Annotated in this window: 45 protein-coding genes, 1 pseudogene and 1 riboswitch (1 of these 47 running past the window's edge); of the genes and pseudogenes, 34 read left to right on the top strand and 12 right to left on the bottom strand. The window is 56.7% G+C overall.

The features are described from left to right. Positions 1-877, top strand: partial view of an amino acid ABC transporter permease gene (locus tag AC2FMY_RS18065; RefSeq protein WP_480751869.1) — the 3' portion only. The gene continues 29 nt to the left of window position 1, outside the view; the window shows 877 of its 906 coding nt (coding positions 30-906); the start codon falls outside the window, past its left edge; its stop codon occupies positions 875-877. A gap of 9 nt (positions 878-886) precedes the next feature. Then, positions 887-1,642 carry an amino acid ABC transporter ATP-binding protein gene (locus AC2FMY_RS18060; protein ID WP_496807845.1) on the top strand — a complete coding sequence of 252 codons (756 nt, stop codon included), beginning with the start codon at positions 887-889 and terminating at the stop codon, positions 1,640-1,642. Between the two features lie 27 nt (positions 1,643-1,669). On the opposite strand, the gene AC2FMY_RS18055 is transcribed toward AC2FMY_RS18060, so the two are convergent. Beyond that, positions 1,670-2,248 carry a helix-turn-helix domain-containing protein gene (locus AC2FMY_RS18055; protein ID WP_480751873.1) on the bottom strand — a complete coding sequence of 193 codons (579 nt, stop codon included), beginning with the start codon at positions 2,246-2,248 and terminating at the stop codon, positions 1,670-1,672. A gap of 95 nt (positions 2,249-2,343) precedes the next feature. Next, a complete protein-coding gene (locus AC2FMY_RS18050; RefSeq protein ID WP_496748506.1) occupies positions 2,344-3,411 on the bottom strand; it encodes an aromatic ring-hydroxylating dioxygenase subunit alpha in 1,068 nt (355 codons plus the stop codon). A gap of 348 nt (positions 3,412-3,759) precedes the next feature. On the opposite strand from AC2FMY_RS18050, the gene AC2FMY_RS18045 reads away from it, so the two are divergent. The 7 genes from AC2FMY_RS18045 (at position 3,760) to AC2FMY_RS18015 (ending at position 15,004) form a co-directional block, all read left to right on the top strand. Beyond that, entirely contained in the window at positions 3,760-5,010 is a 1,251-nt protein-coding gene (locus tag AC2FMY_RS18045) for an FAD-dependent oxidoreductase (protein WP_496807844.1), read from the top strand. Positions 5,011-5,026: 16 nt separating this feature from the next. Continuing rightward, on the top strand, positions 5,027-5,281 hold the full coding sequence (locus AC2FMY_RS18040) for a sarcosine oxidase subunit delta (protein WP_480751879.1): 255 nt from the start codon (positions 5,027-5,029) through the stop codon (positions 5,279-5,281). After that, a complete protein-coding gene (locus AC2FMY_RS18035; RefSeq protein ID WP_496807843.1) occupies positions 5,271-8,141 on the top strand; it encodes a 2Fe-2S iron-sulfur cluster-binding protein in 2,871 nt (956 codons plus the stop codon). Before AC2FMY_RS18040 ends, AC2FMY_RS18035 begins: the two co-directional genes overlap by 11 nt. A gap of 1 nt (position 8,142) precedes the next feature. Beyond that, positions 8,143-8,640: a sarcosine oxidase subunit gamma gene (locus tag AC2FMY_RS18030; protein WP_496745849.1), complete on the top strand. Its 498-nt coding sequence runs from the start codon at positions 8,143-8,145 to the stop codon at positions 8,638-8,640. Positions 8,641-9,057: 417 nt separating this feature from the next. Then, positions 9,058-10,788, top strand: a complete 1,731-nt coding sequence (locus AC2FMY_RS18025; RefSeq protein WP_496745847.1) for a thiamine pyrophosphate-binding protein — start codon at positions 9,058-9,060, stop codon at positions 10,786-10,788. A gap of 13 nt (positions 10,789-10,801) precedes the next feature. After that, on the top strand, positions 10,802-13,624 hold the full coding sequence (locus tag AC2FMY_RS18020; protein WP_496807842.1) for a peroxidase family protein: 2,823 nt from the start codon (positions 10,802-10,804) through the stop codon (positions 13,622-13,624). 3 nt (positions 13,625-13,627) lie between these two features. Further along, positions 13,628-15,004 carry a hypothetical protein gene (locus tag AC2FMY_RS18015; protein WP_496807841.1) on the top strand — a complete coding sequence of 459 codons (1,377 nt, stop codon included), beginning with the start codon at positions 13,628-13,630 and terminating at the stop codon, positions 15,002-15,004. A gap of 2 nt (positions 15,005-15,006) precedes the next feature. Here AC2FMY_RS18015 and AC2FMY_RS18010 read toward each other — a convergent pair whose 3' ends face one another. From AC2FMY_RS18010 to AC2FMY_RS18000, 3 genes are all read right to left on the bottom strand, one after another. Beyond that, positions 15,007-15,438, bottom strand: a complete 432-nt coding sequence (locus AC2FMY_RS18010) for a GtrA family protein (RefSeq protein WP_496807840.1) — start codon at positions 15,436-15,438, stop codon at positions 15,007-15,009. Positions 15,439-16,129: 691 nt separating this feature from the next. Continuing rightward, positions 16,130-20,560 carry a two-partner secretion domain-containing protein gene (locus AC2FMY_RS18005; RefSeq protein WP_496745843.1) on the bottom strand — a complete coding sequence of 1,477 codons (4,431 nt, stop codon included), beginning with the start codon at positions 20,558-20,560 and terminating at the stop codon, positions 16,130-16,132. 4 nt (positions 20,561-20,564) lie between these two features. Continuing rightward, positions 20,565-22,295, bottom strand: coding sequence for a ShlB/FhaC/HecB family hemolysin secretion/activation protein (locus AC2FMY_RS18000; RefSeq protein WP_496745841.1), 1,731 nt, complete (start codon positions 22,293-22,295; stop codon positions 20,565-20,567). A gap of 227 nt (positions 22,296-22,522) precedes the next feature. Here AC2FMY_RS18000 and AC2FMY_RS17995 point away from each other — a divergent pair, with 227 nt between their 5' ends. Then, entirely contained in the window at positions 22,523-23,887 is a 1,365-nt protein-coding gene (locus tag AC2FMY_RS17995; protein ID WP_496807839.1) for a hypothetical protein, read from the top strand. Positions 23,888-23,954: 67 nt separating this feature from the next. On the opposite strand, the gene AC2FMY_RS17990 is transcribed toward AC2FMY_RS17995, so the two are convergent. Further along, complete coding sequence (locus tag AC2FMY_RS17990) at positions 23,955-24,800, bottom strand: M15 family metallopeptidase (protein ID WP_480751892.1); 846 nt, start codon at positions 24,798-24,800, stop codon at positions 23,955-23,957. Positions 24,801-24,918: 118 nt separating this feature from the next. On the opposite strand from AC2FMY_RS17990, the gene AC2FMY_RS17985 reads away from it, so the two are divergent. From AC2FMY_RS17985 to AC2FMY_RS17915, 15 genes are all read left to right on the top strand, one after another. After that, positions 24,919-25,545: an OmpA family protein gene (locus tag AC2FMY_RS17985; RefSeq protein WP_496807838.1), complete on the top strand. Its 627-nt coding sequence runs from the start codon at positions 24,919-24,921 to the stop codon at positions 25,543-25,545. Positions 25,546-25,584: 39 nt separating this feature from the next. Further along, a complete protein-coding gene (locus AC2FMY_RS17980; RefSeq protein ID WP_496807837.1) occupies positions 25,585-27,765 on the top strand; it encodes a serine/threonine protein kinase in 2,181 nt (726 codons plus the stop codon). Between the two features lie 206 nt (positions 27,766-27,971). After that, positions 27,972-29,366 carry a MocR-like ectoine utilization transcription factor EhuR gene (gene ehuR, locus AC2FMY_RS17975; RefSeq protein ID WP_496745834.1) on the top strand — a complete coding sequence of 465 codons (1,395 nt, stop codon included), beginning with the start codon at positions 27,972-27,974 and terminating at the stop codon, positions 29,364-29,366. Between the two features lie 96 nt (positions 29,367-29,462). Next, the gene (locus tag AC2FMY_RS17970) at positions 29,463-30,482 is read left to right on the top strand and encodes a TRAP transporter substrate-binding protein (RefSeq protein WP_480751897.1); all 1,020 of its coding nucleotides are present in this window, start codon (positions 29,463-29,465) and stop codon (positions 30,480-30,482) included. Positions 30,483-30,549: 67 nt separating this feature from the next. Next, entirely contained in the window at positions 30,550-31,116 is a 567-nt protein-coding gene (locus AC2FMY_RS17965) for a TRAP transporter small permease (protein ID WP_480751898.1), read from the top strand. 10 nt (positions 31,117-31,126) lie between these two features. Beyond that, complete coding sequence (locus AC2FMY_RS17960; RefSeq protein WP_480751899.1) at positions 31,127-32,413, top strand: TRAP transporter large permease; 1,287 nt, start codon at positions 31,127-31,129, stop codon at positions 32,411-32,413. Positions 32,414-32,428: 15 nt separating this feature from the next. Beyond that, complete coding sequence (locus AC2FMY_RS17955) at positions 32,429-32,866, top strand: universal stress protein (RefSeq protein WP_496807836.1); 438 nt, start codon at positions 32,429-32,431, stop codon at positions 32,864-32,866. A 10-nt stretch (positions 32,867-32,876) separates the two neighbouring features. Next, the gene (gene eutA / locus AC2FMY_RS17950) at positions 32,877-33,641 is read left to right on the top strand and encodes an ectoine utilization protein EutA (RefSeq protein ID WP_496745829.1); all 765 of its coding nucleotides are present in this window, start codon (positions 32,877-32,879) and stop codon (positions 33,639-33,641) included. Between the two features lie 17 nt (positions 33,642-33,658). Then, positions 33,659-34,672 (top strand): hydroxyectoine utilization dehydratase EutB, encoded by a 1,014-nt coding sequence (gene eutB, locus AC2FMY_RS17945; RefSeq protein ID WP_480751903.1) that lies wholly within the window; start codon positions 33,659-33,661, stop codon positions 34,670-34,672. Then, positions 34,665-35,654 carry a cyclodeaminase gene (locus AC2FMY_RS17940; protein ID WP_496807835.1) on the top strand — a complete coding sequence of 330 codons (990 nt, stop codon included), beginning with the start codon at positions 34,665-34,667 and terminating at the stop codon, positions 35,652-35,654. Before eutB ends, AC2FMY_RS17940 begins: the two co-directional genes overlap by 8 nt. A 19-nt stretch (positions 35,655-35,673) precedes the next feature. Beyond that, positions 35,674-36,861 (top strand): ectoine hydrolase DoeA, encoded by a 1,188-nt coding sequence (gene doeA / locus AC2FMY_RS17935; RefSeq protein ID WP_480751906.1) that lies wholly within the window; start codon positions 35,674-35,676, stop codon positions 36,859-36,861. A 3-nt stretch (positions 36,862-36,864) separates the two neighbouring features. Next, on the top strand, positions 36,865-37,857 hold the full coding sequence (gene doeB, locus AC2FMY_RS17930; protein ID WP_496745824.1) for a N(2)-acetyl-L-2,4-diaminobutanoate deacetylase DoeB: 993 nt from the start codon (positions 36,865-36,867) through the stop codon (positions 37,855-37,857). 13 nt (positions 37,858-37,870) lie between these two features. Then, positions 37,871-38,350 carry an Lrp/AsnC family transcriptional regulator gene (locus AC2FMY_RS17925; RefSeq protein WP_480751908.1) on the top strand — a complete coding sequence of 160 codons (480 nt, stop codon included), beginning with the start codon at positions 37,871-37,873 and terminating at the stop codon, positions 38,348-38,350. A 110-nt stretch (positions 38,351-38,460) separates the two neighbouring features. Continuing rightward, on the top strand, positions 38,461-39,936 hold the full coding sequence (locus AC2FMY_RS17920; RefSeq protein ID WP_496745822.1) for an NAD-dependent succinate-semialdehyde dehydrogenase: 1,476 nt from the start codon (positions 38,461-38,463) through the stop codon (positions 39,934-39,936). A gap of 26 nt (positions 39,937-39,962) precedes the next feature. Further along, positions 39,963-41,336, top strand: coding sequence for an aspartate aminotransferase family protein (locus AC2FMY_RS17915; RefSeq protein WP_480751912.1), 1,374 nt, complete (start codon positions 39,963-39,965; stop codon positions 41,334-41,336). 227 nt (positions 41,337-41,563) lie between these two features. Here AC2FMY_RS17915 and AC2FMY_RS17910 read toward each other — a convergent pair whose 3' ends face one another. The 5 genes from AC2FMY_RS17910 to pobA all read right to left on the bottom strand — a co-directional run bounded on the left by AC2FMY_RS17910 (position 41,564) and on the right by pobA (position 45,503). Further along, positions 41,564-42,409, bottom strand: coding sequence for a 3-oxoadipate:acetyl-CoA acetyltransferase (locus AC2FMY_RS17910; RefSeq protein ID WP_496745820.1), 846 nt, complete (start codon positions 42,407-42,409; stop codon positions 41,564-41,566). A gap of 60 nt (positions 42,410-42,469) precedes the next feature. Beyond that, positions 42,470-43,090: a protocatechuate 3,4-dioxygenase subunit alpha gene (pcaG, locus tag AC2FMY_RS17905; RefSeq protein ID WP_496745818.1), complete on the bottom strand. Its 621-nt coding sequence runs from the start codon at positions 43,088-43,090 to the stop codon at positions 42,470-42,472. Between the two features lie 2 nt (positions 43,091-43,092). After that, a complete protein-coding gene (gene pcaH, locus AC2FMY_RS17900) occupies positions 43,093-43,821 on the bottom strand; it encodes a protocatechuate 3,4-dioxygenase subunit beta (protein ID WP_480751916.1) in 729 nt (242 codons plus the stop codon). A 46-nt stretch (positions 43,822-43,867) separates the two neighbouring features. Beyond that, on the bottom strand, positions 43,868-44,245 hold the full coding sequence (gene pcaC / locus AC2FMY_RS17895; protein WP_480751918.1) for a 4-carboxymuconolactone decarboxylase: 378 nt from the start codon (positions 44,243-44,245) through the stop codon (positions 43,868-43,870). Positions 44,246-44,333: 88 nt separating this feature from the next. Continuing rightward, a complete protein-coding gene (gene pobA / locus AC2FMY_RS17890; RefSeq protein ID WP_496807834.1) occupies positions 44,334-45,503 on the bottom strand; it encodes a 4-hydroxybenzoate 3-monooxygenase in 1,170 nt (389 codons plus the stop codon). A gap of 247 nt (positions 45,504-45,750) precedes the next feature. Here pobA and AC2FMY_RS17885 point away from each other — a divergent pair, with 247 nt between their 5' ends. The 7 genes from AC2FMY_RS17885 (at position 45,751) to AC2FMY_RS17855 (ending at position 55,051) form a co-directional block, all read left to right on the top strand. Beyond that, a complete protein-coding gene (locus AC2FMY_RS17885; protein ID WP_496745814.1) occupies positions 45,751-46,746 on the top strand; it encodes an HlyD family secretion protein in 996 nt (331 codons plus the stop codon). Then, positions 46,743-49,436, top strand: coding sequence for a ribosome-associated ATPase/putative transporter RbbA (gene rbbA, locus AC2FMY_RS17880; RefSeq protein ID WP_496745812.1), 2,694 nt, complete (start codon positions 46,743-46,745; stop codon positions 49,434-49,436). The genes AC2FMY_RS17885 and rbbA overlap by 4 nt, the downstream gene beginning before the upstream one ends. After that, positions 49,437-50,561, top strand: coding sequence for an ABC transporter permease (locus AC2FMY_RS17875; RefSeq protein ID WP_496807833.1), 1,125 nt, complete (start codon positions 49,437-49,439; stop codon positions 50,559-50,561). It abuts the gene before it with no gap. Between the two features lie 189 nt (positions 50,562-50,750). Continuing rightward, positions 50,751-50,856: riboswitch (TPP riboswitch) on the top strand. A gap of 32 nt (positions 50,857-50,888) precedes the next feature. Next, entirely contained in the window at positions 50,889-51,869 is a 981-nt protein-coding gene (gene thiB / locus AC2FMY_RS17870; RefSeq protein WP_496748520.1) for a thiamine ABC transporter substrate binding subunit, read from the top strand. Continuing rightward, complete coding sequence (locus AC2FMY_RS17865) at positions 51,845-53,392, top strand: ABC transporter permease family protein (RefSeq protein WP_496807832.1); 1,548 nt, start codon at positions 51,845-51,847, stop codon at positions 53,390-53,392. The genes thiB and AC2FMY_RS17865 overlap by 25 nt, the downstream gene beginning before the upstream one ends. Next, complete coding sequence (locus AC2FMY_RS17860) at positions 53,379-54,071, top strand: thiamine ABC transporter ATP-binding protein (protein ID WP_496807831.1); 693 nt, start codon at positions 53,379-53,381, stop codon at positions 54,069-54,071. The genes AC2FMY_RS17865 and AC2FMY_RS17860 overlap by 14 nt, the downstream gene beginning before the upstream one ends. Before the next feature lie 383 nt (positions 54,072-54,454). Further along, a complete protein-coding gene (locus tag AC2FMY_RS17855) occupies positions 54,455-55,051 on the top strand; it encodes a hypothetical protein (protein WP_496807830.1) in 597 nt (198 codons plus the stop codon). 181 nt (positions 55,052-55,232) lie between these two features. On the opposite strand, the pseudogene AC2FMY_RS17850 reads toward AC2FMY_RS17855, so the two are convergent. Further along, positions 55,233-55,445, bottom strand: a pseudogene (locus tag AC2FMY_RS17850) (transposase domain-containing protein); the annotation flags it as partial. A gap of 128 nt (positions 55,446-55,573) precedes the next feature. On the opposite strand from AC2FMY_RS17850, the gene AC2FMY_RS17845 reads away from it, so the two are divergent. Both AC2FMY_RS17845 and pdxR read left to right on the top strand, forming a co-directional pair. After that, positions 55,574-55,711, top strand: a complete 138-nt coding sequence (locus tag AC2FMY_RS17845) for a hypothetical protein (RefSeq protein ID WP_496807829.1) — start codon at positions 55,574-55,576, stop codon at positions 55,709-55,711. A gap of 304 nt (positions 55,712-56,015) precedes the next feature. Next, positions 56,016-57,521 carry a MocR-like pyridoxine biosynthesis transcription factor PdxR gene (pdxR, locus tag AC2FMY_RS17840; RefSeq protein WP_496807828.1) on the top strand — a complete coding sequence of 502 codons (1,506 nt, stop codon included), beginning with the start codon at positions 56,016-56,018 and terminating at the stop codon, positions 57,519-57,521. Positions 57,522-57,671 lie beyond the last annotated feature (150 nt).

The raw sequence follows: 57,671 nt of genomic DNA, 5'->3' as shown, positions 1-57,671 counted from the left end.
GCCCCGCAAACGCCTGACGCCGGTCGACTACGCGCTGTTTGCGCTGGTGCTTGGTCTTGTGGCCTATGCTGGCTACCGGGTGAATGACGTTCTCGTCTATAACTGGGACTGGTCGCGGGTCCTGGGGTTTCTGGTCCGCTATGACGCCGATACCGGCCGCTGGGTCGGAAACCTGCTGCTGACCGGGCTGTTCACCACGCTGCGCCTTGCCGTCTGGGCCACCGTTCTGGCCACCGTGATCGGCATCGTGATGGGCTATTGGCGCACCAGCGAGAACCTCACCCTGCGGATCATCAGCCGCTGCTATGTCGAACTGATCCGGAACATCCCGCCGGTGGTATTCATCTTCATCTTCTTCTTCTTCATCTCCAGTCAGCTCTTCCCCGCGCTGGGGCTGGAAGACATCAATCCCGATGGCGGCATGGTCGACAACCCCGTCTTTCGCTTCCTGTTCGGCGACCCGCGCCTGTTGTCCAACTTCCTTGCCGGCCTCCTGTGTCTGGCGATGTTCGAAGGCGCCTACGTGACCGAGATCGTGCGCGCCGGCATCCAGTCCGTACCCAAGGGCCAGTGGGAGGCCGCCCGCGCCATCGGCCTGTCGCGCACCAACGTCCTGCGCGACGTGATCCTGCCACAGGCGATCCGCAAGATCCTGCCGCCTCTGGCCGGGCAGTTCATCACCCTGATCAAGGACAGCGCCATCGTATCGCTCATCTCGATCCAGGAGCTGACCTTTCTCGCCACCGAAGTCGCCGCGACCACCACCAAGGTCTTCGAGACATGGATACTGGTGGGCGGCATGTATTTCGTCCTGTGCTACAGTTTCGCGGTTCTGTTCGCCTGGCTTGAACGCCGCGCCGCCCGCAGTCGCCGATAGGAGTTTCCGATGCAGCAATCCTCACCCGGCAAACCGCTGGTCGAAATCACCGGCATGTGCAAATGGTATGGCGATTTCAACGCGCTCTTCGACATCAACCTGACCGTGCACGAGGGCGAAAAAGTCGTGGTTTGCGGCCCGTCCGGATCGGGCAAATCAACCATGATCCGCTGCATCAACCAGCTTGAGGCGCACCAGAAGGGAACGATCCACGTTGATGGCGTCGAGGTGACGCCCGACATGAAAAGCATCGAACACATCCGGCGCGAGGTCGGCATGGTGTTCCAAAGCTTCAACCTGTTCCCGCACATGACCATCGTCGACAACCTGACCCTCGGGCCGGTCCGAAATCGCGGCATGTCCCGCAAGGAAGCAACCGAACTGGCCATGCACTATCTTGACCGGGTCCATATCGCGGCGCAGGCCGATAAATATCCCGCGCAGCTGTCAGGCGGTCAGCAACAGCGGGTCGCCATCGCCAGATCGCTGTGCATGAAACCCAAGGTGATGCTGTTCGACGAACCGACCTCGGCGCTGGACCCCGAGATGATCGCAGGGGTGCTCGACGTCATGATCGAACTGGCCGAAGAGGGAATGACCATGGTCGTCGTGACCCATGAGATGGGCTTTGCCCGCAAGGTGGCCGACCGGGTTGTGTTCATGGACGAGGGCGAGATCATCGAAGTGGCCGAGCCCGAGGCGTTCTTCGGCAATCCTCAAAGCGACCGCGCGCAACTGTTCCTCAGCCAGCTTCTGGGTCACTAGCCTTTTCAGTCCCGCCGGTGTCGCTGATCAGGCCGGTCGGGTCGAGGTGGTGATGAACTCGATCGCTGGCGAGCGGATTTTCTTGAACCCGTGTGGCAGCTTGGCGTCGAAACTCAACGTATCTCCCGCCGACATTTCGAACTGTTCCTCGCCGCAGCCATAAGTCGCCTCGCCCTCGATCATGTAGATAAAGACATAGCCCTCATGCTGGTAGCTGGGCAATGTGCCCGAATTCTCCCGCAATATCCGTATGCGCGAGGCCTGAAAAATACCGCTTGGCCCGCTATGCTTGCCCAGCATCAGATAGTCATGGGCGTGATCGGGCGTCAGGCGGCGCGAGGGCAGGCCTTGCCCGGCCTTCACATGATGGACATCCGCCGCGCTGTTGCTGTGGGAAAACAGGGCCATCAGCGATACCGACAAGGCGTCAGCCAAGGCATGCATCGAAGAGAGCGAGGGCGAGACATGACCGTTTTCGATCCGCGAGATCATCGCGGTGGACAGGTTTGCCTTGGCCGCCAGTTGGGTAACGGTCAGCGATCTTTCGGTTCGCAGCCGGTTCAGCGTGCGCCCGATTTCCACGTCTATCTCAGATCCTGACGCCACCGCCGCCTCTGCTTCTGTTCGCGTTTCAGCCCGCCCAATCTAAGGTTGGCCCGGCCCCGTATCAAGAAGGCTCGGTTCGCCAGCGGCAAGCCATGTCATTTTGCGGCGACAGGCGCGGATTGTTCTTCCTTGGCGCGGCGGGCGATTTTTTGGCGAAAGCGCATGGCGCCCGCGTCAAGCCCAAGGTTGAGATAGGGCGTCTTGCGATTTGCCATGCCGGTCTGAACTTCCTCCAGCACCTCCTTGTCTTCGGTAAAGGCCATGATGGCGCCTTCGAACATGTGCTTGTCGATGCTTTCGTCGCCGGCGTGCTGGTTGCGGTGCTGGAACCAGAAATAGAGCGAGTTCTCCTCATCCACCGGCGTGATGAAATTGTAGGAGATGTTCATGAAGGTCTCGGGCGGCAGAGTCTTGTCCTGGCCACCGGTTCCGGCGGGGGCATAGATCGACTTGTTGATCGCGATGGACGGCAAGCGGCATTCATAGTGCTGCTTGCGGTCGCAGTTGGGGCCAAATCCAAGCAGGGGCTTGTAATAGGGCGCGGGCGGCTCGTTCGAAATCCAGCGGAAGATCGTGACATGGTCTTCGCTTTCTTCCATCTCCAGCGGCCGGTTGTCGGTACCCGCCCCGGCAAACGAGGTCACGTGCACCCAGGCGACATGGCTGGGATCAAGCAGGTTGTCGGTGATGTAGAGATAGTTGCAGGCCATCGACATCGCGCCCAGCGGGGTGCGTCCCCATTGTGGATTGTCGAAATTGGGGATGTCGATGATCGTGTCGGGGTCGGCCTTGTCGGCATCGCCCATCCAGATCCACAGGAACCCCCACCGGTCCTCGACAGGGTAGGACCGGACCGTGGCGCGTTTGGGGATGGAATCCTCCTGTGTCGGGGCGGCGACGCAGGCGCCCGTGCAATCGAAGGTCAGCCCGTGATAGCCACAAACCACCGCGCTGCCCTCGATCCGCCCGCGCGACAGTGGCAGTTTCCGGTGTGGGCAGGCATCCTCCAGTGCGATTGGTTCGCCCTGTTCGCCGCGAAAGATCACGACGGCGTCGCCCAGCAGCTTTGCCGCCGTCAGCGTGCGTCCAAAATCCGCGCTGCGCCCGGCGACGTACCAGCTGTTGCGAATGAATTGTTCACTGCCGATCAGGTCATTTTGCATGATGGTCTCCATGGCTTGGCACGCTTGTGGCGAATTTACTGAAAGTCAAAATTTTTCGCAAAGAGAAAATTTAGGACAGGCAGACAAAAGTACAATTCGAACAATCGGGGGTGATGAACATGTACATTTCGGACAATTCCGAAAGAAACCGGTCCGGCACCATCCAGGCCGAGGATGGACGCCTCCTCTGAATTGCACTCGGCCAAATTGTCCGTCCTCTCGAGCCGTGGTGCAAGTACTCAATCAAAAAGATCCAATAAAAGCAACGCATTGCTGATATAACATTGGCTTGATCTCAAGTAAAAACTTCTTGACGAAATATTAGTCAAGGTAAATATTCTTATTATCATGCAAAAGTATTCGATCTTCTCTCTCGCCCGAAACGCGATGACCGGCCACCGAAACTGGCACCGCGCCTGGCGCTCTCCGCCGCTGAAATCTTCCTATGATATCATAATCATAGGCGCCGGCGGCCATGGTTTGGCCACCGCTTACTACCTCGCCAAGGAGTACGGAATCACCAACGTAGCCGTTCTGGAACGAGACTGGCTGGGCGGCGGCAACATTGCCCGCAACACGGTCACGATCCGCTCAAACTACATGCGAGACGCATCGATTCCCTTCTATGTCAAGTCGGTAGAGATGTACGAAGGGCTCACAAAAGAGTTGAATTTCAACATGATGCACTCCAAGCGCACCATGGTCGATGTCGTTCAGACCTACCCCAAAATGCGTGAGCTGCGTCGTCGGCAACTGACTATGGACATCTATGGATCCACCTATCAGCAGATCTCGACAGAGGAATTGCGCCGCCGCATACCGGCACTGACCGGGGGCGGCCCAGATGCACGTTTGCCGGTGATCGGCGGGATGGTGCATACGGATGCCGCGGTCAATCGGCACGATGCGGTGGCGTGGGGCTACGCTCGCGGTGCGGATGCGTTGGGGGTTGAAATACATCAACAAACTGCTGTTCTGTCACTGATACGCGGTGCGGGCGGTCGTATCGAAGGGGTCGAGACCACCCGTGGCACAGTGGCGGCGCCCAAGGTAGTGGTGGCCGTGTCAGGTCACACGACAACAATCACCGAAACTGCCGGATTGAAACTGCCTTTGCGCACCATAAACCTGACAGCCTTTGTCTCGGAGCCGGTCAAGCCGCTGGTCGACGTGATCGTCAACTGCCCTGATAGTGGCTTCTATTTCAGCCAGTCCGACAAGGGAGAGATGGTGATCGGCGGCGCGCCCGATATGGGGCAGAGCTTTCGACGGGACATCAAGCAACATGTGTTCGAAGACACGGTGACAGCGATGTTGTCGCTGTTCCCGTCGTTCAAGAAACTCAAGTTGATGCGGCAATGGGGTGGTCACCTGGACATCGCTCATGACGCCTCTCCGATCATGTCCAAGACGGAAATCGAAGGGCTTTTCATTACCGCCGGATGGTGGGGTGGATACAAGGCCATTCCCGCCGGGGGGCTGACATTGGCGCATCTCGTCTCTCGGGGTGAGCCTCACCCGTTGATGGCGGATTTCACCCTAAACAGGTTCCGAAATCTGGATTTCGTGATGGAATCCGGCACCACAACTGCCCGATGAGCAGGAGGACGAGATCATGATGAACATTCCCTGTCCTTTCTGTGGGCGTCGCAACGAAAGTGAGTTTGTCTATGGCGGTCCCGTCGGAGCTGATCGCCCCAACCCGAATACTGCCAGCGATGTGGAATGGGTCGAATACCTGACCATAGTACCAAACCCCTTGGGTCCTGTGCAGGAACGTTGGTGGCACGCGCGCGGGTGCGGCACCTGGTTCGAAATCTGGCGTGATACCAAAACCCATGACATTGTGGAGAAGCCCGATGGGAAATGAAAACCGTTTCGCTTCGGGTGGGCTGATCAACCGAGAACACCCGATCAAATTTCGGTTCAACGGCAAAACTTATGAAGGCTATGAAGGCGACACGCTGGCCTCGGCGTTGTTGGCAAACGGAGTGCGCGTCACTGCCCGTAGCTTCAAATACCACCGGCCGCGTGGCATCGTCGGGCATGGGCCGGAAGAACCCGCCTCTCTGGTCGAGCTTGAAGGTGTCGACGCCTCGGGCAACAATCCGATTACCACGGTACCGCTGCGTGACGGGATGAGCGCGCGCTCGGTCAACTGTTGGCCTTCGCCGGATTTTGATCTGGGCGGTGTCAATCAATTGGCTGCGAAATTCATCCCGGCGGGGTTCTACTACAAGACATTCAAATGGCCGGACTGGCACCTGTTCGAACCTTCGATCCGAAGGGCTGCAGGCCTTGCCGAAGCGCCGCCCGAACCGCCCGCATCGGGTCATTTCGAGGCGCGTCATGCGCATACGGATGTGCTGGTTGCGGGGGCGGGTCCGGCTGGATTGCGTGCCGCGCTGGAAGCGGCCCAGACTGGGAAACGCGTGTTCCTTGCGGACGAAGGCCGTGAGGCCGGCGGCAGCCTCCTCAACCGCGAGCTGTTCATCAATGGCGCTCCGGCAATGGAATGGGTTGGGGACACGGTTGCTCAATTGCGAGCGATGAAAAATGTCACCCATCTGCAGAACGCAACTGTTTGGGCCTATCGTGAGCACAACCTGTTGATTGTAAACGAGCGCGGGCCTGAAAACCCCTCGGTGATCGAGCGCAGTTGGCGGGTCCGGGCGGGTGAGGTGGTGATTGCAACCGGCGCAACCGAACGTCTGCTGGTGTTCGGTGACAACGACCGCCCAGGCGTGATGCTGGCCTCGTCGGTGCAGGCCTATGCCAACCGCTTTGGAGTGCGGCCGGGCCAACAGGTGGCCCTGTTCACGAACAACAACAGCGCCTATGAAGTTGCTGCGGATCTGGTGTCAAAGGGTATCACGGTGACTGCCGTTCTGGACAGCCGCAAGACCGTGCCACAGGCCGCGCTGAATGCAGTCAACGGCTTGCCGGTTTACGCTGGCACCGTGGCCGCAGGTGTTCGGGGGAGAAAAGGCGTCAAGGCCGTTTTGACCAAGCCGCTAAGTGGCGGTTCGGGCCAGTGGATCAATTGCGATGTTCTGGCCTTGTCAGGTGGTTGGAGTCCAAATGTACATCTGTGGTCACAATCGCGCAGCTCGGTGCGGTTCGAAGAAAGCATCGCCGGATTCGTTCCCAATCAGGCCGTGCAGGCTTGCCGAGCCGTCGGTGCAGCCGCTGGTGATATGACGCTGGATCGGATTGTCGAAGGTGGTGAGGAACGGGACTATGCGATCGAACCTCTATGGCGTGTAGATACGGAAGGTCAGCGCGGAAAGGCATTTCTGGATTTGCAGAACGACGTGTCTGTGGATGATGTACATCTGGCGCTGCGGGAAGGCTATGACAACATCGAGCATGTCAAACGCTACACCACTGGCGGCATGGGAATTGATCAGGGCAAAACGGGCAACATCAACATCATCGGAACGGTGGCGATGCAGCAGGGTCGCCCGCTGCAAGATGTCGGAACAACCACCTTTCGCTCGCCATACACCCCGGTCTCTTTTGGAGCGATTGGCGGCATTCGCGAGGGGAGTGTCCTGTTCCCCTATCGTCACACGCCGGTGACGAAGTGGAATCTGAAACAGGGTGCCTTCATGTACGAGGCGGGCGCGCGCTGGCGTCGGCCGGGATATTTCCCGCGTGGAAATGAGAGCTTTCAGGAAACGGTAAATCGGGAATGCCGCGCAGTGCGCGAACGCGTGGGTGTCTATGATGGTTCGCCATTGGGTACGTTCGAACTCAAGGGGCGGGATGTCGGCAGGTTTCTAGATTTCCTCTATACCAATGTGATGTCCAGCCTGAAGCCGGGTCAGGTACGGTATGGCCTGATGTTATCTGATGATGGGCTGATCCTGGACGATGGCGTGACTCTGCGGCTGGACGAGCATCGCTGGTTAATGTCGACCTCAACCGGTCATGCTGATGCGATGAACCAGCATATGGAAAAGTTGCTGCAGACCGAGTTTCCCGATTGGCAGGTGATGATCACGACCGTCACCAGCCAGTGGAACAATGCCACGATCTGTGGGCCACGGGCACGCGAGGTATTGCAGGCCATGGGGACCGATATTGATCTGTCTTCCGACGCGTTCCCGTTCATGAGTTTCCGTGAAGGGACTGTTGCCGGCCTGCCTGCGCGGGTGGTTCGGGTCAGCTTTACGGGCGAGCTGTCTTTCGAGGTCAACGTCGCCCCTCGGCACATGCGGGAATTGTGGGACAAGGTAATGGCGGTAGGCGAACCCTTTGGGATCGAGCCGGTGGGGTCCGAAGCCAGCCATGTTCTGCGGGTTGAAAAGGGGTTCCTGTCGCTGGGGCACGAGGTCGACGGAACCGTCGATGCCCATGATCTTGGAATGGGATGGGTAATGTCGAAAAAGAAACCCGACTATCTGGGCAAGCGCGCGGTCGAGCTTCGCCGCGCCGGCGGCAGCCCTCGGCGCGAGCTTGTGGGTGTGCTCCCACAGGATCCGAGCCGCCAGATTCCCGAAGGTGCGCCGCTGACCCCAGGCGGGCGCAGGGAAGCGACCGAAGGGCTTGTCACTGCATGCGTCTGGAGCGTTGTCAACGATCGTTGGGTCGGTCTTGCGCTTTTGGAAAATGGCCACGCGCGGCATGGGGAAACCGCGCATGTGCGTCTAAAGGGTGGGACGATCCCGGTAACCATCACCAAGCCGGTGTTTCACGACCCGGATGGCGAATTGTTGAGGTCCTGACATGAGCTACGACGTGCAGATCCGCCGGCAAAGCCTGTATGCGCTATTCGATCTGAAAGGCGCGCCCTCGGCTATCCAAAGCTGGTGCGGTGATATCTTGCCCAAATTGCCAGAAATGCCCAACACGCGGCGCGCGCGGGGCAACATAGAAGTGTACTTTATCGGGAACGACCATTGGATCGTCCGGGCACCTCTGGAGCTAGAAGGCGTACTGAATACAACGCTCAGGCCGACTGACTGCCCGGCCGATATCAGTATCGTGTGTGTTTCCGATACGCTGACCTTTTTTCACGTAGTGGGCCCACAGGCCGCCGAGGTGATGTCCATAGCCTGTCCGTTGGATATGCATGACGCTGAATTCAGTGAGGAGGCGACCACGTTCACCGAAGTTTTCGGCCTCAGGGCACTGGTAATGCGGTGCGAAAAGGGCTTCGAAATTGCCATCGAGCAAAGCTTTGGTGATATGATGGAGGATTATTTGTCCCGCGCCACCGCTTGATGAAGAAGCCGCAATGACCCGCGTCCATATCCACAAATACCAGACGCGGTATCATGCGCATGCAACCTATTCTAGCAACTGATTTTTCAAGCGGTCTGAGCGGTATTGCCAAATTGTTTGCACGCGACTGACAGCGGTCTGGCCCGCGTCTTTCAGGCGGCCATTTCGAGAGCGTAACCGTCCCAGAGGCCGAAAGCATCGGTTCTGGCGGGACGGCATGAAACGGTGGAGAGTTGATAGCGGCGGGGTCGGAATATGGCTGTGGTTCCACATCGTGTAATCAGTGTTATGGTGAATTCTTAGAAGTATTCCATTGGCGACTTTATACCAACCGGTTTGGCCGTCACTATCTTAATTCGCGATTTTTTGGTAGATTACTCAAACTATACTAGAGAATTTATTGGCGGAGTGCATTGAATGCGGGTGTACGAAGCGGTTGTTGCCGCGCTCGAATCCATTGGTGTCGATGCCGCATATGGTGGCGCTGGTGAAAACGCCGCGGGATTGATGCTGGCGCTGGATGCCTCGGAAAAGATCAGACCGGTTATCGCCAAGAACGAACAAGGTGCGGCCTTTATGGCCTGCGGCCATGCCATGTTCACCAACAAGCTGGGGGTCTGTTTTGCGACAGCGGGCCCTGGTGCTTTCAACCTGATTTCGGGTCTGTCGGTGGCGTTGACCGACAGTTATCCTCTGCTGGCGATAAGCGGCTATTCGACATTGGCGTGGCAAGGTCGCGGGAGCCTGAACGAGACTTCGGGATTGGTCCGGACACCGGACTCGCGCATGATTTTTCGGGCGGTGACCAAGAAAGACCCCGCCACTGGAGAACCTGCAGATTATTTGGTCACCGATCCGAACGATCTTGTCGATGTGTTACAGCGGGCAATCGATGTCGCCTTTGAAGGACGTCCGGGACCGGTTCATGTAGCAATCGCCGAAGACATCACTGACCCCAATGTCGAGGTAACGAATTTCCAGCCGTTGAAGCTGAGTAAAACCGTCATGCGTCCTGACCCGGCACAAGTCGGGAAAGTTGTCGAATGCCTCAAAAACGCCTTGGGCGACGAAAAAACGGTCGTCTTGCTGGCTGGTTTCGGGGCCATTCGAGCAGAGGCGCACGAGATCACCAGAACATTCATTGAGCGCTTTCAGATGCCTCTGCTGACGACAATGGACGGCAAGGGAATTGTGGATGAAGAGCATCCGCTTGCCATCGGGCTGTATTGCGATTCCGGCCACAAGGCGGCGTGGGAAGTCTTTGAAGAGGCAGATGTCGTTCTGGCTGTTGGAAATTCTTTCGCACAGCATGCGACTTTCGATTTCTTTGAAGATCTGTTCAAGGAAAAAACGCTTATTCACATCAATATCGATCCGGGTGAGTTCGACAAGTTCTACAAGGCTGACCTTGTCATTCTGGGAGACGCCCGACTGGCATTGGAAGAGGTGTTTGCACAGCTAGACCGCCAGATAGGCCCAATCGAAGAACGCGACTATCGGCCCGAGGACTATGATGAACGGTTCATCATCTCGCCGCAGAAAGAACTTCACCCCGGTGAGATGGTGCAAAAAATCTCGCAGATGCTTCCACCCAGTGGGATCGTTCTGACTGATGCGGGGGCGCATGCTGCCTGGACGGCTTATTATCTAGAACTCGACGAAGGTCAGAATTTTCGTAAACCCGGAACTTACGGGCCTATGGGCATCGGTGTGTGCGGTGCCATTGGCGCAAAATATTCTCAAATGCACCGGCCGGTGGTCGCTGCAGTGGGAGATGGCGCCTATCTGATGACCGGGTTCGAGTTGATGACTGCAGTGCAATACGACATCCCGGTCATCTGGGTCATTTTCAATGACCGAGAGTTCAAGTTGATCAAGCTCTACCAGCTATCAGCGTTTTTCAAGACCGGTCTGGTGGAGTTCGACAATCCCGACTATGCCGCCTATGCCCGCGCCTGTGGGGCGCAAGGCTTTGCTGTCGACAAGCTGGACGATTTCGAAGAGGCATTTCGTGCCGCCCTGGCCAGCGGGAAGCCCACGTTGATCGACGCCCGGATCACACGTCTGGCCCTGCCGCATTATTCGCCTCATCCCGAAGGAATTCTGGCTGCGCTCTGGTCGGGTGTGCGCGAAAGATTTGGGTTGTGATTGGGAGGCCAAGATGACCGGCAATACCGCGACTTCGCACAAGTGGACCGAAACCTATTCTGGCGGTTCTCCGGAGGCTGAGCGAAGTGAGACCAAAAAACTTGCCGAACTGATGATGGCCGCCCAACTCAAGTCTCAGGCGGCGGCCAAGGCACGCAAGGTGGACCGGGCCTTTCACACCAAATCGATTGCGGCATTGAAAGGTGCCGAGCTCCGCTTTGTGGAAGATTTGCCTGAAGACCTGCAAGTTGGCTTTGCCAAACCCGGATCTGTTTATCCCGCGATGGTCCGGTTTTCCAACGCGTCTTCACAAACCCAGTCGGACGAGGAAAAGGATTTGCGTGGCATCGCTGTGCGCATTGAAGAGAGCGAAAGCGTCGCGCACGACCTTCTGGCCACGAATTATCCCGTGCCGCACGCGCGCAACGCCCGACAATTCGTGATTTTTGCTCACGCGCTTGCCGGAGGGAGGGTGTCGAAGCTCTTTGGCCTTTTGCAGTTGGCTTTTGTACTGGGCCCGTCCGAGACATGGCGCATGCTGCAAAACGTTCGTGAGGCGCTTAGGACTTGTGACAGTGTCGCCCTTGAAAGCTATTGGAGCCGCGGCGCCATCGCTTGGGGTAACGAGGCGGTGCGGTATGTTTTCAAGCCGGCTCCCGGCGCACCTGGCGTTGCTGGCGAATACACTGGCCCTGCACGTCTTTCATCCGAATTCGCAGCCAGACAGGCCACGGGGGACATTCTGTTTGAGCTGTTTGCCCAACGCTTTGTATCGGAAGCCCAGACACCGATCGAAGATGCGGCGCATGAATGGGAAGAAACTGTCAGCCCTCCTATCAAGGTAGCTGAACTGGTGATACCCCGGCGGGATCTTTCCACGACCGATGCATTGGCCGACGCCGCGGCTGTTGACGGCATGGCATTCAACCCGTGGAACACGACGGACGCATTCAGGCCGCTTGGAAACCTGAACCGGGCACGCAAGACGGTCTATGATGCCTCGGCGGCCCATCGTCAAGGCAAGCGGTTCAAGGCACATCCACCGCCATTGCAGAACCGGGTATTTGGCAATTTGGCGCGGTCCGTTCTTCGCGCGGTCAACCGGCGCGTGCCATGGCATAAGATCCCGTTTCTGTTGATACAACTGCTGAACCTGGACGCCCTGAGATACGACCTGAGACAGAAAAGTCTGCTCGACACCGATCCCGAAGAAAAGGTTCCGTCAGCGCGAACTGTCCCATCAGAACCTACCGCCGAACAGCGGCTGTATCGAACATATGATGGCACCTATAACGACCTTTCCGATCCCCGAATGGGAGCGGTGGGCGCCAGTTTCGGGCGCAACATGCCGCCACAAATCCAGCCCTCTGCAAGTCCCAACCCGATAGAGGTTGCGCGTAGGCTGATGGATCGGGACTCTTTCATCCCGGCCAAGATTCTGAATATTCTGGCGGCCTCCTGGATACAGTTTCAGGTTCATGACTGGGTCGCACATGAACGCCGCAAGCTGGGCGAACAGGATGACATTGTCCCGATCCCCGATGCCTATCCCGATTGGCGCAATACACCCGATGGAGTGCCCGAACGGGAAATGCGCATTGCGGGAAACATCCCGCTTGGTGACGGTGGCGATCCGTTCCTGTTTGCTAATGAAACCTCGCATTGGTGGGATGGATCGGAGGTCTATGGCAACAATTCAAAGACGGCGCAGTCGCTGAGAGATGGAGCCAAGCTCAAACTAGATAACGGGTATCTGCCCGAGAACGTTCACGGTTTTGAAATGACCGGGTTTAACGAAAGCTGGTGGTTGGGCTTGTCGACCATGCACACGCTTTTTGCCCGTGAACACAATGCGATCTGCGATGCGTTGAGCAGAGAATATCCGCGGATGGACGAAGAAAGAGTCTATCAGACCGCGCGACTGATCGTGTCAGCGTTGATTGCCAAGATACATACGGTCGAATGGACCCCCGCCATTCTTGGCACCGAGGCGCTGGATATCGGGATGAAGACCAACTGGTTCGGCCCGCCAAAGTCCTGGCTGACACGGTTGGGGATATGGCTGACGGACGTGCATGCCTTGAAGGGCATTCCGGAAACCCTTCCTGATCACCACACGGCCAGATACGCGCTGACCGAGGAGTTCGCGACGGTTTACCGGATGCATCCGCTTATTCCGGATGATTACATCTTTTATGACTTCGGGTCCGGCAAGGAAAAAGCGCGGCTTGGATTTTTGGATATTCAGGGCCAGCACACCGATGACCAATTGCGAAAGCTGGGACTGAGGGATGCGCTATACTCACTTGCAGTTGCCCATCCCGGAGCAATCACACTGCACAACTTTCCAAAATCGCTTCAGAACCTGGAGCGATTTGGCGAGTTGATCGATTTGTCGGTTGTCGACATTGTACGAACCCGCGCGCGACGCGTACCGCGTTACAACGAGTTTCGCAAAGGTTTGCATATGCCCCCGGTAACCCGGTGGGAGGATTTGACGGCAGACCCCGCAACAAACCGGACACTTGAAGAGCTTTATGGCGACATCGACAAGGTCGATACGGTAATCGGCTTGCTGGGGGAAACGCCCCCCGACGGGTTTGGATTCTCCGACACCGCGTTTCGTGTGTTTATTCTGATGGCGTCGCGGCGGTTGCAGTCAGACCGGTTCCTGACCACCGATTTCAGACCGGAAGTCTATACACCGCTGGGTATGGATTGGATTGCACGGAACGGGATGAAGTCGGTACTGCTGCGTCACTTCCCCGAGTTTGCATCGGTCTTGCCAAAAACGGGTACCGCTTTTGCTCCATGGCGGGTTGTAGACGGAGGGTGAGATATGGGAAAAGCCGACACCTCGAAGGGGCTAGATGCCTTTTTGGAAACCCCCCTTGCCCGAACCCTTTGGAACCGGCGAACCAAGCGGGTCAGCCGTGGTTCGAACGTGGTTGCAGGCTCTTTAAGTTGGACGTCAGAAAACGAACGTTCACCCCTCGATCCATTGCAAGAGGCCATTCTGATCGCGGCAACCGGCGCGTCAGGCATGACCATGCCGGACAGACCCTTTTTCGACGACGAAAGCGGCGATCCGATCATGTCCAAACCCAACCTGGTGATGGAAGGGCGCACTGCGGGAAGCCCGGATAATGCGCAAGGCACGCATTTCTTCATGATCAACGATAGCGGTACATATTTCCTGCGCCGTCTCGATCCATTGGCAGGCGGCACCAAAAACTGGACGCCGGATGTGCTGATCGAGCGGGCGGAACGAGCCAAGGTGCGCATTCTGGATCGCCGTATTGATGTGCCCGCCGATATGCGCGACTTTCCGGCCTATCTTGATGCAAACCGGTTTTTGTCGAACAGGCCCGGATCAACGATCTTTTTCCCCGTGGTGGATCTGTCGCACCAGTACATCAATGCGTTGATGTATCTGCTGACCCAACCCGACCATGCGCGCCCGGTCATTGTGGATGATCGGAACTTTTATCAGCCCGCTGGTGTCAAGGAGTGGATCAAGAAGGGATTCCTGAACCCCGATATCAAAATTCCATTGGGCGCCCTGGGCCAGATGCGTACTCAGATCGAAGCGGATCTGCTGATTCAAAACCTGTTTCTGGTCACGGAGGCCTTGGGCCTCGGTGGCTGGATACACGCTGCAATCTCTCCGCCTGTTTTGCTTGGCGATCCGAAGTTCCAGAAGAAATACGGATCCATGCTGAACTTCGATCATGTTTCGCCAAGATGGCGGTTCATGGATTTGTTCCGCTGGCATACGCTGCCGATCACAAGGATGAAGGATGTCCGCGCTCACGCAGTGGGACTGCGTCACCACGGGGAACATCTGATCAAGGGCAAATGCCCACCCTATTACAATTCAATGTCGGATGCCGTTGATGCGGTTATTGCCGGCAAGTTCGGCGATGGCGGCATCTACAAAAACGAGGAGTTGTTCGCCAGGATCTACAAAGGTGATTTCGGGAACAAGTATCTGGAAGAGGCCGGAGAATACGAGCAGGATGTGATCAACTGCGCGCGCGATATCTGCACCTATATCCATGATACACACGGGCGCTTTCCAGCGCATTGCGAAGCGATTCACGCGCCGGGAATCTGGCTGCAGACGCACCGGGTCGAAAACGAATATTATGAGACTTACTTTGACGACGGTTTGACCGAGGCACAGCGCGCGCAGGACGCGAACTGGCCTTCGTGAGGTCAGACCAAATCGCCCCGATAGTCGCGTGGCCGCACGCCCAAAGCATGGGAGTTCAAAACGTGTGAAAGAAGCGCAATCGGCAAAAGCGCCAGGGCCTGAGCCGTAAGTGCGTCTGCGCCAGACTTCAATACCAACTGCAGTAGGTAAAGGTTCGACAGATACACGACGATATTCGCAAGGATATAGACGCGCGACCTGGTTGTTCCTCTGGAACGGAACACATGAGTTGCGTGGCATCGCAGATTAAGATCCCAACACAAAGCGAATTGCGCGGTTAGCGCGAGTAACGGATTCAGTCCGGCAAATACCAGCACCGCATAAACTGAATAACCCGACAAAACACAAAGCAATCCAAAAGGAACAAGGTTAAGCCTTAGTCCTCTGGGGAGTGAGATGTCATCAACCGGTCTGGGCAAGCAGCAAACAGTCATCTGCCCACCCTCTGGCCAAAGGCAATGTCTGCAAAGCGACGCTTGCAGACAGACCCCAATGCGGCCTTAGTATTTTCAAAGCCGGCTTCGTCGGACCACGACGAAGACGGCAAACCCTTTTGCTTATCCCCACTCATTGGGACAACCCCCCAGTACCATTTACAACCAAACCACCAAACACGGTGCACTACATTCAAACACATCGCGGGAAACGTTCCTGCGATCATCGAGCGAACGTCTCTCGTATCGGGACCTAAAGAAAGAAGGTTGGCCGCGAAAGAACACCCCGCGTTCCTTGACCTTCCTGCTTTGCTAAAAGGTGGAAACACCAAAAACTAGAGACGGCGATCGACTGTTTCAATCTACCACATCTGAACAGTTAGCATTACAAATTTCTTAAATACGCAATGAATTCAACCAACCAGTTCAGCTTGTGGATTTTGATATTTTTTTACTTACAATGTGTTGCGCGGCGTTCTTCATATGCCAATCGGATTTCGCAAAAATCCATCCCGTCAACAATAACGTAGAGGAATGATTAATCATCCAGTCAATGGAAACATTGCTGCGGTTGGGGCCACTTTCGCGATTGCCTGCCGTTAGGCGTTTCAATTTGTACGCCCCTGCCCTGCAGAGCTGGAGCGCCTTTTGAAATCACACGTAGAAGCAAGTCATCCGTCGTGCCGGTGCATCACAACTCCAGCACGCGGGACAGGCTAATCTCGGCGCGGCCCACCGCCTGTACGATTGTCTCGACCTGCTGACGTTGCAATCCCGCCAGTTCCGGATCATCAGCTCGGATCAGGGTGATCGCCTTACGGATTTCAGATTGAGCCGACTGGATCGCACGTCGTGCTTGTGTGGCGGCCTCACGCCGGATGGATTCACGTTCTGCGGCCGTGGTTGCCAGGGCAAGACGGCGATTGGCATTCTCGCCTGCTTCCCGTACCCCGGCGGCCGCACCGCGGACAATGTCTCCGATCTGTTCCAAACCGGGCGGCAGGTCGGATGCAATGCTTTCAAGATCGCCCGCGTAGTCGTCCATCGCATCGGCGAGACAGGCCAGGTACAATGCAACATCGTCACCTTGGCCACCGCACGACGCGATACGGGCATCCAAGTCATCGGAAACGATTTCGACCGTATCCAGCGTCTTGGCTGCTTCTTCGACCGGTGTGACGGCAGTGCCACCGGTGCTGGAGCCACCGCCACCGCCGCCGGTACTGATCTTGGTATCTACGGTCGGGGTGATTTCGATCTTGGGTATCGGCGGATACGGAACGTTTATTTCCTCCACAACATCGAAAAGGCCGGCCACATAAGTAATGACATAGTTCGACAGGCCGCTGCCGGTCGCATTGGAAACAGATATTGCGTAAGGCGAGTCATCAATTGTTGCGTCCGCTGAGGCACCTGCGCTTTGCAGCTGCGCTGAGGCAACATTATCGGCCGGATTCACAAGGCCAGAAGTGGTGAATTCGGTCCCGTTGAAAACAAATTCAAGACCTTCCGGTTTTACCTGATTTAGCGCGGTAACAGTCAAAGACGCAGGATCAACGAACAATAGGCTGGTATCATAAAAAATGTCGTAGTTCCCGACACCTGACCCGATGGCGTTGCTGGATTCGATCAGATATCCGGCGCTGCCCGATGCCGGAGCGAACTGAGCCGCGCCAGCGCTGGTCAGTGTCACGCTTGTCACCGTGTCGGACCCCAAAAGGCCCGTTGTCGTAAACTCGGTTCCGGTAAAGGCGAAGCCGTCGCCATAAGTGCGGCTCAGGAAGTCGGGGGTGATGGACAAAAACGCGGGATCCACGGTCAGCTGACCGTTTACATAGGTGATATCGTAGTTGCTCAACCCCCCGCCGGTCGCGTTGCTTGCGACGATTGCGTAGGGACTTCCGGCTACACTGGCAAACTCGGCCGAGCCTGCACTTGTCAGCGTGACGCTCGACACAAAATCTTCATTCGCGACGATCAAGCCCGTTGCCGTGAATTCCGTGCCATCAAAGCTGAACGTGGTGCCATATGTCTTGGACTGGTCATTTGCGGTAATAGTCAAAGGCGCGGGTGTAACCGTTCCTGCACCGGACAGGGCCGCGACGTCATATGTTATGCCTTGAGAGCTGTTGAGCGATGTCGTCGACGTCGCAAACGTCGTACTTCCTACCGTATCGTCGGCAAAGAACAAGTTTGTGAAGGCTGGTGCGGTGTCGAGTGTGTCACCTGCCGGCCCGAACAAATAGGTTCCCGGACCACCTGTGACGGTGCCGGTTGCGGTCGCGGAGAATGTGCTGCCGTATTGGGCGGACAGTGGATCATATGTCACGTAGATCACGGGGCTGGTGGTGTAGTTCTGGGGATAGAGGCCGAATGCGCCCGGAGCCCAGTTGTTCGCGAAATCCCACCCAACGGCGCTTGCCAGCGAGACAAAACCATCCGTGTCCTGAAACTGGGCCGTGTTCAACCCGGTGCCGCCCGCACTGGTGCTTTGTCCGGACGTGCCCGTGTCCCAGAAAGAACCGCTTACCGTTCCTGTATTGGCCCCGGCCAGACCACCGGTGATAGCAGTTCCGTTCGAAACCGAAACACCGCCTGTTGAATAGGATGCAGATACTGTTCCACCTGCATTATTGCCAATCAGGCCCCCTGCCGTCCCGGTGCCGCCGGCAAGGGGAAGTGTTACGTCGCCGATGGCGTAAGAGCTTTGAATGGACCCGGTCGAACCATTCTCACCAACCAGGCCGCCCGCATGGAAGCTGGCGATGGTTGAACCAGACCCAGGATCGGTGCCCGTAACCGTTCCGCCCGCGTGAGACCTGAGTATGGTTCCATCGTTCACACCCGCAAGCCCGCCGATTTCAACCAACCCTGACCCAAAACCCGGCTCTTGGTAGCTGACAGAAGCCAACGAGAAACTGTCGCGAATGGTGCCGTTATTTGTTCCAACCATGCCGCCGAAGGGACCGGAGTCGCCGTACTCAAACCCACCCGAAGACTGATTGCTCATCGATCCCGAGACAGACGAGCCTTCGATCAACCCGTTGTTGACAGCGGCAAGGATACCTCCGCCGCCGGTCACGATATCAGCATTCGCGAGCCGCAAATCTGTTACGACCGCGCTACTTCCTAGCGTGGTAAACAGCCCGCCTATAGCTCCGGAGCGGTCGACAAACAGCCCGTCAATCGTGTGGCCCATCCCATCGAAGGTTCCGTCAAACGAACTGATGGGCTGGAATCCCTCGAAACCTTCGCCAAAATCGAACCAACCAGATGTTCCGCTTGCGTCGATATCATTGGCAAGCACGAAATTCGACGAGGATAGTGAGGTGCTGTTTACCCCTTGTACGCCGTAGATGTCCGCCAATTGATATGGATTGGCAGCAGACCCGTCACCGCCGAGGGCACGCAAAAAGGTGGTGGAACCGCCGAGTTGAAAATCCGAAGCCTGAAATGCGGGCAACGTTCCGTTCACCTGAGACCAAGTACCGTTTTCCAGTCGGAAAGTCCCTACGTTTACGGCTCCGCTTGCGCCGGTGGTGATCGTGCCGCCGGCATTAATGGCAAACTCACCGGTCGTTCCGGTTATCCCGGCGTTCAGGATGACATTTCGGTTAGCTGTCAACCGGAATTCGCTGAAGCTGTTCCAGGTAATCGCGCTGTTGATCGTAATGTCGCCGGCGTCCGCTCCCGAGCCGCCGAGATCCGTCGGGGAACCACCCACAACCAAAGATCCGGTGCCATTGGTGTTGAGTTCAACAGAGGTGGTAGCCAGATTGGATTCTATCGTGACCACGTCAATGGTGCCGGGCACGGTGATGTTTGTAGGATCGAGCAGCAGCAGTCCGACTTCGCCGTTGGGTGCTCGCAAATCGGCCAAACCGCGATAGCGCAAATCCAGTTTGCCCGACACTTCGGCAAAGCCACCGTCGCCAGCAATATCACCGCCCCGGGCGGATATCAGGCCGTCGAACTCGGTATAGACATCGGACCAGACGATGATGCGACCGCCGTCCCCGCTGTCGCCGCCATTGGCGGACAGCCGTGTATCGGCATCGACATCAACGTGCGAAGCGTGCTGAAGAGTGCCGCTGCCTTGATAGTCACCGCCCACGCGGATCAGGCCGCCTTGTCCCTCCCCTGCCCCGTCGGCCAGAAGCTCGGCGCCAGCAAGCGTGATCTGCTCGCCAGTGATGGTGATGTCCCCTCCGGTCGCCGGTCGAGCCACGGGACGCGGACTGGTTTCAACCAACTCTACCTGTGCAGAAGCGTTGATTGTTCCGCTGACGTTAACGCTGCCGCCGCTTCCTCCCAGAACAACGGCGCCGGAACGTCCGCCGACTGTCTGCGCCTCGATCACGCCCGACATGTTCACAACCTGACGCGCCGCATCCCGCGCGCTGGCCGCCAACAGATGCACCTGACCGCCATTTGCCTCGATCAACCCGGAGTTTTCGACCAATGCATCCATGCTGTCGTCGCTGTCGGAGGGTACGGCAACCTGAAGGAAACCGTCACCGGAGACGTCAAGCGTAATCTGCTCTCCGGCCGCCAGGCCAACCTTGCCCAGAGGGACCCGGATGACACCCGAGTTTTTGACCTTGCCACCCATCAGAGCGGCATATCCCCCCGGTACAACTGAAATCTGGCCCGCATTTTCGACACTTGCCGAACTGCCGTGCCCATTGAATCGATATTGCCCGGTAAGGAAATCGTCGTTGTTGATATCCAAAGTGGACGCCACGAAACCGCCGGTTTGTACATGTCCGTTCGGGCCGATGAAAATACCGTTTGGGTTGACCAGAAAAACCTGACCATTGGCGTTCAGCTGGCCATGAATCTGCGAGGTAGTGTTTCCGGTTACCCGGTTCAACAAAGTGCTGTTTGCCGTTGGCTGGGCAATGTTGACCTGAGCATCCTGACCGATGGAGAAACTGTTCCAGTTGACGATGGCGGCATCTGAGCCCTGATTGATGTTCATTTGGGACGACGATGGAGAAGTGATCGCCACGGAACCAGCGCTTACGGTTCCGCCCGTTGGCAGACTGTCCGCCAAGGCAGTTGTGCAGAGCAACGTCGCCAAGGTGCCGACTAGGAATGGTGAAGAATATGGGTGTGCCATCTTGTTAGAACCTGCGGCTGGCGACGATGCTGAAGCGGTTCTCATCTGGTTCAAGATCATCTCTTAACCCTCTCCCATACTCAACTCGCAATGATCCGGACTTGAATGGGGAGTTTTCAATCGTCAAAAATTCGAATCCAAGTCCGTAACTGGAAGCCTTGGTGGTGCTTTGTTCAAAAACAGTCGGATTTTCCAGTCCTACCATACCTGTGGCTCCGAACAAATATGGTTTGCCAATAAACGGATAGCCGCCAATGGAAAGCGCCATCTGTCGGGCAACCTCGGCCCTCAGGACCCATCCATCATCGCCCTTGATCGTTCCGGCATCAAAGGTCGACAACTCTCCCGTGCCGCCAAGGCTGATCTGTTCGGAGGACACCAGTGGATCCCCGAAGTTGCTTTGGGCGCGACCGCGCAACGACAGGCTCCAATTCTTGTCAAATGGGCGAAGATACTGGAAACCCAATACGAGCTTGGTAAAAACCGCATCAGCACCCTGACGTGAAAGCGGTGTTTCCCCTGGCCCTGGTGTTGTCCGCGCGCCAAACGCATCTATGCCCTGTGACAAAACTGCACTGGCTTGCAGGTATGATCCGTCATCGTAGTTCCAAGTCCCATCGAGGGAAGCCCGCAGAACGCTCAATTCGTCGTCATAGACTGGGAACTCGGTCGTTGTTCCGATCAGGTTTTGCTCGTCACTTGTGCGATCAAGAATGAACTGCGAGGACAAGTTGAACCGTCGCGACCGGATCCATGGGTAATAAAACCGGAAAGACAGGCGGTCAAAGCTGCTGTTGGTCGGAATGAGTTCATTATCTGGCGTCGACCGGCTGGATGTGCCTTCGATGTTGAAGGTCAACCCGCTCAAGCCGATCGGAAACACGGCGCCGGCAGCAAGAATGCGGTATTGGGCCGAGTCTGAAAAATACCGGGTCGGAGAGCCGCCGAGGCGAGCGTAAAACGTCTCGCCCATCTGAAGCGCGCCGTTCAGTTCCACACCGGCGCTCAAATTTAGTGGACCTAGTTCGTCGGAAAGCGAGTTGTCGAAACCAAATGATCCGGTCACCCTTTGGTATTCGCCATCCAGGGTGAGCAACGTGCCGCCATCCTGCCGGCCTGTGGAAAGGGTGGAAGACAGCCTTACACCATAGGTGTCGCCGGCCAGTAAAAGTGCCCGCTCGATTTGCTGAAGACGAATGCCGCGCTTTCCGATCAGGGGATCCGTCAGGCGGACGATCCGGCCCCGCACGGGTTCGGGGACGGCTGTTGCATCAATTCGTTCAATGAATCCGTCAACCACAACGATCCTGAGTGCGCCGCCATCCCTGACAGTCTGCTGCGGCAGAACAACCCGGGCCAGCACATATCCTGCATCTGCATATTCACTTTCCAATACCCTTGTGGCTCTGAAAATCTCGGAAACAGGAACCCGTTTGCCAGCCAGAGATTGTGTGAACGCCTGATTTGCGGCCGCCATCTGAGGTAAGGCATTTTGGATTTCGACGGTGCCGATGGTGACGAATAGCCTGTCAGACCCCGGCGGAGTCTGCGCACCCGGGTCTCGCGCGACGGTCACTGGCCCTGACGTTGCGCGCTGGTTCTGCGGCTGAAAAGTGGACGGTGCCAGATTGCCGGCGGACTGTGCCGACGCCGGTCCGTTATCCGCCCCGAACAGCAACGCGGAGATCAAGCAGGCTATAAGTTTGGGCGAGACGGCTAACCGAGGAAAACGCATTGGTTCCTTACTGTATTCAAATGGTCGGGTAGTTGACAGAGAACCCCTTTTGGGCCGTATCAGGCAAGCACAAAGAGCCGAGATGTGTGTTTCTCGTTAATATCCGGGGCCAAGTATGTTGGAGGAGCAACAAATTTCCGCCACATTCCGAAACCTAGGCTATCTTTGTTCCCGACTGCTTTGAACCGGAGTTCAAGCTTATGCTGACCAAATCCCAACGAGCCTTTTTGGAAAGATTTACAGATACGCAGGGGCCCGAAGGCGGCGATCGGACCGATGAAAGCGGCGATTTCGAACGGACTGCACAAGATTTCGAGTTACTTTTGGCGCGGGTTCATGCCTTGCCTCCGCGGGGGGCGCGGTTGTTGCAACCTTTGTCCGCCCCCCTTTCGAAAGCACTTTCCAAGGCGCGCGATCTGATTGCCCAGGGTGCTGGAGAAAACGCTGAAATAGTATTGGATCGGGAACGTGACACGGCTCGCGCTCTGGATCGGGAGTACGATGCGGCCGTCTTGTACCTGGAGGAAGAGAAGAAGTTTCAGACGCGGCTCAAGCAGACCCTGGCCCAGAAACACACTGGGGGGGATATAGCCATTCTCGATTATCTCGCGCGCATGGAAGCAGACGAAAAGCGCAGGCAGGCGGCAATCGCACGCGGGGATATCGGGCAGGCTCTGGCCGTATGCGAAGGGCAGGATCACCGCCATACTGCCATGATGCAAGAGGCCTCACGTGGGGCCGACTATGCGCGCCTGGTCACGGAACTTACTGCTGAAATCGCAAGGATCGAAGCCCTTGCTCCAGCAGGTGGTCCGGCGCAGCCAGTTCTGAACGACGTCCGCGAGATGATGAACGACGCCGCCAACTTTACCAAAAGCGACAATTGGGTCGGTGCGGTTGTCATGCTGCAAAAGGCGCGTACCGAATTGCGAGTGGGCACAAAGGGGCTGGATTTGGCTTCAAAGTTGCCAGCCGTGAAAAAAGATGACGACTTCGACAAAGTCTATGCCCGCATTTTCGCGATGGTGGGCGGGTTGAAAAAGCTACCTGCTTCCCGCCAATTCTCGACTGAACTGTCCGAGTGCATAAAGACACTTCGGCAAGCTCGAGCCATCCTTCCTGATCAAGCGGGTGCGCTGGCCATGCTTGAGACTGCACGGCGGATCGTCGAACAAGTGACCCAAGACGTCCTGCAGGACGGAAAATACGCCAGCGTATTCAGACAGTTGGTCGCCCGTGCGAAAGAGTTGCAGCGCGTCAACGTGGGCAATTGCGTCAAACCAGAACTTGGACAGGTTCATGCGGCTTTGGCCGAGGCCGATCAAGCCGCGCGTGCCCGAAATTTTCTGGCTGCATTTCACTGTCTCGAAACGGCAGAAGCGGCGATAGCGAATGGCAATGCCGCTGCCCGTGTGTATTTGGAATTTGTCGAACCGGCCCATGGGGCCATCGCGTCAGCGACGCAAAATCGCGATCAAGCTGAAAGCTTGTTGGACCGATTGAAAATGGCATTCCAAAACCGCGAGCTTGATGAAGTGAAAGTGCTTTCTGAAGAAGCGGTTGCCTTCGCGGAACAGGAAATGACCGTATAGAACAGGGCGCTCATGAAGGCTTGGAACGGTTCTGTTGCAAGGACGGATTTCGAAACGTGGATTGCCGCTAAAGCGCGCCTTCTTCGATCCATTCCTCGATTTTGTTGCGGCTGACTTCGAAATGCATCGAGTCTTCGCGGCCCCAGGCCGCGCCCCATACCCAGCCCTCTTCGCGGAAGAAATCGGCCAGGATCGTCAGACCCAACTGGGTTTTCCCATCGCCCAATGTGTCCAGAACACCGTCGATGTTCAAATCCACAGCCAAACCGTAAGCATGGGCTGACGCCGATGAGGTCGATCCCCGGATCAGCCGCACACACAGCGAACCGGCCGTGTTTATCCGGGCATACAGGTCCGGATCTGTCCTTCGAATGTTGTCGAAGACCTGACGCAGAGAATCGATTGCGGGTCTCAGCATACGGACCTGCACCGGGCCAACCTGTTCGAGGATAAGCTTGTCAGCCAACCGCTCGTTGGTCATGGCTTGGCATGTGTCGGTCAGGTTCTCGCGTGGCGGCCCGAAGGTTTGAGCCAGAAATGATGGCGACGCGATCTCCAACTCTCGGTTCACCTTGTTTCTGTTGGCAATCAGAACGACCTGAGCATAGGCATCGATGATATCGTTGGGTGACGTGCTGTCGTAACCATATGAATCCGCATCAAGGCTATCGGGTTGAAGTAACGGTGCGGCATTGCCGGATTGCAAGCGCCCGATTTCACCGGAAATTTCTTCCAAGCGATTTCTCAGATCTTCGACCTGCTGGCTGAGCATTTCAATTTCGATCCGCGCACCTGAATCGATGGCCGGGCCATCAAATGTCTCGTCAGACGAAACAAGCATCGGGAAGACGTACCAGATGATAGGTGCCAGCAGAATTGCGATTGCCAGAATTATCGCAGGCACGATACGCATGAGTTATTTCCCTGTGAACCGACGTTCTTACCGCTCAGCGATACTTTAGGATGCTCTTTTGCAACTGTCACGTCGAAGGCTCAACAAATGCACATAATGATTGTGACACCAATTCCCGTTGGTTAATCTCAGGAGAACTCTTCATTTGGCGCCAGGGAGCCGGGCAATGTTCTTCAAAAAAAATCTCGTTCGTTTCTGTTCATCGGTCGCGGTGGGGTTGTTCGCCCTGCAAGCGGCAAGCGCACAAACTTCGAGCGAGATGACGGCAGAAGAGATGACCGATGCGTTCAACAAGCAAAAAACGCGCGGCTTGGTTATAGTGCCTTCAACGCAAGCTACGACCGCAGAAACCGAAGAAAGCAGTGGAACCACAGTGGCTGCAGCGACAGATTATCAAGAAGTCGCGAAGGAGGATCAGGTCAATTTGCAGATCAGTTTCGATTTTGACTCTGCGGCCTTGCGTGACGACCAGAAACCCAAGCTCGCTTCGCTTTGCCAGGCCATGAAATCGGTGGATGTTCAGGTCTTTCAAATCATCGGGCACACAGACAGTTCGGGGTCGGCAGACTATAACCAAAACCTGTCCTTGCTGCGTGCAAAGGAAGTAAAACGTCATCTTGTGGGTGATTGCGGCATTCCGGAAAACCGGCTGGAAGCCATCGGGATGGGTGAAACCGTTCCCTATAACTCGGACGATACCCGCGCAGATGAAAACCGTCGGGTGGAATTCCAGGCGCTTGGTTAAGAACGTACTCGCTTCAACCGATTGATCTATGGGGGCCGAATGACCGAATCCCGCGCCGGTGACCTGTTTCAGCCAGGCGACTTGGTAAATAATACTTACCGTATCGAGGCGATCCTGGGCCGGGGTGGCACGTCGGATGTGTATCGGGCCAAGTCGGAAATTTCAGGCCGACAAGTTGCGCTAAAAGTGCTTAAGGCAGAGTTTTCGGGCAATGATGATTACCTCGTCCTGCTCACGCGAGAAGAGGAAATCCGTGAAATCCGGCACGATGCAGTGGTGCGATATTCGGAAAATCACCGAACTGCCGATGGCCACGTTTATCTTTTGATGGATTATGTGGACGGGCCGGGATTGGACGCAAAGCTTAAAGAAGGCCCGATGTCTTCTGCGGACCTTTTGACAGTCTGCAAGAGGGTATGTGAAGGCCTTGAGGCGGCGCATGCAAGGAACATTGTTCATCGGGACCTGAGTCCGGACAACATCATCCTGCGCAACGGCGACCCGGCGCAGGCAGTGATTATCGACTTTGGCATCGCCAAGGACACCAATCCCGGCGCAGAAACCATTGTCGGCAACGAATTTGCCGGGAAATATGCCTACGCCGCACCAGAGCAACTGTCGGGCAAAACGGATGCCCGCACCGACCTGTACTCTCTGGGCGCTCTGCTTTTGGCTAATTATCGTGGCAAGTCACCCGAGATAGGGCGCAATCCGATGGAGGTGGTCGAGAATAAGAAAAAGCGTTTGGACACAGAAGATGTGCCGGACCCTTTGAAGTCGATAATCGACAAGATGACCGCTCCCGACCCCGACGACCGTTTTCAAAGCGCGTCAGAGGTTTTGCGCACTCTTGCCAATCGTAAGGCCGAGCACACAACACCTTTGGAGGATGCGACGATTATCGTGCCCAAGGGTGCTGCAAAACCAGAACCGGCGAAGCCACAAGCCGCGCTCATGAAGGAACCAAAATCTTCGCGCCCTGCACCACAGGCGAATGAAACAGGGTCGCGCAGTGGGTTGGTTGTAATTTTGCTTGTTGGTTTCTTGGCTTTGTTGGGCGCAGGTGGATACGTAGCGGGATTATTCGACAGCATGATGGGACCAACCTATCCCGTAGCCAACCCATATACACTGATTGTGGAAGCGCCCCAAAACGGCGTTCCCCGTGCGATTGGCAATGTACCGACTGAACAGATCAGAGAGGAAATCACTGCAATCGTGGAATCTGACGCTGGATTCGCCCAACTCACACTGGCATCTGGTGAAATTGCTGAAACATGGGGCGCGGACGTGGTGGCCACAATAAAGGCCCTTTCTCCGTTGGACTCCTGGAGACTTGAGCTGAATGGGAATGACGCGTCGGTCAACGGCCTGACGAGTGACAAGGGTATCCAGGAACAAGTTGAACAAGTTTTCAGCGCGGGATTTTCCGGCGGATTGAAGGGCAATGTTTCTGTGGAACTGAGGGAACTGTTTTTGTCTGCCGAAGCAATTACATCGGTTCTCGAAAACCTTGCCGATTGCGGTGAGTTGAACCTAGTGGACCCTCCGGCCGCCGGTTACGGCCCCGAAAGCCAGATCCTGGTCAAGGGAACAGTTGCAACGGCTGAAACACGTGCGGCCCTGTTCGATTCCGTTCGCGCGGTTGGGGGAGAGCGCCCGGTTACCGTCGACACCAGTATCCTGAATCCGACGTTGTGCCTGATCGAGAATTTTCTCCCGGCAGCGCCAGCGGGGGAAATCGGTATAGACTTCAGCAACGGAGAAGCGGGTAACGCACCAAACCCGACCGGGGATTATGTGGTTGGCGAAAACCCGGTTATCGACATAGTGTTGCCTGCTGACGCTCAGGATGGCTTTCTGTCTGTTTCGGTGTTGGACGTTTCCGGCAACGTGTTCCATCTGATTCCCAACATTTCACGCCAGAACAACGACATTTCGACGCTCCGTAACGGACGCAATGGACCTTTGTCAGTGCGCGTCGCCTATTCCATTGCGGAAAGTCAGGAAAACGGCGGCGTTGCGTTTCAGGTCGATGACAGCACGCTTGGTAAAAGCAAGATTATCGCCATTCATTCCGACGAACCGCTGTTCGAGAGCATGCGGCCAACAACCGAGTCTGCTGTTGGTTATGCCGAAGCCTTACGAGATCAAAGCCGCAACCAAAGCGCGCGTATTTTGTCGTTGGACAGCCGGATATTGACCACGCTCGACAAGTAGCGACTCGAGGACTGAAAACCTGTTTGCCCTACGAACTTCGCACACCCAGCCGCGATATTGAGAAGTTGCACCTTGCCTAACTCGCGAACGGTCGGGGTTATTGGCGGCAGACAGGAAATGACGCTGCTACGACAAGCCTCGCTGGAAAAATCTGAAAGCCGACGTTTGTATTGCCAGTTTGTACTGATCAATTATACATATGTCGCATGACAATTTGGCTTCCTGACCCCAGTTCCCTCGGCTCACCTATACATTCCAGTCTCGCGCGATCCATTGCGAGGGCGATCTCTGATGGCAAGCTGCCAAAGGGTACGCAGCTTCCGACTCATCGCAAACTGGCCGAAGAACTGGGCCTGAGCGTACATACGGTCAGCAAAGCTTATGAAAGTTTGCGGCGGCAACGGTTGATTGATGGTCAGGTGGGACGGGGTAGCTACGTTCTGGATCCTGACAAACCCAACGACCAGCCGTTTCAACTGAGCTCGGAAAGAGGATCCGGTTTCGACTTGTCGATTTCTCGACCGGTTTTCTCGCAGCAACATGCAGAGCGGTTTCAGCAGGCGTTGAAAGAGTTACCCGCAGGGTTGGACCCGACCTACTATTTGTCTTGCCGTCCGAATATTGGCCATGACGCGCATCGCGCCGCCGGAGCGGATTGGTTGAGGATTTGCGGATTGGAAGTATCCCCGGAACGCATCATCATGACAAATGGGGTCAGCCACGGGATGTCTGCCGCGCTGTCGGCGTTGACCCGCCCGGGTGACACGGTGGTATCTGACCGGATCACGCATCATCTATTGGTTTCTGGATGTTCCTATCTCGGACTGAACCTTGTGGGGCTTGAGACGGACGCGGATGGAGTCATCCCTGATGCGCTAGAGCGTCATTGCCGTGAAAAATCCGCTAAAGTATTGTTTGTACTTCCGTCGTTAGCCAACTCCACGGCCGGAATGATGCCTGAAGGCAGGCGTAGGGAATTGGTGGAAATCGCCCGAAAGTACGAATTGTACATCATAGAGAACGATGCGTTTGGTCCTGTTGCAGAATACCGGCCTGTTCCCGTGTCCGCCCTGGCGCCCGAACGATCGATATATCTGACAACCTTCACCAAGTGCACCGTGTCCGGGTTGCGCGCAGGCTACATGGCTGCGCCGGACCATCTGCTGCCTGCATTGACCGGGCGGATTGTCGTGTTCGGCTGGATGGCGACACCATTGATATGCGAACTGGCGACCCGGTGGGTAAAGGATGGAACCGCAGTTGAACTTGCGCAATGGCAGCGGCGCGCGTTGGACGAACGCTACCGTATTGCGGCGGACGTACTTGACGGCTGGCGGTGGCAGGGGCACCCATCGGCGCTTCATTTGTGGCTGCCGCTGACAGAGGGATGGACCACTGGAAGTTTTGTCTCGTATGCGCGCGAACTGAAGGTGGCGGTCGCCCCGGATGCGCCTTTCCTTACTCCAAATACATCACAGCAAAATGCAGTACGCATTTCGCTGGGCAGCATCCAGGATCTGGAGCGGTTCCGGCAAGGCCTGGAGCTGATTGCCGGTATGCTCAGGCGGCCGCCTGAGGGAGTTGCCCCTTTCACGTTTTAACATTGTCATGCTACAATAAATAAATTGACATGCAGTACAATTTCTCTCAAACCGAGCACGACGGTGCTCCGGCACCGGTGATCTTGGGAGGAAACTATGGCTCAATCCATCAAATTTACATTTGGAGTCCTGACGGCTGCGGGAATTGCACTGACAGCAGGCACCACCGTGCAGGCGGAAACCTGGCGGTATGCATTCGAAGAAGCGATGACCGATGTGCAGGGCATTTATGCCCAGAAATTCAAGGAAGAGATCGAGGCGAACTCGGATCACGAGATCCAGCTGTTCCCCTATGGCACCCTGGGTGAATCCGCCGATATCATGGAGCAGACTCAGGACGGAATTCTGCAGTTCGTGGACCAATCACCAGGTTTTACCGGGTCGCTGATTCCCGAAGCGCAGGTCTTTTTTGTCCCTTACCTGCTGCCCACTGATCAGGAGCATCTGGCGCGCTTCTACAAAGAGAGCAAGGCGATCAATGAAATGTTCAAACCACTCTATGCCGATCAGGGGCTGGAGTTGTTGAACATGTTCCCCGAAGGCGAGGTCGCCATGACCACCAAAACGCCGGTTGCAACATGTTCCGATCTGGACGAAGTGAAATTCCGGGTCATGACCAACCCGCTTCTGGTGGAAAGCTACAAGGCTTTTGGCGCCACGCCGACGCCACTTCCCTGGGGCGAGGTTTATGGTGGTCTGCAGACCAATGTTATCCAGGGACAAGAGAACCCGACGTTCTTCCTCTACTCCACCAAGATCTACGAAGTGACCGACTACATCACTTATGCAGGACATAACAACTTCACCACGGCAGTAATGGCCAACAAGGATTTCTATGACGGGTTGAGCGCCGAAGATCAGCAGGTCGTTCAAAACGCGGCCCAGGCCGCCTATGACCACACGGTTGTGTATCAACAGCAGGCGGCAGAGACGGAGCTGGCCAAGATCATGGAGGCCAAGCCGGAAATGCAGGTTACCGTGCTGAGCGATGATCAGCGCCAGTGTTTCAAGGAGGCGGCAGCCGAGGTTGAGGCGAAGTTTGTCGAAATGACCGGCGATAGCGGCGCGGCCATTCTCGAGCAAATGAAAGCGGACCTCGCGGCCACAGCAAACTGAAACCCTTTGGTGAAACGCGACGGGCCGGGACTTTACCGGCCTGCCGCCCAATCAATAGGGAGAGAAAATGGGCAATCCGCATGATTCGGCCTTGCCGGGATTTTTGGGTGTTCTGGACAGCGCAATAAGCCGTACGGAATCATTTCTGTTGGCCGCAGGCGTCTTGCTGATGGCGGCCAATACCGTGGCCAACGTTGTTGGACGGTTTTTGCTGGGGCATTCGATTTTCTTTTCCGAAGAACTGAACCGCATACTGATCATCCTGATCACATTTGCTGGTATCAGCTATGCTGCACGCCATGCCCGTCATATCCGCATGTCGGCCATCTATGACACGTTTCCACCACGCGTTCGCAAGGCACTTATGGTCGTGATTGCCGTGATCACGGCATTTTTCATGTTCCTGCTCTGTTACTACTCGGTGAAGTACATCGGCGCTCAGGCGTCGCGCGGGCGCGTGTTGCCCGCGTTGCAGATCCCTGTTTGGGTGATTTTGATCTGGGTACCTGCCGGGTTCTTCATGACCGGCACCCAGTATCTGCTGACCGCGGTGCGTAACTTTACGTCGCCCGAAATCTATCTCTCGACCCATGTGCAAGAAGGGTATGAGAGCGAAGAAGAAATCGAGATCTGAGGGCAATTCAATGGCTGCAACAATTTTCCTGACCATGATTGTCCTGCTTCTTCTGGGCTTCCCGATGATGATCCCGCTGATTGCCGGTGCATTCATCGGTTTTCTGATGCTGTTCGGTGATTTGGCCAGGACCGAGACGATGGTGCAGCAGATGATGGCCGGCATCCGCCCCGCATCCTTGATTGCGGTGCCGATGTTCATCTTTGCTGCGGATATCATGACGCGCGGCCAGTCAGCCGGACGGTTGATCAATGTGGTGATGGCCTATGTCGGCCATATCCGTGGCGGGCTGGCGATTTCCACCGCTGCTGCCTGCACCATGTTTGGCGCCGTTTCGGGATCGACCCAGGCAACGGTTGTGGCGATCGGCTCGCCGCTGCGGCCCCGCATGTTGAAGGCAGGCTACAAAGACAGCTTTGTGCTGGCACTGATCGTCAACGCCAGCGACATTGCCTTTTTGATCCCGCCATCGATCGGGATGATCATCTATGGTGTTGTTTCCAGCACGTCGATTGCTGAACTGTTCATCGCGGGCATTGGCCCCGGGCTGCTGATCCTCGTCCTGTTTTCCGGGTACAGTTACGTGTACGCCGTGCGCAACAACGTTCCGACCGAACCCAAGGCCAGTTGGGGCGAGCGCCTGACGACCATGCGGGAGGCGCTTTGGCCAATGGGCTTTCCGATCATCATCATTGGCGGCATCTACGGAGGCATCTTCAGCCCGACCGAGGCGGCAGCGGCCTGCGTGCTTTACGCGCTTATCCTCGAAGTTGGTGTCTTCCGGTCGATGACGCTGGCAAATGTTTATGACACGGCCAAATCCACTGGTCTCATAACAGCCATCGTCTTTATTCTGGTTGGCGCTGGTGCTGCGTTTTCCTGGGTGATTTCTTTCGCGCAGGTGCCGCAGCAGATACTGGGCGCCATCGGTATCAGCGAGATGGGCGCGATTGGCGTGTTGTTCGTGATTTCAATTGCGTTTTTCATCGGTTGCATGTTCGTGGATCCGATCGTGGTGATCCTGGTACTGGTTCCGGTCTTTGCACCCGTCGTGAAATCGGTCGGTATCGATCCCGTGCTGGTAGGCACCATCATTACTCTGCAAGTCGCCATCGGCTCGGCCACACCACCCTTTGGGTGCGATATATTCACCGCGATTGCGGTCTTCAAACGCCCTTATGCCGAGGTCGTACGCGGCACGCCGCCATTTATCCTGATGCTGCTGGGCGTGTCGGTGGCACTGATATTTTTCCCGCAGATAGCATTGTTTCTGCGTGATCTGGCCTTTGCCAAGTAAGGGAAGGATATCCCCATGTTTGCTTCAATCCTGGTTCCATTTGACGGATCTCACGGGGCCGAGGCGGCCCTGCAAAAGGCGGCGAAACTGACGCAGCTGTGCAAAGCCGATTTGACCCTACTGACGGTATATCGTCACCACTCCCTGCTCGAAGCCTCGATGCATATAGTAGGTTCGGACAAACCCGACAATCTGGACGACATCATGCGGGGACACGCAAAAGAAGTGGCCGAGCGCGGCAAGTCTCTTGCAAGCGAAGCCGGCGTTCCCAATGTGCGGGCTTTCGTCAAGGGCGGTCCCGTCGCGCGCACAATCGTCGGCTTTGCCAGAGAACACCAGAACGATCTGATCGTTATTGGCAGCCGCGGGTTGGGGTCGCTCGAAGGGGTGTTTTTGGGTAGCGTTTCGCACAAGGTGACCAGCCTTGCCGAAACGCCAGTTCTTGTCGTTTAGGAGTACGAAAATGGCACTGGATATCCACACCACACCGTCGCGCATTCCCGCCCGGCTGGACACCCGCCCGGTAAACAAGCGGATTGCTCTGGTGGCATTGGCAACCGATCATACGTCTGAGCGCGACTTCGCTCGAATCTGTGATCCGGATCAGGTTGGCGTCTACGTGAACCGGATCGAATTCGAAAATCCGACCACCAAGGAAACGCTTCTGAAGACCGGGCCGCGCCTGACTGCGGCCGCGGCGCAGATCCTGCCGGATGAAGAGGTGGATGTGGTCGCCTATTGCTGTACCGCGGCCTCAATCGTGCTGGGCAATGATACCGTGACCCGGTATCTGAACGCCGCCAAGCCGAACACGCCCTGCGTCACGCCGAGTTCTGCTGCCTTTGATGCCTTTGCAGCCCTTGGCGCAAAACGGGTGTCATTGCTGACTCCCTACAGCCCGGACGTAACCGATGAAATGGCTCAGTACTTTGCGGCGCATGGTCCCGAAGTTGTCAGCGCCACCTGCTTTGGGCTGACCGATGACCGGCAAATGGCGCGGATCTCCGAGGACAGCATTATCGACGGCGCGATTGCTGCCTGTGACAGCCAGGCAGATGCACTGTTTCTCTCCTGCACCGCTCTGCGTGCCGCAACTTGCGTGCAACGGATCGAGGATGCGTTGGGCAAGCCGGTTGTGAGCTCGAACCAGGCAATGGTCTGGCGTTGCCTGCGCTTGGCCGGAATTCCGGATCAGAGACAGGGTTACGGCAGGCTTTTTGAACTATAGGCAGACGGACACGCCCGATGAAAAGACAAATAACCCTTCAGGACAGCTTTCTGGCGCACGCGCGGATTGCCGGACGTATCCGGAAGACGGCCATGGCCTCCTCTCCGTCCTTGAGTACGTTGACCGGCGGAAATATATCCCTGAAGCTGGAAAATACTCAGAACACCGGCAGCTTCAAACTGCGCGGCGCCACCAACGCGGTTCTGTCGCTGACCGATGACCAGCGTGCTGCAGGAGTCGTGGGCGTTTCTACCGGCAATCACGGACGCGGGCTGGCATATGCCGCAGCACAGGCGGGTGTGCGTTGCGTCATCTGCATGTCGGAACTGGTGCCTCGGAACAAGGTTGACGGCATCAAATCCCACGGCGCAGAAGTGCGCATTGTCGGTCGTTCGCAGGATGATGCGCAGGTCGAAGTCGACCGGCTGGTATCAGAGGGCATGACCATGCTGCCCCCCTTTGATCACCGCGATATCATAGCTGGCCAAAGCACCGTAGCGCTGGAAATACTCAAGCAGGAGCCAAATCTGGAAACCGTGCTGGTGCCCTTGTCGGGAGGCGGGCTGATTTCCGGAGTGGCGATGGTGATGAAGGCCGCAAACCCGGAAATACGGGTGATCGGCGTCTCGATGGAACGAGGCGCCGCCATGTACGAATGCCTGAAAGCAGGCAAACCCATTCTGGTCGAAGAAAAAGCGACGCTGGCCGACAGCTTAGGCGGAGGCATTGGGTTGGACAATGCCTATACCTTTGAAATGACCAAAGCGTTGGTGGATGAAATTGTACTTGTCACTGAAACTGAAATCGCCGAGGCAATCCGTCATGCGTATTTTCAAGAGCGACAGGTCATCGAAGGCTCTGGCAGCGTCGGCATTGCCGCGCTGCTGTCGGGCAAGGTTGACAATCCTGGCCGCTGTGTGTCGCTGATAAGCGGGCAGAACATCGACATGGTTTTGCACAAGCGCATCATCAATGGCGAAAACGTCGATGTCGAAGCAGAAACCAGAAAACAAGGAAGCGTGGATGCCTGATATCAAGATTCTTACGGAATCCGATCTGCGCAACGCTGTTGCGCTGGATGGTGACGCGGTCATGTGCGTGGAAGAGGCATTTCGCCTGCTTGCCACCAAAGATGTGCAGATGCCCCCGATTCTTAGTTTTCATGTGCCTGAGTACAACGGGGAGGTAGACGTAAAGACCGCCTACGTGCCGGGGCTGGACGGGTTTGCCATCAAGATGAGTCCCGGGTTTTTCGACAACCCTAATCTGGGCCTGCCCAGCCTCAATGGATTGATGGTGCTGTTTGACGCGAAAACCGGCATCGTGCGGGCCGTGCTTTTGGATAACGGCTATTTGACCGATGTCCGTACAGCCGCCGCTGGTGCGGTCGCGGCCAAACATCTGTCGCGGGAAGACAGCACAGTCGCAGGCGTCCTCGGCACAGGTATTCAGGCACGGCTGCAACTGGAAGCGCTGACATTGGTGCGCGATATCCAACGCGCCGTCATCTGGGGCCGCGATGTGCAGAAAGCCGAGGCGTGTGCGCGGGATTGCGCGGAAAAACTGGGCATCCAGGTCACCGCTGGCAGCATTGCCGAAGTAATGGAGCAGGCTGATATCGTTGTGACCACCACACCATCCGGCGAACCGCTGATTAGTGCCGAAATGCTCCGGCCCGGACAGCATGTGACTGCCATGGGTTCTGATGCCGATTACAAGACCGAGCTTTCACCAGATGTGATCCCCGCCGCGACGTTGTTTGTTGTGGACCGGCTGGCACAATCCGTAAAGCAAGGCGAGTTGCGCCCTGCACTGGCCGCGGGCACTGTCACCGAAACACGGAGATTTCCCGAACTGGGCCAAATTATTGCGGGCCAGGTACCGGGCCGGGCTTCGGATGCGGACATCACCGTCTGCGACTTGACCGGAACCGGTGTACAGGACACCGCTATAGCAACACTTGCAGGTTCCCGCGCCAATGCGGCGGGTGCAGGCACCAACATTACCAGCTGATCAACCAGGACTTACCCATATGGCAAACCCAAAGCTGTATTTTTCGCATGCTGAATACCAGCAACGCATCAGCAATACCCGGGCCGAAATGGCGCGGCGTGGACTCGATCTTTTGATCGTTACCGATCCTTCGAACATGAACTGGCTGACCGGTTATGACGGCTGGTCCTTCTATGTGCATCAATGCGTTGTGCTGGGCATGGACGGCGACCCGATCTGGTATGGGCGTGGTCAGGATGCAAATGGCGCCCTGCGCACCTGCTTTATGAATCCCGCCAATATCATCGGCTACCCGGACCACTATGTGCAGTCGACCGAACGGCACCCGATGGATTACCTTTCGGCACAACTGAAGGACCGTGGACACGACAGCGGCAATATCGGCGTCGAGATGGACAACTACTGGTTCACGGCCGCAGCTTTTGCGTCGTTGCAAAAACACCTGCCCAATGCCCGCTTTGCCGATGCCAATGCGCTGGTCAACTGGCAGCGTGCGGTAAAATCCGAGGCCGAACTTACCTTTATGCGCCAGGCCGGCAAGATCGTCGAACGGATGCATCAGCGGATCTTCGACAAGGTCGAACCCGGCATGCGCAAATGCGATCTTGTCGCCGATATCTATGACGCCGCACTGCGCTTCGACGAAAGTTTGGGCATTGGCGGTGATTATCCGGCCATCGTGCCACTGTTGCCGTCTGGACCCGACGCCGCCGCGCCGCATCTGACCTGGGATGACCTGCCGATGAAGTCTGGCGAAGGGACCTTCTTCGAGATTGCTGGCGTCGTGCACCGCTATCATTGCCCATTGTCCAGAACCGTGTTTCTGGGCAATCCGACGCAAACCTTCCTGGATGCCGAAAAAGCAGTGCTTGAAGGCATGGATGCGGGGCTGGAGATGGCCAAGGCAGGCAACACCTGCGAAGACATTGCCAAGGCCTTTTTCAAGGTTCTGAAAAAATATGGCATCGAGAAGGACAACCGCACCGGTTATCCCATCGGCGTGTCTTACCCGCCGGACTGGGGCGAGCGCACCATGTCGCTGCGCCCGGGCGATACGACGGTTCTGCAGGAAAACATGACTTTCCACTTCATGACGGGTCTTTGGATGGAAGACTGGGGTTTCGAGATCACCGAAAGCATTCGCATCGGCGCGAACGGGCCGGAATGCCTGTCAAACGTGCCGCGCAAAATGGTCGTAAAGGACTGATCCATGAAGGAAAATCCGATCTCATCCACCATCCCGCTTGACCAGGATGGGGTGCATCACGGCTTTCTGAAACTACCTTACAGCCGCGATGACAGCGCCTGGGGTTCAATCATGATCCCGCTGACCGTGATCCGGAATGGCGAAGGCAAAACTGCGCTTTTGACCGGGGCCAACCACGGTGATGAGTACGAAGGCCCCATCGCCCTGCACGAATTGGCGGCCACGACCCGCGCCGAAGATGTGACCGGCAGGCTGATCATCATCCCTGCCTTCAACTATCCCGCCTTCCGGGCCGGAACCCGTACTTCGCCGATCGACAAAGGCAACATGAACCGGTCGTTTCCGGGCCGCCCTGACGGCACGGTGACCGAGAAGATCGCTGACTATTTCCAGCGCACGCTTCTGCCGTTGGCCGACGTCGCAGTGGATTTCCACTCAGGCGGCAGAACACTGGATTTTGTGCCTTTTGCCGCAGCCCATATTCTTGAGGACAAGGCCACACAGGACGCCTGTTTCGCCGCGATGAAGGCATTCAATGCCCCGTACTCGGTACAGCTACTGGAAATTGACAGCGCCGGTATGTACGACACCGCAGTCGAGGAGATGGGCAAGGTGCTCGTCACTACCGAACTTGGTGGTGGCGGCTCTTCCACCGCCCGCAGTAATGCGATTGCCAAGAAGGGACTGCGCAACGTCCTGATACACTTCGGCATCCTGCAAGGCGAGATGCAGATCGACGAAACGGTGAACCTGTCCATGCCCGATGACGAGTGCTTTTTGTTCAGCGAAGGCGACGGGCTTTATGAGGTGATGGTGGATTTGGGTGAACCGGTTTCCAAGGGCGATCTGATCGCCCGTGTCTGGCCGCTGGACCGAACTGGGCAGCCACCGCGCGAATACCACGCGCGCCGCGATGGCCATGTCATCAGCCGCCACTATCCCGGCCTGATCCAGTCCGGGGATTGTCTGGCAGTTGTTGGCGTGACCGAGGCGTAATTGGACCAATCACATGCAATTGGATCAGCGCGACCTACAGATTCTGCGCGTGCTTTCGACCGAGGGCCGCATTACCAAGGCCGCGCTGGCCGACCGGATCGGTTTGTCGCCGACGCCCTGCTGGGATCGGCTGAAGAAGCTGGAACAAGCCGGGTTGATCGAAGGATACGGTGCCCACATCAACCTGCGGAAACTGGCGCCGCATGTGACAGTGTTTGTTGCGGCAGAGATCACCGATCACACCGCTGCCAGCTTTCGGGCTTTTGAGGCTGCGATGCAGCGCTATGACGAGGTAACCGCCTGCTGGGCACTTGGCGGAGGTTTTGACTATCTTCTGCAGATCATCACCCGGGATATCGACGCCTATCAACGTTTGATCGACGAAATGCTGGACGCCCGCATCGGTCTGTCGAGGTATTTCACATATGTCGTGACCAAACCGGTCAAGGGTCAAACCCCTCCACCCTTTGAACTGTTGCTAGGCCGGAGTTAGGCAAAGGTTCAGGGTCCTTGTCAGATGAATCTTCTGTCAGCGGGGCCAAATTCGGCCACAACTTCTAAGGCGATCGGGCAGAATCGGCTGCGAAGGTTTGGAGGTTGTTCATGACAGAAACCGCTCTCTCTGCTCGCGCAGATATTGCAGACAAGGCATTAGTACGTTCTTTTTCCTATATAAATGGAAAATGGTGTGCTGCCGCCAATGGCAGATCTTTTCCTGTCACCGACCCGGCAGACGGAACCGAACTCGGTCATGTCGCAAGCCTTTCGGCAGAGGAATCATCTGGTGCGGTTGAGGTTGCTCAGGCAGCTTTTCCGGCTTGGTCCGCACTTCTTCCCCAACAGCGCGCAAAGATCTTGCGCCGCTGGTACGAGCTGCAGCTGGATCACAAGGAGGACCTGGCCCGCATCATGGTGCTGGAACAGGGCAAGCCGTTGTCGGAAGCCCGCGGCGAGATCGAGTACGGCGCAGCTTTTGTGGAGTTCTATTCCGAGGAAGCCAAACGCCCAAATATCGAAGGCGTGACCAGCCACCTGCCTGATGCTGAAGTGGAATTGTGGCGCGAACCAATGGGTGTTGCGGCCCTGATCACGCCCTGGAATTTCCCCTCGGCGATGCTCACCCGCAAGGCAGCTGCGGCTCTGGCAGCAGGCTGTACCGTTGTTGCCCATCCGTCCGGCGAAACCCCTTTCAGCGCGTTGGCGTTGGCAGAACTTGCCGAACGCGCGGGCATCCCTGCCGGTGTGTTCAACGTCGTCACCGGAGAGGCCGCCACAATCGTGGAGCCGTGGACGCGCGACAAGCGGGTCCGGGCGTTGTCATTCACGGGCTCTACAGCCATCGGCAAGTTGCTCTACCGCCAGTCCGCCGACACGGTGAAACGGCTGGTGATGGAATTGGGTGGACACGCGCCGGTGATTGTTTTCAAAGGCGCCAATTTGGATCGGGCGGTTGCCGAAACCATCAAGGCAAAGTTTGCAACATCCGGACAAGATTGCCTTGGGGCGAACCGGATCTTTGTCGAACGCCCGGCCTATGCAGAATTCTGTGCCAAGTTCACCGAAGCTGCAAAGGCTCTGACAATCGGACGGGGCCTGGATGACTGTGATATCGGCCCATTGATGAACGAAAAGGCGGTGCAGAAGCAGGAAGAGCATGTGGCGGACGCGATGGCCAAGGGTGCCAAGCTGTCCTGTGGTGGCAAGCGTCACGCGCTGGGTCCTTTGTTTTATGAACCCACCGTGCTGACGGATGTACCCGCTGACGCTCTGATCATGTCGGAGGAAACATTTGGCCCTGTCGCCCCGATCACTCCTTTCGACACCGAGGAAGAAGTGATTGCACGAGCCAATGACAGCGAATACGGGCTGGTGGCCTATGTTCACAGTCACGACCCACGCCGTATCTACCGGCTGAGCCGGGCGTTGCAATATGGCATGGTGGCGGTCAACCGCACAAAGGTCACTGGCGCGCCCATACCGTTCGGCGGCACCAAACAATCCGGCCTGGGTCGCGAAGGGGCCCGTTTGGGCATGGAAGAATTTACCGAAATAAAATACGTCTGCCGTGACTGGGCGTGATCCACACGGATGAGAAAGGAAAACTGATGCTGAAGAACGACCAACTCGACCAGTGGGATCGCGAGAATTTTTTCCACCCCTCGACCCATCTGGCGCAGCACGCTCGGGGGGAAAGCCCGAACCGCGTGATTAAGACCGCCAGCGGCGTCTTTATCGAAGATCGTGACGGCAACAAGCTGCTGGATGCCTTTGCCGGGCTCTATTGCGTGAATGTCGGCTATGGTCGTCAGGAAATTGCCGAGGCGATTGCAGAGCAAGCCCGCGAACTGGCCTATTACCACGCTTACGTGGGTCACGGTACCGAGGCCTCGATCACGCTGTCAAAGATGATCCTGGACCGGGCGCCCAAGAACATGTCGAAGGTTTATTTTGGGCTTGGCGGTTCCGATGCAAATGAAACCAATGTCAAGCTGATCTGGTACTACAACAACATTCTGGGTCGCCCCGAGAAGAAGAAGATCATCTCGCGCTGGCGAGGGTATCATGGTTCGGGTCTGGTTACCGGCTCACTGACCGGGCTGGAATTGTTTCACAAGAAATTCGACCTGCCGGTGGAACAGGTGATCCACACCGAGGCGCCCTATTACTATCGCCGCACCGACCTGAAACAGACTGAAGACCAGTTTGCGGCCCATTGCGCGGCCGAACTGGAAGCGCTGATCGAGCGCGAGGGCGCAGACACAATCGCAGCCTTCATAGGCGAGCCGGTGCTGGGCACCGGCGGCATCGTTCCGCCGCCCGCAGGGTACTGGAAAGCGATCCAGACGGTGCTGAAAAAACACGACATCCTGCTGGTCGCAGATGAGGTGGTAACCGGCTTTGGCCGCCTCGGCACCATGTTCGGTTCGGATCACTATGGGATAGAGGCCGACATCATAACCATCGCCAAGGGCCTCACCTCGGCCTATGCGCCGCTTTCCGGATCCATCGTCTCGGACAAGGTCTGGAAAGTGTTGGAACAGGGCACGGATGAAAATGGCCCGATCGGCCACGGCTGGACTTATTCGGCGCACCCGATCGGGGCCGCGGCAGGGGTTGCCAACCTCAAGCTGATTGACGAGTTGAACCTTGTGCGAAATGCCGGCGACGTTGGGGCCTACCTCAATGCCACCATGGCCGAGGCATTGTCGGACCATGCCAATGTCGGCGACGTGCGCGGCGAAGGGATGCTATGCGCTGTTGAGTTCGTGAAGGACAAGGACAGTCGCACCTTCTTTGACGCAGCCGACAAGATCGGCCCGCAGGTATCGGCCAAATTGCTGGAGCAAAGCAAAATCATCGCCCGCGCCATGCCACAAGGCGACATCCTCGGCTTTGCGCCACCCTTCTGCCTGACCCGCGAAGAGGCGGATCAGGTTGTGGCCGGGACAGTTCAGGCCGTCAAAGCCGTACTTGGATGAACCCCGCCGATAGTCTGACGAGAGGGCCGGTCATTCCGGCCCTTTGTCATTCCGGCTTGTTCAACTCGCCAGTTGTCAGGATCGCGCCAGCCTGGGCTTAATCAGGCGGCGCACAAGTTAAGTGCCGTTGAAAAACGTCTGCGCGCCAGAGTCGCGCTGCCGCCGAACCACAGCCGTACCTAGACACGCTGACTGTCGGTGAATAGTTCTCTTTCCCGGCCTTGCAGTTAACATTTTTCGGGAATAGCTCTTGCGAGCTTCAGCATCTCTCTTGCCTGCCGCCATGTTGCCACGGGACGATCATAGCGGTCGCAAAGTTCGACCGCGCGTCTTACCAGCGCCGCGTTGGAAGGCGCTAGCTTACTTCTGTCGAGCCTGACGTTGTCTTCGAGGCCAGTGCGCGTGTGACCACCGGCGGCAATAGCCCATTCGTTGACAACAATCTGGTTCGGCCCGATACCAGCGGCGCACCATTCAGCGTTTGGTGCACGGGCCTGCATGGTTTTGACGTAATAGTCGAATACGTCACGGTCAGCGGGCATCGCATTCTTCACCCCCATAACGAATTGCACATAGAGTTGGCCCGGCAAAATGCCTTCGCCATGCATGTGAATGGCGTTCAGAATATGGCTGAGGTCAAAGGCTTCGACTTCGGGGATTACGTTGTATTTGCGCATTTCAGCAGCGAGCCATCGCACCAGATCCGGCGGGTTTTCGTAGACGCGCGTGGGAAAATTGTTCGAGCCTACCGACAACGAGGCCATATCGGGTGCCAAAGGCAGCATTCCACCTCTTTCTTTCCCTGCGCCCGAGCGTCCTCCGGTCGAAAACTGGATGATCATCCCGGGGCAGTGCTTTTCCACACCTTCCTTGAGCCGGGCAAATTTTTCGGGGTCCGAACTTGGTGTCTGGTCGTCGTTCCGAACATGGGCATGGACGATTGAAGCCCCTGCTTCGAACGCTTCGTGGGTGCTTTCGATCTGTTCCTGCACGGTAATAGGGACTGCAGGGTTGTTGGCCTTTGTTGGCAACGACCCCGTGATGGCAACGCAGATGATGCAGGGCTTGGTCATGGCTTGGCCTTTGCTGATGGGTCCGCCGGCCAACTTGAACCGGGCGATGAACAAACTGCCTCAGATATCGAAAAAAACGGTCTCATCCTGGCCTTGCAGCTTGATGTCAAAGCGATAAACCGCCTGCCCGTCCCGTTCGGAACGCTTCGCAATCAGAGTATCGCGCCGTCGTTCCCATTCGATCAGGTTAAGCACCGGGTCAGCAGCATTTGCCTGGACTTCGTCGTCGAAATAAATGCGCGTGTTCAGTCCGACATTGATGCCGCGGGCAACGATCCACAAACTGATATGTGGGGCCTGAACGCCAACGTTGCGCCCCCGGGTCGGTCCGGGCTTGACCGTATCGAATGCCCATTCGCCGGTGTCAAAGTCGGTGATGACGCGGCCCCAGCCTCGAAATCCGACCTCAACCTCTCCCTCGTCTTCCGGGTGTGCATAATGACCTTCGGAATTGGCTTGCCACGCCTCAAGCAACACATCCTTGATCGGGCTGCCGGTGCCATCAATCACCACACCTTCGATGCGAATGCGCTCTCCTTTCGCATTTGGACCTGCGATGTCGTGCCCAAGTTCGTGTTTGTATATGTCAAATCCGGCTGCCCCCGGCGCAAGACCGATATGGACATACGGCCCAGCCGTCTGAGACGGTGTTTCCTTGAGGTATCTGAGCTCCTGCGGCATGATCAGTTCCCCTCCAGGCGGTTCTCGAACAGGGTCGAACGGCGCCCCCTGAGCACCATGTCGAATTTGTAGGCGATTGTGTCGAGCGGGATGGTAGAGTTCAGATCCAAAGGCGCGATCAGTCGCTCGATTGCGTCTGGGTCCGGAATGGTGTTGATGATCGGGCATTGCGGGATCAGCGGGTCGCCTTCGAAATAGCACTGAGTGATCAGACGCTGCGCAAACGCGCTACCGAATATCGACAGGTGGATATGTGCAGGACGCCAACTGTTGACCCAGTTTCGCCAGGGATAGGCCCCGGGTTTGACCGTTCGAAAGTAGTAGTATCCATTTTCGTCAGTCAGGGTTCGGCCGCAGCCACCAAAATTCGGATCGATCGGCGCGAGGTAGGTGTCTTTCCTATGCCGGTAACGACCGCCCGCATTGGCCTGCCAGATCTCGACCAGGGTACCAGGAACCGGTCGACCATTTTCGTCCAGAACGCGCCCATGAAGTATGATGCGCTCGCCGATGGCGCTTTGGTCGGGTTGCGCGTAATTGTAGATCAGATCGTTGTCATTCGGGCCGATGTCGTTGTGACCAAAGACGGGACCCGTGACTTCGCCGATCGAGTTTTGCAACGAGATCAAAGAGTACTGAGGTGAGCGCGACACGCTTGTCTTGTAGTTTGGCGTGAGGGCCGGAGGATGCCATTCACGATCCCTCTGATAGAACTCGCCTGGTTTCAACATTGTCAGATCTCTCCTCCCTTATTCTGGTGCTGCGCGCGTTTGGCTGTCATTCCTTTTCCATTTCGTCATAGGTCTGCCTGGCCAGCTTGAATGCGTGATTGGCACGCGGCACACCGGCATAGATCGCCACATGCTGAAATGCCTCCAACACATCCTGCTTGCTGGCCCCGGTCCGAGCCGTGGCGCGGATATGCATGGGGATTTCGTCAAAGTTTCCCAGTGCCGCCAACAAGGCAAGTGTCAGCATCGAACGTTCGCGGTCACTGATCCCATCCGAGGCCCAGACCGTGCCCCACGCCGCTTCGGTGATCAGGGTCTGGAACGGTTCATCAAAATCCGACTTTGCCGCTTCGGCACGATCAACGTGGGCGTCACCCAGAATTCTCCGGCGCACCTCCATTCCGTCGCGAAATCGGTCGTTCATTCAGGCGTCTCCTTTGAAACCTCGTTTCTCTGATCGGCAAACAGGGCAACATGAAACGGACGATTTGGGTTCAAACATCCTGTCCACATCAATATGGCAGCCCCACATAGTTTTGCGCAAACACCGACTGTGCCTCGCGATTTTCCCGCAGGAAATCTATGTCTGCCTGCTGCATCTTGAGATCGAATTCGTTCTGATATGGAAAGCGATGCAGCAGGTTGGTGGTAGACCAGCTGAAACGCTCTGCTTTCCATATGCGCGCCAATGCCTTTTCCGAGTAGCGGTCGATACCTTCACTGTCACCCTCCTCAAAAAACTGCATCAATCCATGATAGAGATAGTGAATGTCGCTGGCGGCGGTGTTCAATCCTTTGGCCCCGGTTGGGGGTACGATATGGGCGGCATCCCCGCAAAGGAACAGGCGCCCCCAGCGCATGGGTTCGACAACGAAAGACCTGAGCGGCGCAATTGATTTCTCGACCGATGGGCCGGTCACCAGATTTTCCGCGTATTTTTCGGGAATGCGGCGCTTGAGTTCATCCCAGAATGCGGCGTCCGTCCAATCCTCGGGGCTGTCGGACAGGGAACACTGGATGTAGTACCGGCTGAGATGTTCGTTGCGCATCGAGCACAGGGCAAAGCCACGGTCGGATCCAGCATAGATCACTTCGTCGTTCACAGGTGGAGTTTCAGACAGAACGCCCAACCACCCAAAAGGATAGAGTTTTTCGTATTCGCGTCGCACGGTCAGGGGAACGGTCTGACGACTGACCCCGTGAAACCCATCACAACCGGCGACGTAGTCACAATCGATGCGGTATTCGGTGCCGTCGACCATGTAGGAGACGTTCGGTGTATCGGTATCTGCGCCGTGAATGGTGACATTGTCTGTATTGAAAATGACCTTGCCACCTGCGGCCTCGCGGGCATCGTATAGGTCCCGTGTCAACTCGGTTTGGCCATAGACGACAACGTGACTGCCGGTCAGTTCCTTGAAGTTGATGCCAAATTCCGTACCACCATAAGAGATCACCGTACCGTCATGGACAAAGCATTCCCTGTCCATTCTTTCCGATACTCCTGCCTCGCGCATAAGCTCGACAAATCCGACTTCCAGAATCCCCGCGCGAATGCGGCCGAGAACATAGTTCCTGGTTTTCCTTTCCAGAACGACCGTGTCGATACCCTTTCGATGGAGTAGCTGGCCCAGCAACAGCCCTGACGGGCCACCGCCAATTATGGCGACTTGCGTGCGCATGGTGGTCCTCCCAAAATCTTTGAATAAGATATTGCTTGTCGAATAGATCAAAGTAAAACGATCTTATCGTTCCCGCCTTTTGGAAACTATGGCTCGATGCCCGATCGCTCTTAGCCGCGTCGGAAGTGTGTCAACGACAAATAGGTACCCGTCGTCAGGCCAGTACTGCCGTTTGATTCATCGCAATGTAGGTTGGGTTGGGAAAAAATATATTCAAAGCGCATCGTCAACAGTTGGACACTTGTTCATGAAACTGACGGCAGGCTCGATAACTTTTGCAACCATACTCCTGCTGGCAGGGGCAGTGGCGTATGTGGTCATCGCCAGGAACGGCGAAGAACTGCCGCCCGGCTTTGTGCAGGGCAACGGGCGGATCGAGGCTGAACAGGTTGAAATCGCCCCGACCAGCGCCGGGCGCATCGCCCGGATCATGGCAGCAGAAGGCGAACTTGTCTCGGCTGGTGATATCCTTGTCGAAATGGATACGGATGAGTTGTCGGCTGCACTTGATCGAGCCAGAGCCGAAGTTGCCCTGGCGCGCCAGAACAAGGCCGAAGCCGAGGCCGTGGTCGTCCAGCGAGAGAGCGAACAGCGCAGGGCAAAGCAGGAATTTGACCGCGCGACAGCGTTGCTGGCCGGCCAGAATATTTCCGAAACCGTGTTCGAGGCACGCGTAACCGCCAAGGAAGTGGCCGAGGCTGTCCTGGGCGCGGCCAAGGCCCGCGTTGCAACTGCGGCTAGCCAGATCGTGGCGGCCGAGGCCGAGGTTCGACGGATCGTTGCACAGATCGAGGACAGCTCCCTTGTTGCCCCCATGCCCGGACGGGTCCTCTATCGATTGGCTGAGCCCGGAGAAGTCGTCGGCGCGGGAGAGCCGATCCTGACCCTTCTCAGTCTTGAAAACATCTATATGGAAGTGTTCCTTCCGGCCCGTGAAGCAGGTCTTTTGCCAATCGGTGCCGAAGCGCGCATCGTACTTGATGCCCTGCCCGACTATGCCATCCCGGCAACCGTTACTTTCGTCTCGCCCGAAGCTCAGTTCACACCAAAGCAGGTGGAGACACTGAGCGAACGCGAACAACTGGTGTTTCGGGTCCGCGTCCGCATTCCAGAGGAACTGGTCTCGGAGCGGATAGAACATGTCAAAACCGGACTGAGGGGTATGGCGGTGATACGCCTCGCGTCTGGCGCCGTATGGCCAGACGCTCTGGAAAGGCGCATTCCACCTGAGTTGTTCGAATGAGTGCCGGAGCAGCCGCAACGATCCGCGTTCAGGACGTCACACATCGGTATCGCAAGGTTGTCGCACTGGACGCAGTATCATTGGAACTTCCCACCGGCCGGCTCACCGGGTTCATCGGGCCGGATGGGGTCGGAAAGTCAACCCTGCTGGGGCTTGTGACTGGAGCGAAAAAACTGCAGGCCGGAACAATTGATGTGCTTGGGGGTCCAATCGACGATCCGGCACATCGTCGCCGCGTGTGCCCTTCCATCGCTTTCATGCCGCAAGGGCTGGGCCGCAACCTGTATGCCGAACTGTCGGTCCGAGAGAACCTGGAGTTTTTTTCGGGCATCTTCGGACAAGGCCCGGAGGAACGCGATATCCGTATCGACGCGCTGTTGGCGGCGACGGGGCTTTCACCCTTCGCCGATCGGTTGATGGGCAAACTCTCAGGCGGCATGAAACAGAAATTGGGGCTTTGTTGCGCACTGATCCACGATCCGGAAATTCTGGTGTTGGATGAACCGACAACCGGCGTCGATCCGCTGTCACGTCGACAATTCTGGGCGTTGATCGACGCAATTCGGGCGGACAGCCCCAACCTGACCGTACTGGTTTCAACGGCCTATATGGATGAGGCTCAGCAATTTGACCAAATTGTCGCCATGGATAGGGGGCGCGTACTTTTCCAGGGGGCGCCCCAAGATTTGAAGGGCGACGAAGAAGACCTCGAAACAGCTTATAGGCGGCTCCGGACACACAAGACACCGCAGCAAAGCCAGGAACAAAAGCCAAGCCCACATACCACCGCTGAACCTGTTATTATCGCACGCGGCCTGACCCGTCGTTTTGGGGATTTCGTTGCAGTCGATGCCGTCAATTTCGCTATCAGGCCTGGAGAAATCTTCGGCTTTCTCGGGTCGAATGGCTGCGGCAAGTCGACAACCATGAAAATGCTGACCGGCCTGCTGCCCGCGAGTTCGGGCGAGGCCTATTTGTTTGGCAGGCCTGCTGACGCGCATGACCTGCAATTGCGCCGAGAAATCGGTTATATGAGTCAGGCATTTTCGCTTTATGGCGAACTGACTGTCCGCCAGAACCTGAAACTTCACGCCCGAATTTTCGAGATCGATAACCGCGATGCGCGGATCGACGAATTGCTGGATCGCTTCGCTCTAGGAGCCCATAGTGATGCGCTGGCCATGTCATTGCCTCTTGGCATCAAGCAACGATTGTCACTTGCAGTCGCTGTGATCCACCGCCCGCGAATTCTCATTCTGGATGAACCGACGTCAGGCGTGGACCCCGAGGCGCGCGACTCGTTCTGGGAGCTTCTGATCGAACTGGCACGCCAGGAGAACGTGACAATCTTCGTCTCAACCCACTTCTTGTCTGAGGCCGAACGTTGCGACCGCGTCTCGTTCATGCATGCGGGTCGGGTTCTTGTCGAAGGTACACCGGATGAGCTGATTGCGGCGGAAGGTGTCGACAGTCTGGAAGCCGCCTTCGTGTCCGTTCTGCAAGCCGCCGATCCGCCAGTTCCAGTCTCGGCTCCGACGATCCCGGTTGACACAGCGCGCGCAGGAACCGGAGGAGGAGTCGGGCGGGTTTTGGCGTATGCTCGACGTGAAGCGATAGAAGTGTTGCGCGACCGAGTTCGGCTTGCTTTCGCGTTTTTGGGTTCAGCCCTGTTGATGCTGGTTTTCTGCTACGGGATCACGTTGGATATTGAGGAGCTGAACTTTGCGGTTTTCGACCTGTCACAAAGCCCGGAAAGCCGAGCTTATGTTGCCGAAATCGAAGGGTCACGGTACTTCCAGCCAACGACCCCACTGACCTCTGCAACCGAAGGGCATCGTCGGTTGGCCGCCAACGAAGTTTCTCTGGTCGTGGAATTACCGCCGGATTTCGGACGCAAGCTGCGCTCGGGCGAGCCGACAGAGGTTCTGGCGATCGTGGATGGGGCAATCCCGTTCAAAGGCGAGACGGTCGAAGGCTATGCCATGGGGCTGCACCAAACATTTCTGAACGTTCTGGCCGACAACAGTGGCGCGAAGAAAGCAGAGATTGCCCGGATCGAGCCGCGTTTCCGGTACAATCAGAGTTTCGAGAGCATAGCCGCGATGGCTCCTGCCATGCCCGCGATCCTGCTCATCATGCTGCCTGCGATCCTGATGGCCGTCAGTGTGGCGCGGGAACGGGAATTGGGTTCGGTGGTCAATTTCTATGTGACGCCCACGACGCGGCTCGAATTCCTGATCGGCAAGCAGATCCCCTATATTGTGATCGCATTTGCCAATTTTCTGCTTCTGACCGGGATGATCATTCTGGTTTTCGGTGTGCCGCTCAAAGGCAATCCGATTCCACTTGCGATTGGCGCGCTCCTCTATGTTTGGGCCACAACGTCCTATGGCTTGCTGATCGCAACCATGACGTCAAGCCAGGTTGCCGCAACCTTTGCAACCGCCATCGCCTCGGTTGTGCCCACCATCCAGTTTTCCGGCCTGCTGCAACCGGTCTCGACCCTGGAGCCCGGCGCGCAGACGATCGGATCGCTGTGGCCGTCGTCCTATTTCCTGCACTTGAACGTCGGCGCATTCACCAAAGGTCTCAGCTGGGAAGCGCTTGGCCCCGATATTCTGGCGCTGGCCTGCTTTGGACCGGTGTTTACAGCAATTGCGGTACTGGCGCTTCGGGCTCAGGAGAAGTAAATGCGACGGTTGCATTGCATTTTCTGGCTTGGACTGAAGGAGATGATAAGCCTGCGCCGCGATTGGGTGATGATGGCGCTATTGGTTTGGTCGTTCACTCTGTCACCGATCATGGAAGCGACCGGAGTTTCAACGTCTGTCAACAACGCGTCAATTGCGTTTTCGGATGAAGACAACTCTCCGCTTTCTCGTGCGTTGGCCGCTGCATTCTTTCCACCAGAGTTCCAGCCCGTGGTGCACATCAAGCCCGGGACGGGTACGGCAGAGATGGATGCGGGTCGTTTCATCTTTGTCGTTGCTGTACCGCCGGGTTTCGAAAAGGATCTCCGGGCCAACCGTTCTCCGGAGATTCAGGTGCTCATCGACGCGACCGCAATGGAACAGGCGGGGATAGGGTCAAGCTATATCTCCAACATTCTGAGTGCTGAAATCCGCCGCTTCGCCATTGGTGCCGATCTATTGGATCCGCCCAAAATCGGCATGATCGTGCGCAGCGCCTTCAATCCGAACCGCGATACGGTCCGATTTGCCGGGATTGTTGCCCTGATCGGTCAGATCATGTGGCTGACCACGATCCTGACAGGAGCAGCGATGATCCGTGAGCGCGAGCATGGAACGATCGAGCATTTGCTTGCCATGCCGGTAACACCGTTCGATATCGCTGCCGCCAAGATATGGTCAAACGCCGCAGTGGTTCTTGTTGCGACGGCGCTGTCGATGACATTTGTTCTGCAAGGATCATTGGGAGTGGTCATCGCGGGGTCGAAGGTTCTTTTTCTTCTCGGCACCGCGTTGTTTCTCTTCACCGCTACAGCTTTGGGGGTATTTCTGGCAACGCTCGCGCGATCCATGGCGCAGTTTGCGCTTTTGGTGATGCTGACGATCTTGCCGATGCTGATGCTGTCAGGCGGCGAAACCCCGATCGAAGGGCAGCCCGAATGGTTGCAGGTTGCAACTCTGCTCCTTCCGTCTCGCCACTACATGTCAGCCAGCCAGGCAATCGTCTTCAAGGGAGCCGGGATCGAAACCGTCTGGCCTGAGTTCTTCTGGATGACATTGCTGGGGGCCATGCTTTTGACCACAAGCCTTTTACTCTTTCGGCGTTCCGTTGCGCATGGCAGCTAGAGGGGCGCGGCGACAAGCAAGGCCACGTCGTGTTCTTCTGACCACCTGCCGTACTGTTCTGATTGCTCTCTTGTGAATCTGGCGCCACGCTACGTTCGAAGAACCTGGCTCAAGGCCCAGCAATCCCTGTTCGGCGCGGACAACGCTCGCGGATTTCTGTTGAGTTCGGTTCGAACTTGCCCTAGTCACGGCACTACCTCGGGGTGCGCGTCACATCGCGCTGAGATGCCATCCGGCGAACCCGTTGAACCTGAACCGGCTAGAACCGGCGGAGGGAAAGGTAGCGGATTCATCCATCCTTGTCCTGACGCCGCAATGGAGGATGATATGAGACATCTGATTATTGCTGCGGGAATACTGAGTGCAACGTCGGCCTTTGCCGCCGACAAACCCCAGTTGACCGTTTACACCTATGACAGCTTCGTATCCGACTGGGGCCCCGGCCCTCAGATCGAAGAGGCGTTCGAGGCAGTGTGTGACTGTGACCTGAATCTTGTCGGCCTCGAAGACGGCGCAGCCCTTTTGTCGCGTGTGCGGCTGGAAGGCGAGAACTCGGACGCAGACGTTGTGTTGGGGCTCGACACAAACCTGATTTCAGCAGCGAGGGAAACCGGGCTGTTCGCATCCCATTCGGTGAGCGCCAACTTTGCGCTGCCCGTCGACTGGAGCGATTCAGAATTTGTCCCCTATGATTGGGGTTATTTCGCCTTTGTTCACAACGCCGACGTGCCGGCTCCCGCCAACTTCCGCGAGCTGGCGGACAGCGACACCAAGATCATCATTCAGGATCCGCGTTCGTCCACACCGGGCCTGGGCCTGCTATTGTGGGTCAAGGCGGCCTATGGGGCCGACGCACCGGCTCTCTGGGCAGATCTGTCCGACAATATCGTGACCGTCACAAAGGGCTGGTCCGAGGCTTATGGTCTGTTTCTCGAAGGTGAATCCGACATGGTGCTGAGCTACACCACCTCGCCCGCCTATCACTTGATTGCCGAGGAAGACGCGTCCAAATCCGCCGCAATGTTCGACGAAGGACATTACATGCAGATTGAGGTGGCCGCAAAACTGGCACATACCGACCAGCCGGAACTGGCCGACGAATTTCTGACCTTCATGGTTTCTGACGCGTTCCAGCAGATCATTCCAACAACGAACTGGATGTATCCCGCCGTAATCCCGTCAGCTGGGTTGCCCAAAGGGTTCGAAACCCTGCACACACCCGCAAAGGCTCTTTTTTTCCAGCCTGACGAAGCTGAACCCGTGCGAGACGAGGCTCTGGCCGAATGGCTGGGCGCACTCAGCCAGTAAGCCCCTATCCGGGGTTCTGCGCGGCTGCACTTGTGGCCGCGCTGATACTGGGGACACTCAGCGCAGTAGCCCTGCGTGCCGAAGCCGGGCGTGGATTCGGCCCGGCGGACTGGGCTGCCTTGCGGTTTACCCTGACACAAGCCACTCTATCGGCATTGATCAGCACCGGGCTGGCCATTCCGGTCGCCCGCGCGCTGGCACGACGGCGTTTTCGGGGTCGGCGTGCGCTTATCGCGTTGCTGGGAGCGCCATTCATTTTGCCCGTCATCGTTGCGATTCTCGGGCTGTTGCAAGTCTTTGGACGTGCCGGTTGGATTTCGGATTTTCTGAGCGTGTTCGGGCTACCACCCATTCAGATTTATGGATTGCACGGGGTGGTCTTGGCCCATGTGTTTTTCAACCTTCCCCTGGCAACCCGTCTTGTTCTTCAGGGCTGGCAGGAAATCCCCGCGGAACGCTTTCGCCTGGCTGCGCAACTGGGCTGTGACGGTCGAGCCATTTTCCGGTTGATCGAGATACCGATGCTGACCCGTGTTCTTCCCGGAACGATGGCCGTCATTTTTGCCATTTGCCTGAGCAGCTTCGCGGTCGCCCTGACCTTGGGGGGCGGGCCGCGCGCGACAACGGTCGAACTCGCTATCTATCAGGCATTTACCTATGACTTTGATCTGGGGCGGGCGGCACTTTTGTCTGCCTTGCAGTTGCTGTTGACCGCCGCCGCCGCACTGACCGCCCTAAGGCTTTCACGCCGGGAAGGGTTCGGTTCAGGGCTCGACAGGGCCATTCGACGTTGGGACGGTGACGGAACGATTATCGATACGCTTTGGATCGTGTCAGGTGCGACTTTTTTGTTTCTGCCGCTTGCCTCGGTTGTGATATCAGGAATAACGGGGCTTGCAGAGTTGCCCATACCGATCATTCGCGCGGCACTGATTTCGGTTCTTGTCGCCGCCGCCAGTACGGTTTTCCTTTTGCTTCTGGCCCTGCCAATGGCTGCCGCAGTTGCCAACAGGCGCTTTGGGTTGGTTGAACTCGGAGGCATCCTCGGGCTTGCCGCGTCGCCGTTGGTGATCGGCACCGGATTGTTCATCATGATCCGGCCGATGGCAAATCCAACGACGTTGGCATTGCCGGTCACTGCGTTGGTGAATGCGGTCATGGCATTGCCGTTTGCTTTGCGAATTCTTGTGCCCGCCGCACGAGATGTATCTTCACGATACGGGCGCTTGGCACTCTCGCTGGATATGGGCGGATGGGTTTTCTTTAAGCGCATCATGCTTCCCCGTATGCGCCCGCAGATCGGGTTTGCCGCAGGTCTCGCCGCCGCGCTTTCCATGGGCGATCTCGGCGTGATCGCGCTTTTTGCCGACGCACAGGTTGCCACCCTGCCCCTTCAGATCTACCGCTTGATGGGCGCTTATCAAATGCAGGCCGCAGCGGGTGGCGCATTGATATTGCTGATCCTATCGATGGGAGCATTCTGGGCTTTGGATCGCGGAGGGCGGTGGCATGCTGAAGCTTGAGAACTGCGTTCTTGGGAACGGCAATTTCGTTTTGCGCGCCAATCTCCAAATCGAGGCCGGAGCGAGTGTCGCGATAATTGGCCCTTCGGGGGAAGGAAAAACCACCCTTCTGGAAACCATCGCCGGGTTCCGCGATCTGAAAGAAGGGCAGATATCGTGGCAGGGTCGAGACATGACCCATATCCCGCCGGGAAAACGCCCTTTGGCAATGTTGTTTCAGGACGGCAATCTCTTCCCTCATCTAAGTGCCGAGCGGAACATAGCCCTGGGGATCCGTCCGAAAGGTCGCCTTTCAAAGGCCGAAGAGGTACAGGTACAGGATGCCCTGATGCGAGTTGGGTTGTCCGGGATGGGTGATCGTAAGCCTTCCCAGCTGTCCGGCGGGCAACAAAGCCGCGTCGCCTTGGCTCGCGTGCTTGTGCAGCGGCGACAGTTGCTTTTGCTGGACGAACCGTTCGCCGCCCTTGGTCCCGCACTGAAAGCGGAAATGCTGGATCTTGTTTCCAATCTGATTAACGAGACCAATACAACCTTGTTGATGATCAGCCATGATCCCCAAGATGCGCGTCGTATTGCAAATCAGACGATCCTGGTCACGGATGGGCTCGTGCATCCTCCGGCAGTGACAACGCAACTTTTTGAAACTCCCCCTCCGGGCCTGCGCGACTACCTGGGCTAGGGGTGCTCCGAATGGGCGACCATCAGCGATCGCAGCCACGGATCGTTTCGTTCGCGATCGAAACCCAACCTGAGTATGAAGTTGTACGACCAAAGGCTGATGATATCGCGAATGAAGTTTGCACAATAACCTCGAAATACAGCTGATATCGATAGTGTTGTCGAAATCTGAATTGGGTCCGGGTCAAAAAAGTCCTGGTTTTGGCGCCAGCTCTCTATCACGTGACCGCCTCAGACTAGACGTATTGGCGGTCACTGCTTAACGTTCTGACAAGAATTTAATAATGGGAGGATAATATGTTCAAAATAGCAACCGGCACGATCTTAGGCGCAACAATAGCACTTTCTACCCTTGGGAGTGCTACCACTGGCAACGCCCAGGAGATGTCATTTTTCATTACAAGTGACGGGGCTGGTGACGGTGCGAATTTCGGCGGATTGGAAGGTGCTGATGCGCATTGCACGAAACTTGCCGAAGCTGCCGGATCTTCGCGAACATGGGCCGCATATCTGAGCGCAAGCATGGTGATTGACCGCAGCAGCGGAAGCCCCAAAGTAACCAACGGCATCAGCGCAAGAGACCGGATCGGATCAGGCCCGTGGTACAATGCCAAAGGTGAGATGATCGCGAAAGATGTGGACGATCTGCATAGTGCCAACGCGAATATCAACCTTGAAACCGGGCTGGACGAAAACGGCAATCCTATCAATGGACGAGGCAGCAAGCCGAACGAACATGACATCCTTACAGGAACAGACTCGAACGGACATTTCTCGACAGCTGGCGGGGATACGACCTGCGGCAACTGGACAAGCAACGGCGAGGGTTCTGCAATAGTCGGTCACCATGACCGGGCCGGGCTGAACGACTCCCGGAATATGGTGTCGTGGAATTCCTCGCATGCCTCAGTAGGATGTGGTGAGGCGGATCTTCCCAAGACCGGAGGTGCAGGTTTGCTGTACTGCTTCGCAATCGATTGAGTCTGCGACACCTGTACTTGGTTAACATGTGCCAAGCACAGTCGAACTGTCACATCTTTAGTAGCACAAGCGCCATCGCTGCGACGGTGGCGTCGTGAGCTGCCCCTACGAAATTCGGACACTGACATTGTCTGACGAAAGTTCTCGCTTTTCGTCATCAAAAAAATAAGCGGTGCGCCGATCACATCTGCAGGGTGAAAGTCCAGGGCAGCAGGGCGTTGAAATCGGATTGCTTGTGCCCGATTGCGATGGCGGTCAGGGTTTTGGCAAGCCACGCGGCATGGGGATCGACGCTGTTTGGCTCCAGTTCCACGCGACCGTCGCCAAGGAACACGGTCAGGCCTTCCCGGTATTTGGCAATGTAGCTCAGGGTCTCACCGATGAGTGATTTGGCGAAAATCCAACGTTGCCGCCGACGACGAGATACCGGGAACAGGATCAGAGGTCACAACCAAAGGTGCAAAGTCGGGCTCTGAACGTGTTGCGGTTTGATGCCGCTCCTTTGATAGCATTTAGCCCGAATTGAACCGCCTGCCCGTGTTTCCTGCAGAGAGGATGAGCGCGGTGCTGGAACACATCAAGGCCGAGCAGGTCAAAACCCCGCCGAAGAAACGCTGCGCCAAGGAAGCCCGCAAAGCCAGCCAGAGCTGCGATGTCTGAGGTCTCCGCCCTGTCGGGCTTTGCTCACCTCAGCGCCCAGTTGGGACATGTCCATTTTGCAGAACCAGCGACATTTCTACTTGGTTACAACATTCTCCACGCGCAGGGGGGCGCTACCCTGAACAGCAACCTGTGCCCTTCACGGAGAACCGGGCAATCCGGCCAAACCTGTACGGGTCGACCGTCAACCGATGTCAGGATCTCGCACCGGATCATGATCGCCCGCCATTGTGTCGTCAAAATGGATATGTGAAACTTCCCAGAAGACAATTAGAGGTATATCCAGTTGAGGAGTGCCGTCACGATGACGGGCAAGATGAAGAAAACCGGCGGCGCCTTCTTGTCGATGCTGCACCTGGACAGGCGAACCAAAACACCTCTGACCCGACAACTTGAGAACAAGATACGCAAAGCGATCCTGAATGGCTCCCTGCCCCAGGAAACGCGCTTACCTTCAACCCGCCAATTGGCACAGGATCTTGGTGTATCACGTCTTACGATCAAAAACGCATTTGAACAGCTTGTCACCGAGGGTTTTCTGGAATCACACACAGGCTCGGGCACTTACGTGGCAAACTTGTCACCCGGCGATCTGCCGATCGAAGTCTCTCCCTCGCGACGATCGCATCCCTCGCTCAACCTCGGCCCTGTATCACCCCATATAGAGCAGATCCTCGGGTCGCGCTCGACAACCCGACTTGACCAGGTCTCGGCGTTCAGACCGGGTATTCCGGCCCTGGATCTTTTTCCGCGCCGTGCCTGGGCCGAGGCGCAATCTCGCGCAACCCGCAATCAGGATTCAGCTTTGCTTGGATACGGCCCCCCAGGTGGGCTTGAAGAGTTGAAACGTGCGATTGCCGGCCATGTCAGGGACAGCAGAGGTATCGAATGCGACGCGGACCAGATCGTCGTGACAGCCGGTGCTCAACAAGCGTTTTCAATTGTTCTCATGACCCTTCTGACGCGCGGCAACACCATATGGATGGAAGATCCGGGCCACATTGCATTTCGGGATACCGCGCGGCTTCAGGGGTTGAACGTTCGATCCGTACCGCTTGATAGCGAAGGTTTTTCAATCGCCTATGCCGTCGCCAATCATGACCCCTGCAACCTGATTTTTGTCACGCCGTCGCACCAACACCCGCTTGGCATGACGATGAGCCTCCCTCGCAGAATGGAGTTGCTGGAACTGGCGCGCGATCAGAAAGCGTGGATTGTCGAAGACGACTATGACAGCGAATTCCACTATGAAGAGCGCCCCCAACCCGCCCTCAAGGCACTCGACCCGAACGCGGGAATTCTCTATGTCGGCAGTTTTTCGAAAACAATGTTTCCTGCCATTCGGCTTGGCTATCTGATTTGCCCGCCCGGATTTAGCGGCGCCTTTGCCACCGCTGGAACATTGCTAAGTCAGAACGTATCGCTCCTCCAACAAAAGGCGATGGCTCTTTTCATGCAGGATGGGAGTTACAATGCTCATATCCGAAAGATGAAACAAGCATACCGACAGCGTCGCGATCTTCTTGTCACAACCTTGACGGATCACGCAGCAGATATTCTGGAACCAGCACCTTGCAAGGCGGGTATCCATCTTTTTGCAAGGTTCAACGATACCACGATATCCGATCGTGAAATGGCAAAGCGCCTTTGGGATGCCGGCATCGATTGCCTGCCGGTCTCGATCTTCAGGGATCAGGCACCTGTTGCCCCCGGCCTTTTGCTGGGGTTTGCCTACGCACCGGAACAACAGATTGTCGAAAAGACCATGCAAGCTGTTGTTTGCCTGAAACGTGGTGTTCAGCTCACATGAACAGCTGGAAAGGCCCCGTTGCCGGGGCCTTTTCGCCTTCCTCCCAGTTTATCATGTTGGCCATGGCAGGGAGTATGTTTTGACGTTTGTGAAGAACTTCATGGCTTCGATGACGCCTTCTTTTACGCCGTTTCCGCTGTCCTTGATGCC

This window comes from Ruegeria sp. YKSE079 (assembly GCF_059612845.1).
The sequence above is the reverse complement of the archived record's forward strand: the minus strand, read 5'-3'. Positions and strand labels throughout refer to the sequence as shown.

Bases quoted from the DNA above. Each gene is read 5' to 3' on its own strand.
- AC2FMY_RS18060 (WP_496807845.1), top strand. From the start codon at position 887: ATGCAGCAATCCTCACCCGGCAAACCGCTGGTCGAAATCACCGGCATG.
- AC2FMY_RS18050 (WP_496748506.1), bottom strand. From the start codon at position 3,411: ATGCAAAATGACCTGATCGGCAGTGAACAATTCATTCGCAACAGCTGG.
- AC2FMY_RS18045 (WP_496807844.1), top strand. From the start codon at position 3,760: ATGCAAAAGTATTCGATCTTCTCTCTCGCCCGAAACGCGATGACCGGC.
- AC2FMY_RS18040 (WP_480751879.1), top strand. From the start codon at position 5,027: ATGATGAACATTCCCTGTCCTTTCTGTGGGCGTCGCAACGAAAGTGAG.
- AC2FMY_RS18035 (WP_496807843.1), top strand. From the start codon at position 5,271: ATGGGAAATGAAAACCGTTTCGCTTCGGGTGGGCTGATCAACCGAGAA.
- AC2FMY_RS18030 (WP_496745849.1), top strand. From the start codon at position 8,143: ATGAGCTACGACGTGCAGATCCGCCGGCAAAGCCTGTATGCGCTATTC.
- AC2FMY_RS18025 (WP_496745847.1), top strand. From the start codon at position 9,058: ATGCGGGTGTACGAAGCGGTTGTTGCCGCGCTCGAATCCATTGGTGTC.
- AC2FMY_RS18020 (WP_496807842.1), top strand. From the start codon at position 10,802: ATGACCGGCAATACCGCGACTTCGCACAAGTGGACCGAAACCTATTCT.
- AC2FMY_RS18015 (WP_496807841.1), top strand. From the start codon at position 13,628: ATGGGAAAAGCCGACACCTCGAAGGGGCTAGATGCCTTTTTGGAAACC.
- AC2FMY_RS18010 (WP_496807840.1), bottom strand. From the start codon at position 15,438: ATGACTGTTTGCTGCTTGCCCAGACCGGTTGATGACATCTCACTCCCC.
- AC2FMY_RS18005 (WP_496745843.1), bottom strand. From the start codon at position 20,560: ATGGCACACCCATATTCTTCACCATTCCTAGTCGGCACCTTGGCGACG.
- AC2FMY_RS18000 (WP_496745841.1), bottom strand. From the start codon at position 22,295: ATGCGTTTTCCTCGGTTAGCCGTCTCGCCCAAACTTATAGCCTGCTTG.
- AC2FMY_RS17990 (WP_480751892.1), bottom strand. From the start codon at position 24,800: ATGCGTATCGTGCCTGCGATAATTCTGGCAATCGCAATTCTGCTGGCA.
- AC2FMY_RS17980 (WP_496807837.1), top strand. From the start codon at position 25,585: ATGACCGAATCCCGCGCCGGTGACCTGTTTCAGCCAGGCGACTTGGTA.
- ehuR (WP_496745834.1), top strand. From the start codon at position 27,972: ATGACAATTTGGCTTCCTGACCCCAGTTCCCTCGGCTCACCTATACAT.
- AC2FMY_RS17970 (WP_480751897.1), top strand. From the start codon at position 29,463: ATGGCTCAATCCATCAAATTTACATTTGGAGTCCTGACGGCTGCGGGA.
- AC2FMY_RS17965 (WP_480751898.1), top strand. From the start codon at position 30,550: ATGGGCAATCCGCATGATTCGGCCTTGCCGGGATTTTTGGGTGTTCTG.
- AC2FMY_RS17960 (WP_480751899.1), top strand. From the start codon at position 31,127: ATGGCTGCAACAATTTTCCTGACCATGATTGTCCTGCTTCTTCTGGGC.
- AC2FMY_RS17955 (WP_496807836.1), top strand. From the start codon at position 32,429: ATGTTTGCTTCAATCCTGGTTCCATTTGACGGATCTCACGGGGCCGAG.
- eutA (WP_496745829.1), top strand. From the start codon at position 32,877: ATGGCACTGGATATCCACACCACACCGTCGCGCATTCCCGCCCGGCTG.
- eutB (WP_480751903.1), top strand. From the start codon at position 33,659: ATGAAAAGACAAATAACCCTTCAGGACAGCTTTCTGGCGCACGCGCGG.
- AC2FMY_RS17940 (WP_496807835.1), top strand. From the start codon at position 34,665: ATGCCTGATATCAAGATTCTTACGGAATCCGATCTGCGCAACGCTGTT.
- doeA (WP_480751906.1), top strand. From the start codon at position 35,674: ATGGCAAACCCAAAGCTGTATTTTTCGCATGCTGAATACCAGCAACGC.
- doeB (WP_496745824.1), top strand. From the start codon at position 36,865: ATGAAGGAAAATCCGATCTCATCCACCATCCCGCTTGACCAGGATGGG.
- AC2FMY_RS17925 (WP_480751908.1), top strand. From the start codon at position 37,871: ATGCAATTGGATCAGCGCGACCTACAGATTCTGCGCGTGCTTTCGACC.
- AC2FMY_RS17920 (WP_496745822.1), top strand. From the start codon at position 38,461: ATGACAGAAACCGCTCTCTCTGCTCGCGCAGATATTGCAGACAAGGCA.
- AC2FMY_RS17915 (WP_480751912.1), top strand. From the start codon at position 39,963: ATGCTGAAGAACGACCAACTCGACCAGTGGGATCGCGAGAATTTTTTC.
- AC2FMY_RS17910 (WP_496745820.1), bottom strand. From the start codon at position 42,409: ATGACCAAGCCCTGCATCATCTGCGTTGCCATCACGGGGTCGTTGCCA.
- pcaG (WP_496745818.1), bottom strand. From the start codon at position 43,090: ATGCCGCAGGAGCTCAGATACCTCAAGGAAACACCGTCTCAGACGGCT.
- pcaH (WP_480751916.1), bottom strand. From the start codon at position 43,821: ATGTTGAAACCAGGCGAGTTCTATCAGAGGGATCGTGAATGGCATCCT.
- pcaC (WP_480751918.1), bottom strand. From the start codon at position 44,245: ATGAACGACCGATTTCGCGACGGAATGGAGGTGCGCCGGAGAATTCTG.
- pobA (WP_496807834.1), bottom strand. From the start codon at position 45,503: ATGCGCACGCAAGTCGCCATAATTGGCGGTGGCCCGTCAGGGCTGTTG.
- AC2FMY_RS17885 (WP_496745814.1), top strand. From the start codon at position 45,751: ATGAAACTGACGGCAGGCTCGATAACTTTTGCAACCATACTCCTGCTG.
- rbbA (WP_496745812.1), top strand. From the start codon at position 46,743: ATGAGTGCCGGAGCAGCCGCAACGATCCGCGTTCAGGACGTCACACAT.
- AC2FMY_RS17875 (WP_496807833.1), top strand. From the start codon at position 49,437: ATGCGACGGTTGCATTGCATTTTCTGGCTTGGACTGAAGGAGATGATA.
- thiB (WP_496748520.1), top strand. From the start codon at position 50,889: ATGAGACATCTGATTATTGCTGCGGGAATACTGAGTGCAACGTCGGCC.
- AC2FMY_RS17865 (WP_496807832.1), top strand. From the start codon at position 51,845: ATGGCTGGGCGCACTCAGCCAGTAAGCCCCTATCCGGGGTTCTGCGCG.
- AC2FMY_RS17860 (WP_496807831.1), top strand. From the start codon at position 53,379: ATGCTGAAGCTTGAGAACTGCGTTCTTGGGAACGGCAATTTCGTTTTG.
- AC2FMY_RS17855 (WP_496807830.1), top strand. From the start codon at position 54,455: ATGTCATTTTTCATTACAAGTGACGGGGCTGGTGACGGTGCGAATTTC.
- pdxR (WP_496807828.1), top strand. From the start codon at position 56,016: ATGACGGGCAAGATGAAGAAAACCGGCGGCGCCTTCTTGTCGATGCTG.